Origin of the sequence: Deinococcus metalli (assembly GCF_014201805.1) — a bacterium.
GTDB lineage: Bacteria > Deinococcota > Deinococci > Deinococcales > Deinococcaceae > Deinococcus > Deinococcus metalli.
Window position 1 is genome coordinate 1 of record NZ_JACHFK010000007.1, and the last position, 55,285, is coordinate 55,285.

Below are 55,285 nucleotides of genomic sequence, written 5' to 3' on the forward strand. Positions count from 1 at the left end.
GGGCGGGACGTGGTGGTCACGTCCCGGCTGAGCAGAGGATGCCGGGGGCACACCAAGACGCCGTCCATGAGAGACGCAGACTTCATGCAGGCCGCAGGGGCAAATGTGAAGGCCCCCGCCGCACGCACGGCAGGGGTCGGGACGCATGACGCTCAGGGCTTCGGCTGCGCCAGGCCCATCTGCTGGTACGTCTGGTACTGCGGCGCGCCGCCGAGCATGTTCTGGCCGCCGTCCACGGGCAGGATCACGCCGGTCACGTAACTGGCCGCGTCGGACACTAGGAACAGGGCGGCGTTGGCGATGTCCTGCGGCACGCCCATGCGGCCCAGCGGCACGCTGCCCGCCACGCGGCTGCGGCTGGCCTCGTCCGGCGCGAGGCGGGCCATGCCCTCGGTGCCGTCGATGGGGCCAGGCACGATGGCGTTCACGCGGATGCCGCGCAGGCCCCACTCGATGGCCAGGGTGCGCGTGAGCATGTCCACCCCCGCCTTCGCGGCGACCACATGCGCCTGCATGGGCACCGGGATGCCGTACGCGCTGATGCTGAGCACCGTGCCGCCGGGAGCGTTCAGGTGCGGGCCGGCGGCCTTGATGGTGTGGTACGTGCCGATCAGGTCGATCTCCACGACGGTCCTGAAGCCGTTGGGGCTGATGCCGTCCACCGGCGCGGGGAAGTTCCCGGCGGCGCCGGCCAGGACGATGTCGAAGTCACCGAACGCGCCCACGGCCCGCGCGACGGCGGCCTGCATTGCGGGGTAGTCGCGCACGTCCGCGCTGACGCCCAGCGCCCGGCCGCCCGCGTCCACGATGCCCCGCGCGGCCGCCTGCGCCTTGTCGAGGTTGCGGCCCAGGATCGTCACGGCGCAGCCGTGCGCGGCGAAACTCTGCGCGATGCCCAGGTTGATGCCGCTGCCCCCGCCGGTGATTAGCGCGTGCTTGCCGGCCAGCAGGTCGGGGCGGAAGGTGCTCTGGGGCGTGCCGGGCGCGAGGGTGCCGAGGGAATGCGGGGGCATCTGGGTCATGGGTCTCCTGGGTGCGAGCTGAAGGTCAACCTGGCATGCGGTCGAGGGGCTGGCGGCGTGGACATTCGGACAGTCAGACCGTCTCAGGTCTTCAGGGCGCTGGCGAGGCCCTCGGCGGTCATGTGCAGGGCGTTCCACTGCACGGCGTCCGCGAGGCTGCGGGCGTGCGGCAGGTCGTCGTTCAGGATGCGCTTGGTGCCCTCCAGCGCGCGGGCGGGCAGGCCGGCGAGGTGCAGGGCGAGCTGCTGCGCGCGGGCGAACAGCGCGTCCGGGGTGTCCAGCACCTCGGTCACCAGGCCCCAGCGTTCGGCGGTGGGCGCGTCGATGGGCTCGGCAGTCAGGGCGAGGTGCGCGGCGCGGCCGTGGCCGATCACGCGCGGCAGGCGTTGCAGGCCGCCGAGGTCCGCGGTGATGCCCAGGCGGACTTCCGGCAGGCGGAAGCGGGCATCGGCCGAGCACACGCGCAGGTCGCAGGCCGCGATGAGTTCCAGGCCCGCGCCGATGCACCACCCGTGCACGGCCGCGATCACCGGGATCGGCAGCGCGGCCAGGCCCTCGATAGCGGCGTGCATGTCGTCCACCACCGCCCGGAACTTCTCGGGGTCGCCCAGGGCGGGCGCGATGCTCGCGGCGCTGGCCGTCACGTCCAGCCCGGCGCTGAACAGCTCCTCGCCGCGCACGATCAGCACGCGGGCGCCGTCCAGGTCGGTCAGGACGCGCGCCATGTCCTCCCAGAACGCGGGACCCAGGGCGCCCTTCTTGCTGGTGATGGTCAGGGTGGCGACGCCACCCTCGCGGGTGAGCTTCACGCTCCGGAAAGTCATGAAGAAAGTGTACCCGGTTCAACGTGCGGCCCGGCCGGGCCCCCGGGCAGGCCCGTCGGTGCGAGGAATCCGGCGGCCCGCACTGCGGGAACATCACTAGAATGACCGTGATGCCCGCCCCCGCCCCGATCCCGCCTGGTCCGCCGGCCGTGCCCGCGCCGGCCCCGGCGGACACGGCCGGTCGGGCGCGGGCACGCCCCTCGTTGCAGTCGATGCTGATCCGCCCCCTGATCCTGCCGCTGCTGCTGATGCTGGGTGTGGGACTGGCCGTGCTGGTGGGCGTCAACCGCGGCGCGCAGGCGAGGGCGCTGGTCACGGACTCGCAGACCCGCCTGATCCTGATCAGCTCGCTGAGCGGCGACGTCGCCAGCATGGAAAACGGTGAGCGCGGGTACGTCCTGACCGGGGACCAGGACTTCCTGGCCCCGTACGCCGAGGGCCGCCTGCGCTTCTCGGCGCACACCTACGCCCTGCACGACCTCAGCCCGCCCGAACAGCAGGCGCGCCTGGCACAGGTGCAGGCGCTCGTGACCCGCTGGTTCCAGACAGCGGCCGAGCCGGAGATCCATGCCCGGCGCACCTCGCTGACGGCGGCGGCCTCGCTGGTCGACACCGGCGCCGGCAAGGCCATCCTGGACGAGGCCCGGCGCGCGCTGGACGACATGCAGGTCGAGGAGAACACGAACCTGAGCGCCGCGACCGCCTCCAGCCAGGACACCCTCAACCGCGTGCGGCTGGTCACGGTGGGGGGGCTGCTGCTGGGCGTGCTGCTGCTGCTCGTGACCGCGTGGCAGGTGGCCCGCACGGTCACGGCCATGCTCAACCACCTCACCGAGGGCGCGCGTCAGATCGCGGCCGGGCGCTACGACCTGCGCCTCCCGGACAGCGACGTGCGTGAACTCGCGGAGCTGGGCCGGCAGGTGGACGTCATGGCGGCCGCCGTGCAGCGCCGCGAGCACGAGCTGCGCGTCTCGAACGAGAAGCTCGGGCGCAGCAACCGCGAGCTGGAGCAGTTCGCGTACGTCGCGTCCCACGACCTGCAGGAACCGCTGCGGACCATCGCCAGCTTCACCGAACTGCTCGCGCGGCGCTACCACGGGCAGCTGGACGAGCGCGCCGACCAGTACATCGCCTTCACGACCTCCGCCACCACCCGCATGAAGAACCTGATCCAGGACCTGCTCTCGTACTCCCGCGTGCGCCAGGGCGGACGCTCTCCCACCACGCTCGACATGCAGGACCTCGTCGGGAGCGTCGTGGACGACCTGGCGGCGCAGGTGGCCGCTGTGGGAGGCCGCGTGGTGCTGGAACCGCTGCCGACCGTGCAGGGCAACGCCGAGCTGCTGCGGCAGGTGTTCCTGAACCTGATCGGCAACGCCCTGAAGTTCCGCGCCGAGGACCGCGCGCCGGTCGTGCAGGTCAGCGCAGCGCGTCAGGGGCGCGGCTGGGTCTTCAGCGTGCAGGACAACGGTATCGGGATCGAGCCGCAGTACCACGAGCGCATCTTCGGGGTCTTCCAGCGGCTACACGGCCAGGACGAGTACGATGGCAGCGGGATCGGCCTGGCGGTCGCCCGCAGCGCCGTCGAGCAGCATGGCGGCGCCGTGTGGGTCGAGAGCCGGCCCGGTCAGGGCAGCACCTTCCGCTTCAGCGTGCCGGACGCCACCGCCGGCCCGGTGGGCGCGGTGCCCACGGCCGCCAGCACCCCCGACCCTGTTCCCGCCGCGGCCCGAGACGCCGCGACCCCCGCCAAGGAGCCCGCATGACCGGTATCGAGATCCTGCTCGTCGAGGACAATCCCGCGGACGTCATGCTGACCAGGGAGGCCTTCGAGGAAGCGGACTTCCCGCACCAGCTGCGCCATGCCCGCGACGGCGTGGACGCCCTGATGTACCTGCGCCGCGAGGGCAAGTACGCCCAGGCCACCCGCCCCGACGTGATCCTGATGGACCTGAACATGCCGCGCATGAGCGGCCTGGAGGTGCTCGACATCCTCAAGGCCGACGACAGCCTGCGCAGCATCCCGGTGATCGTGCTGACCACCTCGCGCGCCGAGACGGACATCTGGCGCAGCTACGACCTGCACGCCAACGCCTACATTCCCAAACCGGTCAGCATCGCGGAGTTCGTGGACGTGGTGCGCACCCTGGGCAACTTCTGGTTTCACAAGGCGGCGCTGCCCCCCCGGCGGACGTAGGCGGCCGCGGCAACGAAATCTGGAAAGGCTCACGGGCCGCGCTGGGCACGCATGCTACCCTGCCCCCGTGAGCCTGAGCGTTCCCCACCCGGACACCGCCGCGCCTGTGGTCACGGGCGCGGCGCGGCCGGTGCTGAGCGCGCAGGGCCTGGGCAAGACCTTCGGCCGGCGCACCGTCGTGCGCAACGTAAGCTTCACCGTGCAGCCCGGCGAGATCGTCGCGCTGTTCGGCCCCAACGGTGCGGGCAAGACCACCACCTTCTACATGGTCGTGGGCTTCATCCGGCCCGGCGCCGGGCGCATCACGCTGGGTGACCGGGACCTGACCCGGCTGCCCATGCACGAACGTGCCCGGCTGGGCCTGGGCTACCTGCCGCAGGAGGCCAGCGCGTTTCGCAAACTCACGGCGCGCGACAACCTGCTCGCCATCCTGGAGTACCAGAAGCTCCCGCGTGCCGAGCAGGAGGTACGCGCGGACGCCCTGCTGGCCGAATTCGGCCTCACGCACCTGGCGGGCAGCTACGCGTATCAGCTGTCGGGCGGCGAGCGCCGCCGGCTGGAACTCGCGCGCGCCCTGACCACCGATCCCGACTACCTGCTGCTCGACGAGCCCTTCACGGGCGTGGACCCCAAGAGCATCCGCGACATCCAGCGCCTGATCCGGGAGCTGCGTGACCGTCGCGGCATCGGGGTGTTCATCACGGACCACAACGTCCGCGAGACCATCGCCCTGACCGACCGCGTGTACCTGATGTTCGACGGAGACGTGAAGTTCGAGGGCACCCCCGCGAGCTTCGCGCAGGACGAGGACGTCCGCCGGCACTACCTCGGCGACGACTTCGAGCTGTAGGCCGCGGGGAGGAACGGACCATGCTGTGGGTCTTCCTGGCATTCGTGGTGCTGCTGTCCGGCGTGGTCGCCTACGCGGCCGATACCATCGCGCGCAAGGCGGGCCGCAAGCACATCCGCTGGTTCGGCCTGCGCCCCAAGACGACCGCGCTGGTCGTCGCGGTGCTGTCGGGCATGGCCATCTCGGCCGCCAGCCTGACCGCCTTCCTGCTGCTGAACAAGAATGCCGTGGACATCATCGCCGCCGCAGACCAGTTGCGCCCGCAGCTGGAATCGCTGCGCCGGGAGTACGCGGCCGCGAAGGACGACCTGAAGGCCGCGAACGCCGAGCGCGACGCCGCCCGCAAGGAGGCCGAGCGCGTGGGCGAGTTGCAGGCCGCCGCGCAGCGTGACCTGCGCGCCACCCGCGCGGACCTGGAGACCGCCCAGCAGGCCGAGCAGCGCCTGAAGGCCGAGACGGCCACCCTCCAGGGCCGTGTGAAGACCCTGGGCACCACCATCACCACCCTGGAAGGCCTGGCGAAGGAGAACCGCGTGAAGCTCCAGGCGTCGGAAGCGGCGCTGAAGGCCAGCCAGGCCCGCGCGCAGACGCTCGACGCCCAGGTGCTCGACTTCCGCGCCCGCACCGCCCTGGCCCAGCAGGAAGCGCAGAACGCCCAGGACCGCGCGGCGACGGTGCAGGCCAGCGCGGACCGGGCGCAGGCGCGTGCCGCCACGGCCGAGGCCGCCGCCCGCACCGCGCAGGCGCGCGCGCTGCAGGTGCAGGAGGCGTCCGCGCGGGCGCAGGTCAGCGCCCGGCAGGCCCTGGCGCAGGTGCAGGCCCAGGCCCAGGCCGCGCGCACCCAGGCGGACGCGCTGCGCACGCAGGTCGGGCAGCTGGGCGCGTCCCGGCAGGCCGCGCAACAGGACCTCCAGAATGCCAAGGCGGCGCTCGCCACCGCCCGCACGGCCCTGGCTGCCGCGCAGACCGCCCGCGCACAGGCCGAGCGGCAGCGGCAGGCCGCGCAGGCGGCGCGCGACACCGTGGCGGCCGAGCGCAGCCGCGTGGCCGCGCAGCGTGACCAGCTCGTCGCGGACCGTGACCGCATCACCCGGCAGCGCGACCAGGCGCAGGGCGACCTGGTGGTCCTGCAACAGCAGCAGCTTGCGCTCAAGAGCAGCAACGACGCCCTCTCGCGCGACCTCGCCACCGCGCGCACCACGCTGGGCAAGTTGCAGGACGAGTACTCCAGCAGCCGCGCCGAACTGAACGCCAGCCGCAACACGGACCTCGCGTACCCGAAAAACGACCTGGTGTACGCGGCGGTGGTGCCCAGCGTGCGCAACCTCGACGGCTTCCTGAAAGACGCCGACAGGGCCGCGCAGACCCGCGGTGCCAAGGGCTCGCCCGCGGTGCGCCTGGCGTCCGGGTCGCGCGCCGCGCTGGAGACCACGCTGCGCGGCCTGAACACCAGCACCTTCGTGCAGTGCCGCGCTGCCCAGAACGCCGCCCTGGGCTTTCCGGTGGACCTCAGCTGCGACGCCCGGCCCAACACCGTCCTGTTCCACCGCGGCGACATCATCCGCCGCATCAGCGTGAACCTGAAGGCCGAGCCGCGCGTGATCCAGGACCAGATCAGCGAACTCGTCAAGGACACCGTCGTGGATATCACCACGCGCGGCGTGCCGGACGAGTACATCCTGAACCAGGGCCTGGACGTCAACGAGTTCATCGCGCTGCTCACGCGCCTGAACGCCCGCAGCGACGCGACCGCCGTGGTCGGCATGGCGGCGCGCGACGACGTGAAGCCCAGCACCCGCGTCGACCTGTACCCGATCCTGCCCTGAGCGTGCGTCCGGCCCGGCCGCGCGTCAGGCCCGCCCGCTACACTCCGCCCATGCGCTCCCTGCTGCTCCTGACCCTGCTGCTCGCCCAGAGTGCCCACGCCGCCCCGGTGCGCGTGGAGTTCTGGCACGCCATGGGCGGCGTGAAGGACACCGTCGCCCGCTACGCCCGCGATTTCAACGCCGCCCAGAGCGCCTACGAGGTGGTGCCCGTCGCGTTCGGGAATTACCGCGACCTGCTGCCCAAACTCCAGGACGCCCTGAAGGCCGGCACCGCCCCCGCGCTGGTGCAACTGGAGTTCACGCAGTTCCCGAACCTGGCTGCACAGGGCGACCTGGCGGACCTGGGCCGCGCCGTGGACGCCCTGCCGGACACCCTGAGCGGCGACCTCTACCCGTCGGTGTGGAAGGCCGGGCAACTGACCGGCAAGACCTACGGCCTGCCGTGGAACGTGTCGGTGCCGGTGCTGCTGTACAACGCGGGCGCGCTGAAGAAGGCCGGCGTGAGCTTCCAGGACACCTGGACGGGCCTGGAGGGCGCGAGCCGCACGCTGGCGACCGGTGGCCGCCGGCCCCTGATCGCCGCGGCGGACGCGTGGACCTTCGAGGCGAACGTGTTGTCGCGCGGCGGCTCGCTGGTCGAGGGCACGCGCCCGGCCCTGAACAGTCCGGAGGCCGTCGAGGCGCTCACGCAACTGGCGCGCATGAGCGCCGCCGGACAGGCCCAGCCGCGCACGCTGGGCGAGGCGACGCGCGGCGCCTTCGACTTCGCGCGCGGCCAGAACCTGTTCGTTCCTGCCAGCGTCGCCAACTGGAACGACGCGCGCCGCCTGCCCTTCTTCACCCTGGGCGTGGCGCCGTTTCCGTGCGAGAAGGTGGGCTGCACGGTGCCGCTGGGCGGCGCGGTCCTGAGCGTGCCGCGCGGCACGTCCGCGCCCGAACAGGCGGGCGCCGTGGCGTTCTGGCAGGCCCTGATGGACCCCGCCCGGCTGAGTGACTGGGTGCAGGCCACCGCCTACGCCCCCCCGCGCCGCGCCGCGCTGCCGCTGCTGGAGGGCTGGTACGACCGCAACCCGCAGCTGCGCGCCGCGCACGCCCAGATGACCCGCGCCGTGCCGCGCCCCACGCTGCCCGCCTACGCCCGCTGGATTCCCCTGATCGAGCAGGCCATCACCCGCGCCACCACCGGGCAGGTCAGTGCGAAGGCCGCCCTGGACGACGCCCAGCAGGCCGCCCTGAAGTGACGGCCCGCCTGAGCCGCGCGGAAGCGCCGGGGGAAGGCCGGCGGGTGTATAGGACGCCGATCACGCCCTGATCACGCGTGGGCGCGTATTCTGGTGGAGCACGGGCAGGGAGGAGCGTCGTGGCTCGCCGGCGCGTGCGGCTCCCGGGGGGGAGTGGATGTCCAGCGCCAGCGGGAACAGTCGGGGGGCTGTTGTCGCTGGTCGCTCTCTGTGGTCCCCAGCCCGCCGCTACAATGACCGCCGATGTCCGCCGCGTACCTGCTGCTCACGCTCATGGTCACTGGCCTGCTGCTCCTGCTGCTGTCCAGACCCGGTGCCGCCCGCGCCATGACGGTGTGGAGCCTGGCCGCCCTGCTGCCGCTGCTGTGTGCCCTCAGCGCGGCGCTGTCGGCGCAGGGCCGCGCGGCCCGCGTGCTCGCCACGGCGGCGCCCCAGGACACGCAGGTGACCGTCACGACCGGCGGCGCGGCCCGCACGCTGATGCTGTCCGCGCAGGACGCCGCATGCGTGGAACGTGCCGTGTATCTCAACGCGCACGTGACCCTGGACACCGCCGCCGGCCCGCTGCCCCTGGGACCCGGCACGCGCGTGACCGGCCCCCTGCCGTCCCGCGCGGCGGTGGAGGCGCAGGTCATCCGCGGCACGCTGCGCTGCCCGCACCTGCACGCCGTGCGGACCCACTGACGTTCCGGCGCGTTACTCGCCCAGGAAGCGGCGCAACTCGTCCAGGTTGTGGCTGGTGCCGATCACGACCAGCCGGTCGTGCGGCCGGACGATGTCCTCGGCGCGCGGCGTGACCTCGATCTTGCCCGCGTGGCTGATGGCGATGACCTGCACGCCGAAGCGGCCCGTGAGGTTCAGGTCGCGCAGGGTGCCCTTCACGCGCTCGTTCGCCTCGATCTCCACGATGGCGTAGTCGCCGCCCAGGTCGAGGGTGTCCACGATGTTCGGCGTGGCGATCTGCCGCGCCAGACGCACGCCCATGTCGTGTTCCGGGCGGATCACCAGGTCGGCCCCGATGCGCTCCAGCACGCGGCGGGCCATCTCGTCGATGGCCTTGGACACCACGTAGGTGGCGCCCAGGCTCTTGGCGTTCATGGTCGCCAGGATGTTCGCCTGCACGTCCGTGCCGATGGCGACCACGACCACGTCGAAGTCCGCGACGCCCATGGCGCGCAGGGCCCGCTCGTCTCCGGCGTCCACGATGGCCGCGTGCGTGACGAGGTTCATCACCCGCTCGACGTTCTCCTCGTTGTGGTCGATGGCCACGACCTCGTGCCCCATCTCGTAGAGGGTGGTGGCGACCGCCGTGCCGAAGCGGCCCAGCCCGATCACGAGGCATTGTTTGGTCTTCATGTCAGCGTCCTCTCGTGCGTTCCAGGGTAGCGCGCGGGCATGTTCACCCGATCAGGATGTCGCGGTCGGCGGGGTAACGCACCAGCGCCTGGCCCTGCGGCCGGCTGAACGCCACCGCGAAGGTGAGCGGCCCGATGCGGCCCAGGAACATCAGCAGGATCAGGATCACGTGCTGGTCCGGGTTCAGGAGCGGCGTGGTGTTCATGCTCAGGCCCACCGTGCCGAAGGCGCTGACCGCCTCGAAGAACAGCTGGACAAACAGCACGTCCTGGCGGGTGTTGAGCAGCAGCAGCAGGATCAGCATGCCGTTGACCAGCCCGATGCTCAGCAGGCCGACCGTCATGGCGCGCAGCACCGTGTCGGTGTCGATGCGGCGCCGGAACAGCGTGGTGTCCCGGCGCCCGCGCACCATGCTCCACGCCGAGGCCATCATCACGTAGAAGGTGCTGGTCTTGATGCCGCCGCCGGTGCCGCCGGGGTTCGCGCCGATGAACATCAGCAGGATCGAGATGAACAGCACCGGCAGGCCCATCGCGCCGTAGTCGAGGGTGTTGAAGCCCGCCGTGCGCGTCGTCACGCTCTGGAAGAACGACGCCAGCAGCTTGTCCCCGAAGCCCAGCGGCCCCAGCGTCCGGGGGTTGCTCCACTCCAGGCCCAGGTAGCTCACGGTGCCGAACACCAGCAGCGCGGCCATCATGGTCAGCACCAGCTTGCTGTGCACCATCAGGCGGTGCCGGCGGCGGTGCATCAGGTGCGCGACCACGTTCAGCTGCACCAGGAAGCCCATGCCGCCCAGCACGATCAGCGCCGCGACCACCAGACTGACCAGCGGATCGCGCACGAAGCCCATCAGGTTGTCGCTGTACAGCGCGAAGCCCGCGTTGTTGAAAGCGCTCACCGAGTGGAACACCGCGTAGAACGCGCCGCGCGCCCAGCCCTCGCGCGCCACGAAGTCCGGCAGCAGCAGGAGCGCGCCCACGGCCTCGATCACGAAGGTGTACAGGAAGATGTTGCGGATCAGCGGCAGCACGTCCCCGGCGCTCAGGGCACTCACCTGCTGCGCCAGCCGGATGCGCTCGGTGTAGTTCACGCGCCGCCGCGACAGCAGCGCGAATGACGTCCCGAAGGTGATGATCCCCAGCCCGCCCAGCTGGATCAGCAGCATGATCACCACCTGCCCCAGCCGGCTGAAGTCCTTGGCCGGGTCGAGGACGTTCAGGCCCGTCACGCACAGGGCGCTGGTGGCCGTGAAGAGCGCTTGCAGGAAGGTCACGCTGCGCCGCGTGCCGTCCGGGTTCACGCCGTGCATGATCGGCAGCCACAGGAGCAGCCCGCCCAGCACGATCGCCGCCGCGAAGGACAGCGCGATCAACTGCGGCGGACTGCGCCGCGACAGCCACGGCTTACGCAGCCGCCTCGCGCTCGGCGGCGGCAGGGGAGCGGGAGGCGGTCGGGTCATACGGCTTGCGGATTGTACGCCGGGGCCTACAGGCCCGGCTATACTTATCTGTCATGCCCCGCCCCGCCCGCCCTGCCCGACCCCCCGCCGCCCGGTCCGGGGCCGACCGCCCCCACGGCACCGGCCGCAAGGCCAGCCGGCCCAAGGTGGACCACCGCACCCGCCAGAAAGCGCACGAGTACGAACTCGACGCCCTGAGCGGGCTGGAGCGCGTCGCGGAGACGGAACTCGCTGCCGTGCCGCTGGCGCGCGATATCCGCGGCCCGCGCTTCTGGTATCCCGGCGACCCCGAACGCCTCACCCGCATGAAGAGCGTGGTGGCGGTGTACCGTATCCAGACCTGGGACGTGCCCCGCCCGCGCGGTCTGCTCGGCAACCAGCAGCTCGGGGAACTCACCGAGTACCTGCGCAGCGTCGTGGAGGTCGGCGGCCACACGTCCTTCCGCCTGGGCGCGGCCGGCAAGGAGTCCAGCGTCATGCAGCGGCTGGCCGAGGAACTCCAGCAGGGCCTGAACCTGCCCCATGACCCGGAGACCGGCGAACTGCTGATCCGGCTGCGTCCGGAGCTGGATGGTCCCGGCTGGGACGTGCTGGCCCGCATCACCCCGAAACCGCTGTCGGCGCGGCCGTGGCGGGTGTGCAACCTGCACGGCGGCCTGAACGCCACCATCGCCTACGCCGTGCACAAGCTCGCCGGGCAGCGCGACGTGGACCGGATCTTCAACCCCATGAGCGGCAGCGGCACCCTGCTGATCGAGCGCGCCCTGATGGGCCCCAGCGACGCGATGGTCGGCGTGGACGCCAGCCAGGCCGCCGTGGACTGCGCGCGGGCGAACATCCACGCCGCGAAAAAGGACATCGAGGTCGCGTGCCTGGACGCCCTGCACACCGGCCTGCCGGCCCGCTCCTTCGACCTGGTCGTTGCCGACCTCCCGTGGGGCGACGCGGTGGGCAGCCACGTGGACAACGAGGTGCTGTATCCCGCCTTCCTGACAGAGATGCACCGCCTGACCAGCAAGCAGGGCCGCCTGGCCGTCATCACGCACGAGATCAGGATGTTCGAGCGGGTGTTGCAGGATCAGCAGAAATGGCACGCGCAGGAACTGTTGCAGGTCGCCAGCGGCGGCCACCACCCGAAGGTCTACCTGCTGCACCGGCGGTAGAAGACGGTGCGGGCGCGGGTCGTGAGCGCATGGTGGTTCCAGACCCGCGAGGTCTGGGCCGTCGAGATTGACGATCTGGAGGGCCTCTTCAGGGGTGGTCAGCAGGTGACCTTCACGCTGGAAGACGAGACGGCGGGGCCGTTTCTGATCCGCAGCGTCGAGATGTCCGATCACCGTCTCGAAGGGACATCCTATGTCGCCCTGACCATCCAGGCCGCCCGCAAACGGGGGCTCGACCGCTTCATCCATGGCGTCGTCGAGGCGACCGATCCACAGACGATGACGTGATCTTCATGCTGTCCGGGGGCCGTGCCCGTTTCGGGTCACCGGGCGTTCATGTGCGTGTGGATCGCGCCGCCGACGCGGTGAGGATCATGGAGCACGGGGCAGGAGGAGCCATGACGGAAGCGGTCGCGGCCGCGCGGCGGCGCTGGGTGCGGGGCGGGGTGCTGCTGGGCGTGGGCCTGGGCGGACTGTTCGACGGTATCGTGCTGCACCAGATCCTGCAGTGGCACCACCTGCTCAGCAGCGACCACCCCCCGGACACCGTGCGCTCCCTTCAGCTCAACACCCTGTGGGACGGCCTGTTTCATGCGGCGGCGGCCACGTGCACGGTGCTCGGCATCTTCTCGGTGTGGAGCGGCACCCGTGTCGGCCGGCCGGTCACGTGGCGCACCTCGGCGCTGGTCGGGACGCTGCTGTTCGGCTGGGGGCTGTTCAACGTCGTTGAGGGCGTGATCGACCATCACCTGCTGGGGCTGCACCACGTCCGCCCCGGCCCGCATCAGGTCGCCTACGACGTGGGCTTCCTGGCGTGGGGCGCCGTCATGCTGCTGGTCGGCTGGCGGCTGATGGAGCGCCGGCGTCCGGCGCCGTGACCGGATGCCCTACCCTGTGCGGCATGACCACCTTCCGCTGGGGCATCCTGGGCGCGGCCCGGATCGCGAACCGTCTCGTTCCCGCCTTCCGCGCCGCGGGCGGTGAAGTCGTGGCGGTCGGCGCGCGGGACGCCGCGTCCGCACACGCGCAGGCGTTCTCGGACAGGTGGGGCGTGCCCGTGGTGGGCGGCTACCAGGACGTGCTGGACAGTGACGTGGACGCCGTGTACATCCCGCTGCCGAACGACCTGCACCTGCCCTGGACGGTGGCCGCGCTGCGCGCCGGCAAGCACGTCCTGACCGAGAAGCCCTACACCCTGGACGCCGCCCAGGCCCGGGAGATCGCGGCCGTGGCGGCCCAGACCGGCAAGGCGGCCATGGAGGCCTTCGCGCCGCGGTTCCATCCGTTCCTGCTGCGGGTCCGTGAGATCGTGCGGTCGGGGGAACTGGGCGAGGTGCGCGTGGTTCGCAGTGCCTACGGCTTCAGCCTGCAGAACGCGGGCGATATCCGCTGGGACGCCACGAAGGGCGGCGGGGCGCTGTACGACGTGGGCACGTACTGCGTGAACACCACCCGCCTGCTGCTGGGTGAACCGCACGCGGCGACCGCCCAGGCCCGCTGGACACCCGGCGGCGTGGACCTGGGCCTGAGCGGCACGCTGGAGTACGCGGGCGCGCTCGTCACGCTCGACTGCGGCTTCGACTGGGGCAGTCCCGACACGCAGCGTCTGACGATCATCGGCACGCGCGGCACGCTGGACGCTGGCCGCGTGTCCAGCCCGCCCGACGGGGAGCCGGTCACCCTGACGATCCGCACCGCGGACGGCCCGCGCGAGGAATCGTGCCCGGCCGCCGACGCCTACACGCTGATGGCCACGCACTTCCAGCAGGCCGCGCAGGGCGTGGTGCCGCCCCTCTACCCGCCCGACGACGCCGTGGCCCAGATGCGCGTGCTGGACGCGCTGTACGAATCGGCGCGGACGGGGAGAAGGATCGACCTTCAGTCCTGATCCGCGAGCCGCACGGTCAGGTGCCGGACGAGGTGATCGACGTGATCGCCCCAGTGGATGCCCTCAGGAGCAGCGCCTTCTGAATGTCTCCAGCGATGTCGACCAGGTCGTCGATAGCGTCCCCGACGCTTTCCGTGGACTCGGTGATGTCCGGGTGGTGCGTATCCCCGTCATAGAAGCCGAGTTCGGGCCACTGGGGGCCGATGGTTCCGCGGAGGGTGTCATCTGCCGGTTGCGGCTCGACGTCGTCCAGCCAGCGGATGCGTGTCGGCAGGCGCCTCACGACAGCGCGCAGGCGCAGCAGTTCGTGGCGCAGCCTGGACAGGGACGCGCCTTTTCGCTCCACGATCAGATTCAGCGTCTGGTGGGCCTGTGCGAGGACCTCCTGTTCAGCCAGCTTCCTCCCGCGCCTCACGGAATCGGCCACGTGATCGTGCCCATCTGATCGGTGCGCCACACCTTCACGCCGGCGGCGGCCAGCCGGTTCAGGACGTCCGGGTTGGGGTGTCCGTAGGTGTTGCGCCCCACGCTGATCACGGCGTCTTTCGGGGTCGTCTGCACGAGAAAGGCGGCGCCTGTGCTGAAGCGGCTGCCGTGGTGCGCGGTCTTGAGCAGGTCGAGGTGGCCCAGACCGATCATGTCCTCGGCGGGGTCCGGCAGGTCGCCCAGGATGGCGGTGCTCCAGCCGCGCGACTCCAGCTTGATGGCCACGGAGTTGTCGTTGTCGGCCGTGCTCCACACATTCCCCGGCGGCCACAGGACGGTCAGGGTGGCGTCGCTGGCGCTGACGCGGTCGCCACGCCGAACCTCGCGCACCGGAACGCGGCGTTCGCGGGCGGCGGCGAGCACCGCGTCCAGCACGGGGTCGCCCACCTTGCGCTGCCCGATCCACAGTTCCCCGACCGGCACGGCGCGCAGGACGCTGGCGAGGCCCTCGATATGGTCGGTATCGGCGTGGGTGGCAACCGCCACGTCCAGCGTCCGCACGCCCAGGGCGCGCAGGGCGGGCACGACCGCCTTGCCGCCCACGTCGTAGTCCGAGCCCACCGAGCCGCCAGCATCGACCAGAATGGTCAGACCCGGCACGCGGATCAGTGTGCCGTCGCCCTGCCCGACGTCCAGAAAGACGATGTCGCGCGGCGGGTGCAGCCGGGCCGGCAGCGCGGTCATCAGGGCACACACGAGCACGGTGCCCAGCACGGCCGGCAGCCGGACGCGGCCCAGCAGCCACAGCACGCCGGCCAGGGCACTGACCGCGTACGCGATCATGCCGGCAGGGGAGACGGTGCCCCACGGCAGCACCGGGAACTGCCCGGCGGTGCGCGCGACCCACAGCAGCGCGTCGGCCAGCACGCCGTTCAGCAGGTTCAGCGGTGCGGCGGCCGGCCCCAGCAGTCCGGCCACGAAACCGGCGGGCACCAGCACTGCCATGATCGGCGCGGCGAGCAGGTTGGCGGGCAGGCCCACCAGCGGCAACTGCCCGAAGGTGCCCGCGATGACCGGCAGCGTGGCGAGTTCCGCCAGCACCGTCGCGCTCAGGGCGGCGCGCAGCCCGTGGGGCCACGTGGCCGGCAGGCGGTCGGCGGCGCGCCCGGCCAGGGTCAGCGCCAGCACCGCCAGGAACGACAGCTGGAAGCCGATGTCCAGCAGCCACAGCGGGAACAGCAGCACGCACACCAGGGCCGCCAGCGCGGTCAGTCCGGTGGGATCGACCCGGCCGCGCCCGACCGCCAGGGCGATCAGCACCACAAAGCCCATGATCACCGCGCGGGTGATGCTGGGCGACAGCCCGACCAGCCACAGGTACCCGAGCAGCAGCGCGGCGGGCAGGCCGTAGCGCCACCCGGGCGGCGCGCCCCGCCACGCCAGCAGCCAGACCAGCACCCCGGTGATCAGCGCGACGTTCTGCCCCGACAGCGCCATCAGGTGCGCGAGCCCGGCGCGGTTAAAGGCGTCCCGCACGGCGTACCCCTCCGCGAAGTCCTCGCGGCCGATGTCGCTGCGGTCGCCCAGCTCGACGGCCTGCATCAGCGCGGCCTCGCGCGGCCCGAGCCCGGCGGTCAGGCCCTGGCGGAACCACCCGCGCACGCCGCCCTCGCGGCCGCTCTGGCGCAGGCGCGCCCCGACCAGCACGGCCGTGGGTGTGGGCAGGAACACGCCGCCCTGGGCGCGCAGCCACGCGGCCTGATCAAAACCGCCGGGCGTGCGCCGGCCCTCCGGGGCGATCAGCCGCCCGCTGACGCGGATGTGGCCGGGGCGGGCCAGCGGCCTGGGCGCGACGGCCACCCGTGCCCGGGGGTCGCTGAGGGTCAGGAACTGACCGTCCCACTGGCCGTCCAGCGTGACCTGCGCGCCCAGCCACGGGCGCAGCGGATCGGGCCGCGACGTGACCACGTGCGCCGACCCGAACCCCGCCGCCGCGCCCGCCAGCGCCAGCAGGGCCAGGGCCGGCCGGGCATCCCACATGGCCAGCAACGCGCCGCCCAGCACGCTCAGCGCGCCCCACCACACGCCCAGGTCGAGCTGGACGCCGCCGATCACGCCCAGCACCGCGATCACGGGCCACGCCACCCGGCCGCTGGCCCGCGGCGGGGCGCCGGACGCGGGGAGCATCAGTACGTGACCAGCGGCGTCAGGAGTTTCATGGTCGTGGCCCCCACGCCCTTCACACGGTCGAGGTCGGCCAGCGAGCGGTACGGGCGGCCCGCGATGATCTTCCGCGCCAGGCTCGGGCCGACCTTCGGCAGCGCCTCGAGCTGTTCCTCGCTGGCTGTGTTCAGGTTCACCCTCCCGGAGATCAGCGGGGTGATGCTGCGGGTGGTCGGGTACGTCGCCGGCTCGGCGGCGGTCGCCGTGATCGCCGGCAGGGCTGTGCGTGTCACGGTCGGCACGTGTGGGCGCGGCCACACCGCAGGGCCCAGCGTCAGCCCCGCGACGAGCAGCACGCCGGCGCCCAGCACAACCGACCACGGCAGCCCGGAAATGATCACCCGGTCATTCTAGAAGTGGGGTCGGCTTTGCCGGAACGCATATGAGCGCCCGGCGCCCCCCACTTGACGAGCGCTTCATGTGCCGCCGGGGGGGCCGCCCGTCGCCCGGAGGGCTGTTATGCTGCGGGCATGGTTCCGGACGACACCCATGGTCAAACGCACGAGCGCCTCACGTGGGCGCTGGTGGTGATCGCCGTCGGCGCGATCATCGGGATCGGCACGGCCGCGGCCCTGCTCGCCCGCAAAGGCCGCCCTCTGCCGGACGACCCGGACGCCCCGCTGTTCATCTGAGTGCCGCCCTGCCGCCCGGGTGGTGGCCACGCTGAGAGCCCCGCCGGCTGTGCGCGGGCGCTCGTTTCAGTCCGGGGCCGCGGCGCCGCCCTCGCCGTGGGCGTCCCGCAGTTTGCGCCAGCGTTCCGCGACCTTCGCCTCCCAGCCCTCGCCGGTCGGGGCGTACAGGCCGAGCTGTGCGCCGTCCGGCAGGTAGGCCTGCGCGAAGCTGCCCTCGGGGTCGTCGAAGTAGTACGCGTAGCCGGTGCCGTAGCCCTGCTGGCGCATCAGCGCCGTGGGGGCGTTGCGCAGGTGCAGGGGCACCGGCAGCATCTCGCCGTCCCGCACGGCATTCAGGGCGTTTTTCCACGCCACGTACACCGAGTTGCTCTTGGGGGCCAGCGCGAGGTACACGACCGCCTGCGCCAGAGCCAGGTCGCCCTCGGGGCTGCCGAGGAACTCCACGGTGTCGCGCGCGGCGATGCACAGCCGCAGCGCCTGCGGGTCGGCCAGGCCGATGTCCTCGGCTGCCATGCGGACCACGCGGCGGGCCACGTACAGGGGATCGGCGCCGCCCTCGACCATGCGTGCCAGCCAGTACAGCGCGCCGTCCACGTGGCTGCCGCGCACGCTCTTGTGCAGCGCGGAGATGAGGTTGTAGAAGTCCTCGCCGTTCTTGTCCATGGCCGGCAGGTGTTTGCCGAAGGCCTCCGTCACCGCCTCCGGCGTGACCGGGTTCGCCAGGGTGCTGGCGACCTCCAGGGTGCTCAGGGCGCGGCGGGCGTCGCCCTCCGAGAGCCGCGCGAGCAGCTCCAGCGCGTCCTCCTGTGCGCTCACACCGGGCAGTCCGCGCTCGTCGGTCAGGGCGCGGTCCAGCAGCGCCCGCACCTCCTCGTGGGTCAGGGCCTGCAACACCAGCGTGCGGGCGCGGCTCCTCAGGGCCGGGTTCACCTCGAAGCTGGGGTTCTCGGTGGTCGCGCCGATCAGGGTCAGCAGGCCGGACTCCACGTGTGGCAGCAGCGCATCCTGCTGCGCCTTGTTGAAGCGGTGGATCTCGTCCAGAAACAGGATCGTCTTCTGGCCCCGGCCCCGCAGGCGCTCGGCCTCCGCGACCGCCTCGCGCACGTCCTTCACGCCGGCACTCACGGCCGACAGCGCGATGAAGTGCGCGCCGACCTCGCCGGCCAGCAGCCGCGCCAGGGTGGTCTTGCCCACGCCGGGCGGTCCCCACAGGATCAGCGAGCCCAGCCGCCCGCTCTGGAGCACCCGCGTGAGGGGTCGGCCCGGCCCCAGCAGGTGCGACTGCCCCACGACCTCCGCCACGCTGCGTGGGCGCAGGCGTTCGGCCAGGGGAGCGGGCGGGTCGAACAGGGTCACGCGCCCAAGGATACGGGGGCGGCCGGGCGGGGATGGGATGCGCGCTCAGGTTCTTCGGCGGCGGTCACGCGGCACAATGCCGGCATGGACTTCCAGACCTTTGAGCATCAGGTGCGCCTCGCGGCGTTTCCACCGGGCGTGCGGGTGAGCGCCCACCCCGAGGGCGCCGGCTGGACGCTGCGCGCGGCGAGCGAGGACGGCCGCGCGGGCCTGAACCTGCTCCTGACCGACGGCGCGGCCGACATGTACGGCGAGGGCCCGGCCTTCAGCGCGGCGCTCGCGCGGCTACGTCAGGCGGCCGTGGCGGGCCTGCCGCCCGTTCGGCCGGACGGAACGCTGGACCAGCTGGTGTTCGTGCGGGACTGACACGGCGGGCGCCGCCGTCTATCCTGCCCGGATGACGCATCCGGATCCCGCCGAGGCCTATGTCCGCCTGGCCCACGCCATCGACGCGCACGAGGAGGGCTTCGTGGACGGCTACGGCGGCCCGCCCGGGTGGGCCGACCGCACGCCCACGCCGCCTGCCGAGCTGCGGGAACGGGCGCGGCGGCTGCTGGACGACGTGCAGGCCGTGGAACCTTCCGAGCGCCGCGCCTTCCTGGAGGCCCAGGTGCGCGCCATGCTGGTCACGCTGGACCGGCTGTGCGGCGAGTCCCGGCCGTACCGCGACGAGGTGCGCGGCCTGTTCGACATCGAGCCGGTCGGGATGACCCAGGAGGAACTGGACGCCGCGCTGGCCCGTGTGGAGGCGCACCTGCCCGGCTCCGGGCCGCTGCCCGCGCGCCTGGAGGCCCTGCGCGAGCGGGTGGTCGTGCCGCGTGAGCGCATCCTGGACCTGGCACAGCCCATCCTGGCCGAACTGCGGGCGCGGACGCGGGCGCGCCTGGGCCTGCCGGACGGCGAGGAGTTCACCATCGGGCTGGTGAACGACCGGCCGTGGAGCGGGTACAACTGGCCGCTGGGCAACCTGAAAAGCCGCATCGACATCAACACGGACCTGCCGGTGCTGCTCACGAACCTCCCGGACCTGATGGCGCATGAGGGTTACCCCGGCCACCACACCGAGCACGCCAGCAAGGAAGCGCGCCTGGTGCGGGACCTGGGGTGGCGTGAGCACAGCCTGCAACTGCTGAACACGCCCGAGTGCGCGGTGTCCGAGGGCATCGCCATGAACGCCCTGGGCGCCGTGATGACCGGGGACGAGGTGCGCGGGTGGCTGACCGGCGACCTCGCCGCGCAGGCCGGCCTGGACGCCGCGGAGGTCGGCGCCTACCTGGACGCGGCCCGCGCGGTGGAGCACCTGCGTGCCGTGAACGCCAGCGCCGCGCTGATGCTGCACGCGGAGGGCCGCCCCGAGGCCGAGGTGCTGGACTTCCTCCAGACATACAACCTGCTCACGCCCGAGCGCGCCCGGCAGTCGCTGCGCTTCATCTCGAACCCCACGTTCCGCGCGTACACCTTCACGTACTCGGCCGGTCAGGAGCTGGTGGGCGACTTCCTGGAGGTGGGCGGCGACGGCGCGTTCCGGCGCCTGCTGAGCGAACCGCTCACGCCGGGGCGCCTGCACGCGGAGGTCGCGGCCGGGGAGGACCGGGCGCGGCGCTAGACTCCGGACCTATGCCTCTGGACGTGGGCTCCCAGCTCGCCGGGCGGTACGACCTGCAGGCCCTGCTGGGCGAGGGCGGCAGCGCCCGCGTGTTCCGGGCGCACGACACCGTGATCGGCCGCGAGGTGGCGGTCAAGCTCCAGCACGCGCACGTGCCGGACAGCGACCGCGAACGCTTCCTGCGCGAGGTGCGGACCCTGGCCCGCCTGACACACCCCGGCATCGTCCCGGTACTGGACCTGGGCGCCGAGCCGGACAGCGGGCGGCCCTTTTTCACCATGCCGCTGATGACCGGCGGCCCGGTCACGGCGCTGGGGCCGCTGGAAGACGCGCCGATGCCGCTGGCGCGCTACCTGACGGCGGCCGCCTTCGCGTCGCGGGCGCTGCAGTTCGTCCACGCGCAGGGCATCACGCACCGCGACCTGACGCCGGGCAACGTGCTGCTGGACGACGCCGGGCTGCCGCGCATCATGGATTTCGGCCTGGTCGCGCTGACCGACCACACCCGGCATCTCACGAGGAGCGGCGTGACGCTGGGCACGCCCGCGTACATGGCGCCCGAGCAGGCGCGCGGCGTGGGGGTGGGGCCGCGCAGCGACCTGTACGCCCTGGGCGCGGTGCTGTACCGCGTGGCGTGCGGTGTGCCCCCCTTTGTAGGCGACAGCGATCAGAGCGTGATGTACCAGCACGTCTACGAGCGCGTGCCGGACCCCCGTGACCTGAACCCGGCGGTGCCGGACGCCGTGGCCCGCGTGCTGCTGGCGCTGCTGGCCAAACGCCCGGAGGACCGTCCGGAGAGCGGCGAGGCGCTGGCGCACCTGTGGGCGCTGGCCCGGCGCGACATCTGGACGAACCACGCGCGCGGTCAGTACCGCGGCGGCCGCGCGCGCACCGGCGAGCACCCGGACGGCCCGGCCCGCGTGAGCGGCCTGCGCGAGGTCTGGAGCGTGCCGCTGCCCGGGGAGGTCACGTGGCCGGCGGCCGTGGTGGGCGAGGGCGACCTGGTCGCGGTGGGCACGCGCGGCGGTCAGCTGGTGCTCACGCACGCGTCGGGCCGACCTTTTGCCACATTCGCCGCCAAGGACGAGGTCACGGCGCCCGCCACCTTCCACGGCGGCCACATCCTGTTCGGCGCGTGGGACGGCACGCTGCGGCGCGTGAACCTGCACACCGGCGCGGAACTGTGGCGCCACCACGCGCGCGCGGAGCTGACCGGCGCGCCCACGCTGTGGCGCGGCCGGGTGCTGGCCAGCAGCCGCGACGGCCACCTGCACGCCCTGAACGCCCTGACCGGCGAACTTGCGTGGGCGTACCGCACGGGCGGTCCGGTCGCAGCGAGCCCGCTGGTGTGGGGCGGCGCGGCGCTGCTGTGCGACGAGAACGGCTGGCTGCACGCCCTGGACGCCGAGGACGGCCGGCCGCTGTGGCGCGTGGAGGTCGGCACCGTGCACGGCACGCCCGCCCTGCTGCCCACCGCCAGCGGCGAGGCCACCCTGGTCGTCGCCACGTGGGAGGGCGAGGTGCACGCGCTGGCGCTGGGCCTCGACCGCGGCCGGGCGGTGCTGCGCGGCTCCGAACCGAACCTGTGGACCTACGACCTGGAGGACGAGGTCTGGGCCGCCCCGGCCCTCACGCGCGGGGAGGGGGGGGACGGCCTGGCGATCCTGGCCGGGTGGGGCGGCACGGTGCATGCCCTGCGGCTCGCGGACGGCGAGGACGTGTGGTCGCACACCCTGGAGGGCCGCGTGACCGCCAGCCCTGTGATCAGCGCGGGCCTGGTGTTCCTCGCCTCGGAGGCCGGAGAGCTGGCGGCGCTGGACGTCCGGACGGGCGCGCCGCGCTGGCTGTGGCGCGAGCGGACCGGCGTGCAGGCCACGCCGCTCGCGGCCGACGGCACGCTGTACGTGGCCTTCATGAACGGCACCCTGCGCGCGTACCGCAGCCCGGCCCTCGATCCGTCCGGGTAGGCGGCGCGGGGGGGCGGCTTCGTCAGCTCCCTTTCAACCTCCGCTTAACCGCCCGCCGTAGACTCGGGGTATTCGTCGGCCCGCCCGGCCCCGCCGCTTTTCCCCCAAGGAGTCCATATGCCCAACATCGGTGCCCCCGAACTGATCATGATCCTGATCGTCGCCCTGATCGTCTTCGGGCCGCGCAAGCTGCCGGAACTCGGCAAGTCGCTGGGCGCCGGCCTGCGCGAATTCCGCCGCAGCACCCAGGGCCTCAAGGAGGAGCTGGAGGGCAGCCTGCGCGACGCGCCCACCCCGCCCGGCGCGGCCCCCGTGCAGACCATCCACGTGCCCACCGTGCAGCCCGCGGCCGTCACCCCGGCCGCCGTGACGCCCCAGGCCGTCACGCCCCCGGCGACCGAACCGGCCGACCGCGCCGGCTGACCGGGGATTTTGTTCGGCGGCCCAGCCGGCGACGGTGTGGGCCGCATGCCGTTGTGGAGCGGCGCGTACAGTGGGGGCATGCGCTCCTTCTGGACAGCCGTGCTCGGCGGCGCCGCCCTGCTGGGGGCGCTCACCTCGTGCCGCAGCGCGTCGCCCGCAAACCCCTTCGTCACCGGCCGCACGTGGAACATCGCGCACCAGGGCGGGGAAGCACTGTGGCCCAGCAACACCATGACCGCGTTCCGGAACGCCGCCGCGCTGGGCGTGGACATGCTCGACATGGACATGCACGTGACCACGGACGGCGCGCTGGTGCTGTCGCACGACGACACCCTGGACCGCCTGACCGACACGCGCGGCAGGATCACCGCCATGACGCTGGCGGAGGTGCTCAGGGCCGACGCCGGCTACGCCCTGAGCGTGGACGGCGGCCAGACCTTCCCCTTCCGCGGCCAGGGCGTGCGCGTGGGCCAGCTCAGTGAAGTGCTCGCCGCGTTCCCGGACCGCCCCCTGACCATCGAGATCAAGGAGGCGCAGCCCAGCGTCGCCGCGCCCTTCTGCACGGCCCTGCGGGACGCGGGCGTGACGCCGCGCGTGATCGTCGCCAGCTTCAGCGACCAGGCCATGCGCGAGTTCCGCGCCGCGTGTCCGGAGGTCATGACCAGCATGACCGAGTCGGAACTGCGCCCGCTGGTGCTGCTGGGCAAGGTGGGCCTGTCGCGGCTGGCCCCGCTGCCGGGCCGCGCCGCGCAGGTGCCGGTGCGCGCCGGCGGCATCACGGTGGTCACGCCGGGCTTCGTGCGCGCCATGCACGCGCGCGGTGTGGCGGTGCAGGTCTGGACGATCAACGACGCAGCCGAGATGCGCCGCCTGGTGGCCATGGGCGTGGACGGCATCTTCACGGACCGCCCGGATGTGCTGAAGACGGTGCTCGCGCCGCCTTAAGCGTGCGGCCGCCCCGTAGACTCTGCGGGTGAAGCGCCCCTTCCGAGTTCTCGTTCCCGTTCTCCTGAGCACCGCGAGCGCCCACGCGCAGCTGTGGCAGACGCCGCAGGCCACCGCCGGACAGGCGATCCTGAAGGGCTACACGCCGGCCGGCCCGGCTCCGACTGGCGCCGTATTCACGCGCGGCGGCTCGACCGTGCGGCTGGACGTGGCGGGCGGCGTGGTCGTGGGCGTTTACACCGAGGCGGGCAGCCTGGCTGACCTGGCGCGCGGCATCGGCGCAGGCTGGGGGCTCGCGGAGGCCGACCTGGCGACGCTTCAGGCGAACCTCGCGGCGCCCCGGGTGCTCGCCGCCGCGAAGGACGGCTTCGTGGACACGACCGACGACGGCGCGACCGACCTCATCGCCATGAAGTCCAGCGGCGACGGCCCGAAGACCCGGTACGCGGCCTACGTGGCCGTGAAGGTCTGGCCGGACAGTGCGTTCCCCGGCACGAAGAACGTGACCGGCAGCGCGGCCGCCCCCGACACCCTGCGGATCTTCAGCGACTTCCAGTGCCCGTACTGCCGCCAGATGTGGGACCGCTCCGGCCGGAGCTGGGAGGCCGCGCCGGACGCCTACCGCACCTACCACTACCAGTTCCCACTGGGCATGCACCGCAACGCCGCGGCCGCCGCCGAGGCCAGCGAGTGCGCCGGCGCTCAGGGCAGGTTCTGGCCCTACGCGGACGCCCTGTTCACCGCCTACGACGCCTGGACGCCGCTAGACCCGAAGGACGTCACCGCGCCGTTTACCACCTACGCGCAGGCCGCCGGCCTCGACACCGCCGCCTTCACGGCCTGCCTGAACGCGCACACGTATAAGAGCAGCATCGACGCGCAGATCAAGGCCGGGATCGCCGTGGGCGTTCAGGGCACCCCGACCGTGTACCTGAACGGCGTGAAGCTGAAGAACTCCGCGGACGCCGCCGAACTCGCCCGCGTCCACGCCGCCACGACCGCTGTGCCCGGCGCCGCCACGCTGATCGAAGCGCGGCTGAAGCTGTTCCGGTAACCCAACGAGCACGCCGCCCCCAGTCAAGCGGGGGCGGCGTGCTTGAGTGCCTTACGCCCGGCTCTTGTACCGCTCCAGCAGCTCGGCCTTCAGGTCGTCGAAGGCCACGCCCTTGCGCTCCCTGTGCCCCTCGGAACCGCGTTCGCGGACGCTGACCTGCCGGGCCTCCTGTTCCTGATCGCCCACGATCAGCATGACCGGGATCTTGCCCAGTTCGGCGGTGCGGACCTTGGCCTGCATGCGGTTGGAGGAATCGTCCACCTCGGCGCGCAGGCCTGCGGCGTGCAGTTCCTCCCGCAGTGCCTCGGCGTAGGCGTTGTGCCGGTCGGCGATCGGGATGACCATGACCTGCCGGGGCGCCAGCCACAGCGGGAAATCCCCGCCGTAGTGCTCGATCAGGATGCCCGTGAAGCGCTCGACGGAGCCGAAGGGCGCGCGGTGGATCATGACCGGGCGGTGGTCCTGGCCGTCCTCGCCGACGTAGCTGATGTCGAAGCGCTCGGGCAGGTTGTAGTCCACCTGGATGGTGCCGAGCTGCCACTCGCGGCCCAGCACGTCCTTGACCACGAAGTCCAGCTTGGGGCCGTAGAACGCGGCGTCGCCGGGCTCGACCGTGTACGGCAGGCCGACCTCCTCGACTGCCTCGATGATCTGCTGCTCGGCCAGCGTCCAGTTCGCCTCGTCACCGACATACTTGTCGCTGCCCGGCTCGCGCACGCCCACCCGGAAGCGCACGTCCGTCATACCGAAGGTGCCCAGCACCAGCACTGTCAGGTCGAGGACGTCCAGGAATTCCTTTTTCAGCTGGTCCGGGCGGCAGAAGATGTGCGCGTCGTCCTGCGTGAAGCCCCGCACGCGCGTCAGGCCGTTCAGTTCACCCGACTGCTCGTAGCGGTACACCGTGCCGAACTCGGCCAGCCGCACCGGCAGGTCGCGGTACGAGCGCGGCTTGCTGCCGTAGATGCGCACGTGGTGCGGGCAGTTCATGGGCTTGAGCATGTACTGTTCCTCGTCCACCTCGATCGGGTTGAACTGAGACTCGGAGTAGTACGGGTAGTGCCCGCTGGTGCGGTACAGGTCGAGGTTCCCGATGTTCGGCGTGATCACGCCCTGGTAGCCGCGCCGGAACTGCTGCTCTTTCAGGAAGGCGGTCAGTTCCTCGCGCAGCACCGTGCCGTTTGGCAGCCACAGCGGCAGGCCCTTGCCCACCAGCGGATCGATGGTGAACAGCTCCAGTTCGCGGCCCAGCTTGCGGTGGTCGCGCCGCTTGGCTTCCTCCAGGGCGTGCAGGTAGCCGTCGAGTTCCTTCTGCGTCGCGAAGGCCACGCCGTACACCCGCTGGAGAATGGGGTTCTTCTCGTTGCCGCGCCAGTACGCGCCGGACGTGCTCATCAGCTTGAAGCTGGTGGGCAGCCGGCCCGTGTTCGGGAAGTGCGGCCCCCGGCACAGGTCCACGTAGTCGCCCTGCGTGTAGAACGTGACCGGCTCGTCGTCGGGCAGCGCCGAGATCAGCTCGACCTTGTACGGGTCGTAGCCGAACTGCGCCAGGGCGGCGGCCTTGCCCACGTCCTGGCGCTGGATGTCCAGGCCGCGCCCGATGATGTCGCGCATCAGCGCCTCGATCTCGGGCAGGTCCTCTTCCTTCAGGGGTTCAGGCAGGTCGAAGTCCTGGTAGAAGCCGTTGTCGATGGCCGGGCCGACGCCGCGCTTGACGGCCTCGGCGGGGTAGCCCCTGGCGCGGTAGAACTCGCCCACCGCCTGCGACAGCGCGTGCCCCAGCGAGTGCCGGAACAGCGGCGCGGCGTCGCCCGGGTTCTTCTTGGTGATCAGCGAGATCTGCGCGCCGTCGGGCAGCGGCGTCATCAGATCGGTCAGCTCGCCGCCCACCGTGGCGGCCAGCGCGTCCTGAGCGAGGCGGGGGCCGATGGCCCGCGCGGCGTCCAGGGCCGTGGCGCCCTGGGGCAAATCCAGTTGTTTTCCGTCGGGAAGGATGACGTGCATGTGTACCTCGGTGTGAACATGAATGACCCGGTCTGGCCGCAAACCCAGCGAAGCGCCTGAAAACCGCTGACGGGGGTTCTCAGGCGCTCAGAGTTCGCGTGACCAGACCGGACACATCAGGCATTCGTTGCCAGCGCACGCGCCGCATCACCAGACCGGAGTGATGGGCGGGTCGCTTCATGGCCGCAGGATAGCGGGTGCAGTGGGGACGGGGCAACCTGCCGATTGGCGCATGTCCCGGTCTGGCGCCCGACCTATGCTCGGGTCATGTCCTTCGCCGCCCTGACGCAGCGTGCCCAGGTCGCCCGGCTGCGGCCCAGCGCGCTGGAGGCCCTGCGCGCGTACCCCTTCACGGTGCGCCGGCTGCGGCTGCTGAACCACGGCTTCAACACGACTTTCCGGGTGGACACCGAGGAAGGGCCGTCCTACGCGCTGCGAATCAACGTCAATTCCCGCCGCAGCCCTCAGCAGATCGGGGCCGAGATGGCGTGGCTGGCCGCCCTGGCCGAGGATACCGACCTGTGCGTGCCGGTGCCGCAGCCCACGCGGGACGGCCACCTGATGCGGGAGCTGTGGTCTCCGGCGCTGGACCGGGCGCTGCCGGTCGCGGTGTTCTCGTGGCTCCCCGGCCCGAATCTGGGCGCGCAGGCCACCCCTGACCAGATGCGCGAGGTCGGCCGCGCGGCCGCGACCCTGCACGCCCACGCGCGCCGCTGGACGCTGCCTGCCGGCACGTCCCTGAGCAGCCTGCGCGCCCCGCTGATGGACTCGCCCAATCGCCTGGAGCGGGAGCACGAACTGCTGACCCCGGAACGCCGCGAGGTCGTGTCGGCCGCCCTGGCCCGGGTCGAGGCCGCGCTGGGCCGCGTCTACGCGCAGGACACGCCCCGGGTGCTGCATGCCGACCTGCACAACTGGAACCTCAAGTGGTCCCGGGGCCGGCTCTCGGTCTTCGATTTCGACGACAGCGGCGTGGGCGTCCCCATGCAGGACCTGGCGATTAGTGCGTATTACCTGCGCCCCAAGGAGGAACTGGAGGCCGAGCTGCTGGAGGGTTACGCGTCGGCCACCCGCCTGCCCACCTTCGCCCAGGCCGACTACGAGGCGGTGGTGGCGGGCCGCGCCCTCGTGCTGCTGAACGACCTGCTGGAGAACACGACCGCCGAACTCCGGGCCCTGCTGCCACGCTACGTGCCGAATTCGGTCACCAAACTGCGCCACTACCTGGAAACCGGGGTGTTCCGGCACGACGTCCAGGGCCTCATTCCGGCGTGAGTGGCCCGAACGGCTGCCTGAACGTGAACGCGTGCGCCGTGGGACCATGCTCTCGCAGGTGCAGCAGCCGTTGCCACGCCTCGTCCGTGGTCGGCAGGTGCCCGGCCGGCACCCACCACAGCGCCGTGAACGCCTCTTTCATGGGCAGGAAGTACTGCCGGCGCTCGCGCAGCACCGCCACGTGGTCGCTGCGGTACACGTAGTCGCGCAGGGCGTCCAGACTTTCCCACACGGACATGTTCACCAGGAGCGTGTCGTCCTCGAAGGGGCGCAGGTCCGTCGCGCTGTCCTCCTCGCCCTGAAGTCGCCACACGAAGCCCGGCCAGCCGTCCGCCAGGGCATTGATCTCGTCCAGCCGGGAGGTGAAGCCGTGCATGGTGTCACTGTCCAGCGGCGCGGCGATGCGGCCGATGTTGACCTGTGCGAGGTGCCAGGGAGCGGGGAGCATGGGCACAGGGTAGAGCGAACAGGGCCGCCCCGACGCTCAGGCCGGGGCGGTCATGTCAGGGCAGTTCGGCGGGTTACCAGTTGTTCGCGCTGACCGCCCCGGCCTGAGCGGTGCCCTTGGGGCTCGGGCCCCACTTGTTGCTGCCGGGCTCGCTGTCGAGCACCATCAGCACGAGCAGCACCAGGCTGCCGATAAAGGGCACGAAGGTGATCAGGTACCACCACCCGCTCTTGCCGGTGTCGTGGAGCCGGCGCACGCTGACGGCGAGGCTGGGCACCAGCACGGCCAGGCTGTAGATCAGCAGCAGCACTCCGAAGATGAGCGTCACCCCGGTCATCGCGCCCAGACCAGCGTTCTCGCTGTCCTGCTGGGCGGCCATGGCCAGCACCGCGCCCTGTACCGGGATCTGGAGCAGCACCAGGATCACCGTGTTGATCAGCGTGAACATCCAGAATTCGCGGCGGCGGGCGCGGCCCTGAAAGTTGGCGTAGTTGTTGCGGATCACGTTCAGGTACTCGTTCATGCGGAAACCTCCGGCGTGCGATGAGAGGAGTGTAAGAGATCGGAGCGCGGGTGTGGGCCGCTGTCGCCGCGGCGTCGGGGGTAGGGTGGGGGCATCATGCGCTTCCTGGTTGCGTTGCCCCTGCTGCTGGCCGCGTGCGCGCCGGCCGTGTTTCCCGCCCGGACGCTGCCCGACACCGTGGCGGCCCTGCCCTTCGCGGCAGACACGGCGCACCTGCGCGTGGTCGTCATGGGCGACCAGGGCACGGGCACCGATGTGCAGTGGCGCGTGGCGGCGGCAATGCGCGAGGTCTGCGCGGCTCAGGGCTGCGACCTGGGCGTGGCGCTGGGCGACAACTTCTACCCGGCCGGACCGAAATCCCTGGACTCCACGCTGTTCCGCGACCGTTTCGAGGTGCCGTACGGGCCGCTGAAGGTCCCCTTCCTGGTGGTGCCCGGCAACCACGACGAGTCGTGGCTGTTCGGCGGGGACGGCGCGGATTCGCGCGGGGCGGACGTGCAGGTCGCGTACGCGAAAGTCAATCCGCAGTGGGTGATGCCGGCCCGGACGTACCGCGCGCCGGTGGGCACGCTGGCGGAATTCTTCGCGGTGGACACCTCGCCGCTGGCGGCGTACCTGCCGCCCCGGCGGGCGGACGAGCGTCAGGGCGGCGCGTGGGACGTCGCGCAGCGGGCGTGGCTGACGGGCGCGCTGGCGGCCAGCCACGCCCGCTGGAAGCTGGTGCTGGGCCACCACCCGCTGTTCAGCAATTCCGCGCACGGCGACGCCGGCCAGTACGACGGCCTGGGCCTGTCGTTCCAGCGTGGGGACGGCGTGCGGCAGCTGTACACGCTGGCGTGTGGCCGCGCCGACCTGCTGCTCTCGGGCCACGACCACGCGCTGGAGGTCTTCGGTCCGCAGCCGGAGTGCCCGGGCACGTGGACGGCGGTGTCGGGCGCGGCCGGCAAGCCGTCGTCGCCGGGCGGGGGCACGCGGGCGGCGGCCTTCGAGGCCTACGGGAAGCCCGGATTCATGGTGCTGGACGTCACGCCGGACGCGCTGACCGTGCAGGTGTACATGCTGGACGGTGCAGGCGCTGCCGTGCTGGCGCACACGCAGGTGATCACGCCGCGGCCGTGACCGCGGCTGTGAGGTAGTTCGCATCCCGTGGGGGGCGCCGGGGGGGACGCGCGCCGGGCACCGGGCGCCGGGTCCCGTGTGGCACGGCGGAACCGACATCTTACGGTTTCTGATCACTGGGTCAGCGTTTTTTGGATGAGGGCGCTGCATGAAGTGCGTAAGAGTTGGCCTGACACCATGCCCACCAAGACACAGCCCCCAGACGTCCTGGGGGTCCGCTTTCCCCGAGGTGCTTCCGCGTGATGCCAGTTCCTACATCGACCACCGCCCTGCAATCTGCCCTGAGTGACCTGCTGCGCGTGCACGCGCCCCAGGCGACCCTCCTCGCCTCCATCGGAGAGGAGGTCTTGCGGGTGCGGGCGGACGCCACGTCCAACGTGGTGGGCGCGGACCTGGTGCCGCCGGACGACTGGTTCGAGCGCGGCGAGATGACGTGGCTGACCCGCGACGGCGCGCTGCTGGGCCTGCTGTGGAGCGAGGACGGGCAGGTGCCGGTCACGGCCGTGCAGGTGCTCACCATGCTGCTCGCCGCCGCCCGCGTGGACGGCGCCAACCGCGAGGCGGAGGTGCTGGTGACGCAGTTGCCGGTGGCGACCGCGTGGCTCAGCGTGGACCTCACGTTCCGCCGCGTCAGCCGGCCCTTCCTGGAACTGTTCGGCCTGACCGACGCTCAGCTCGTGGGCCGCTCGCTGTCGCAGGTGTTCCCGGACCGGCCGGGGCTGCTCGCGGGTCTCGCGCAGGCCGCTGCCGGCCGCTCGGTCCGCCTGACCGACGAGCGCTTCGAACGGGCGGGCACGGTGCTGTGGGCGCGCGGCGAGGCCCGCTCGTACTTCGGCGGCGCGTCGGCCGGCGTCATGCTGACCCTGCAGGACGTGACGGGCGAGTACGACCGCTCCGCGCGGATCGCGGCGCTGCTCGACACGGACTCGCCCGCAGCCCTGCTGACCGACACCGGTATCGTGCTGAATGCCAGCCAGGGTCTGATCGAACTGTGCCCGCCCTCGGCGTCGGCCGCGCCGGGCGCGCCGCTGTGGGCGTGGCCGTGCTTTGCGGACCTGCCGTCCGAGGCCGTGCGCGACCTCGTGAAGCTCGCCGCGAGCGGCGGCTCGGCGCGGGCCGACGTGGCCCTGGCCAGCGGGGAGAGGTTGCCGCTGTCGGTGCGCCGCAGTTCCGAGCCCGGCCTGCTGGTCGCCGAGGGCCTCAGCGCCCGCCGCGACGGTCAGGTGCCGTCCGGCATGATCGGTCAGGTGCTCGCGCAGTCCGAGGACGCCACGGTCCTGATCGACGCCGCGGGCCGCGCGCAGATCGTGAGCGAGCGGGCCGCGCAGCTGCTGGGCGTCGAGGCCTCGCGCCTGGTGGGCCTGGGCCTCACGCGCGTGCTGGGCGAACTGGGCGTGCGCACCTTCACCACCGAGGGCGATCCGCTGACCCTGCCGGAATGGCGCGACCTGCGCCTGCCCCTGAAGCGCGAACTGCTGCTCGCGCTGCCGGACGGCGGCCTGCGCCACATGGAGGTGCGCGCCGCGACCCTGGACACCGACGCGGGCAGCGTCCTGCTGACCCTGCGTGACCTGACCGCGCTGCGCCGTGCCCAGGCGAAGGTCCGCCACAACGCCCGCCACGACGCCCTGACCGGCCTGCTGAACCGCGTGGGCCTGCGCGAGGCCATGACCGCCCAGACCAGCGCGCGCAGCACCGTGGCGTGCCTGGACATCGACGGCTTCGGCAGCCTGAACGCCGCGCTGGGCCGCACCGCCTGCGACCGCCTGCTGATCCAGGCCGCCGCCCGGCTGCACGACGTGGCCGAGGCCCACGGGGGCCACGCCGCGCGCCTCACCGACGACACCTTCGTGGTGACGTTCCCCGGCCTGGACGCCGCCGCCGCCACGCAGGCCGTGCAGGAGACCCTGCGCGCGCCGCTGCGGGCCGGGCAGCGCGACGTGCCCCTGACCTACGCGCTGGGCCTGGTGACGCCGCGCGGCGCCGTGACCCCGGACGCCGCACTGGGCGACGCCGAGATCGCCATGCAGCACGCCAAACGCCAGGGCCGCGCGCAGGTGCGCGCCTACGATCCGGGCATGCGCGCCCAGGTCGCCCGCGCCTTCGAACTCGAGGACGCCCTGCGCGGCGCGGTGGCGGGCGGGCAGTTCACCATGCTGTACCAGCCGGTCACGGACCTGAAGTCCGGCGGCGCGCTGGGCGCCGAGGCGCTGCTGCGCTGGAACCACCCGGCGCTGGGCGTGCTGCCCCCCAGCCAGTTCCTGCCGCTGGCGGGGCACAGCGACCTGATCACGCAGATCAGCGCGTGGGTGATCGAGCACGCCCTGAGCGGCCGGCAGACCATCCGGACCGCGCTGCCCGAACGCTTCAGCGCGTGGCAGGTCAGCGTGAACCTGGGCCTGGAGGAACTGCGCCGCAGCGCCGGTCTGCACGGCGTGCAGGCCCTGCTGCACGAGCACGGCGCGCCGGACATCGAGGTGGCCGCCGGCAGCCTGCTCGACCACAGTCAGGACACCCTGGGACTGCTGGAGCAGCTGCGCACGCTGGGCGCGCAGCTCAGCGTGGACGACTTCGGCGACGGCGCGAGCAGCCTGTCGGCCCTGACGCGCTTTCCCCTGAGCGCCGTGAAGCTTCACCCCACCCTGACCGCCCGCCTGCCCGACGACCGGCGCTCGCTGGCCCTGGTGCAGGGCGCCACCGATCTCGCGCACCGTCTGGGCCTGAAGGTCGTCGCGGTGGGCGTCGAGACCAGCGAGCAGCTCGAGGTGCTGGCCGACCTGGGCTGCGACGCCGCGCAGGGCTACGCCATCTGCCCGCCGCTGGCCCTGCCGGACCTGCTCAAGTGGCTCCAGGCGCACTGAGCCTGGACGGATTGCCCCAAAGCAGGACATGTCCGCGCCCGCTGCCCGGAGGCATGCAGGACGTTCGTACCACTCGGGCGCGGCAGAGTGCAGCCGTCACACCCACTCGGCCACTGGCCGCGCCTCCGGAAAGAAGCCCAGCATCCGCAGCGGCGACGGTCCGGGATTCACGACCCCATGCACCGCTCCCGCCGGGACGATGGCCGTGTCCCCACTCCGGAACGGCAGGACCGCGCCGCCGAGCTGAACGTGTCCGCTGCCCTCCACGCAGACCAGCAGTTCCTCGACCGCGTGGACGTGGAGCGGGATGAAGCCGCCCGGTTCGATGACGTTCTCCAGGAGAGCGGTCGCCTGTGCGCCGCTGTCGGCATGGGCGAGCCACTGCAACGTCCGGCCCGCCAGCTGCTCCACAGGCTGCTCCGATCTGGTCACGATGCCCATACCCGAGCGTACTCCGACCGCACTCCCACGGGGAACGTGGCCGAAGTTCGTGCTCAGAACGGCCACACGCGCGGAATGACCAGCATCGCCACCACGAAGGTCACCAGCGTCAGACCTGCGCCCACCCGCACGAAATCCAGGAAGGTGTAGCGGCCGGGACCGTAGACCAGCATGCACGACGGCTCCAGCGGCGTGATGAACGAGTTGCTGGCCGCCACCGTGATGCCGATCACGAAGGGCCGGGGATCGTACCCCAGCGCCTTGGCCGTGCCGATCGCCAGCGGCAGCATCACCAGCGCCGCCGCCTGGTTGCTCATGGGCTGCGTGAGGGCCACCGTGACCACGAACAGGGCACCCAGCAGGCCGTACGGCCCCAGCGGTTCCAGCACGCCCGACAGCGTGCCCGTCAGCACCTTCGCCGCGCCGCTGCTCTCGAAGGCGCCGCCGAAGGCGAGCATGCACGCCACCAGCACGATCACCGGCCACTCCACGGCGCCGTAGGCCTCCTCCGGCGAGATCAGGCGCAGCGCCAGACTCAGGGCGACCGCGATCAGGACGGCCACGGCCAGCGGCACCACGCCCAGGCCGCCCAGCACCACGGCGCCCGCGAACAGCAGCAGCGCCACCGGCGCGCGGCGCAGGTCGCGCTGGTGCTCGGTCACGTCGCCCATCACGACGAGGTGGTCGCCCAGCGAGTCCAGGCGGGCCGACCCGCCCTGCACCAGCAGCACGTCCCCCACCTGGATGCGCAGCCGCCCCAGCCGCTCAATGTCGCGCTGCCGGCGGTGCAGCGCCAGCACGGACGCGCCGTAGCGCTCCCGGAAGCGCACTTCCTTGAGCGTGCGGCCCAGCAGCGGCGAGCCGGGCATCACCACCGCCTCCACCAGCCGCACGTCGCCGTCCTCCGGCGTGGGCTGGAGTTTCAGCTCGCTGCGGCTGACCACACCCAGCGTGCTCTTGCCCGCCAGGATGCGCTCGGTGGGGCCCTCGACGGCCAGCGTGTCGCCCTCGTGCAGGCGGAAGGCCGCGCCCGGCGCATACGTGGTGGTCTCGCCCCGCCGGACTGCCACGACCGTGAGGCCGTGGTCGCGCCCCAGGCCCGTCTCCGCGAGGGTGTGCCCCGCCAGCGGACTGCCCGGCGCGACCGTCAGGTCCGCAAGGTACGCGCGCAGCGAGGCTTCCATCGCTCCGTCCCGCGCCGGCAGCAGCCGCGGCGCGATGAAAAACAGGTACAGCAGGCCCACCAGCGCCGTGGGCACGCCCACCCACGCCAGCTCGAAAAAGCCCAGGCCCCGCTCGCCCGCTGCGGGCAGCGCGCCCGACACGACGATGTTCGTACTCGTGCCGATCACCGTGATCGTGCCGCCCAGGATGCTGGCGAAGGCCAGCGGCATCAGCACGCGGCTGGGCGGCATGCCCGCACGGCGGGCCAGACCGGCCACGACCGGCAGGAACACGGCGGTGGTGGCGGTGTTGCTGGTGAACGCGCTCACGCCGGCCACCGTGCCCAGCATGGCGCGCAGCATGATGGTCGCGCTGCGTGCCCGCCGCGCCAGGGCGGCGCCCACCCACTCGATCACCCCGGCGCGCAGGATCACCCGCGTGAGGATGAACAGCGACGCCAGCGTGATCACCGTGTCGCTGCCGAAGCCCGCGAAGGCCTGCTTGGGCGTGATCAGTCCGAACACCAGCAGCGCCGACAGCAGGCACAGGGCCGTGACGTCCACCGGCAGCCACTCGGTCGCGAACAGCACCAGAGCGGCCACGAACAGGATCAGGATCAGTGTGACAGGGTCCACGGCTCTCCCCGGGGCGCGGCGTTCAGGGAGCCCCGGCGGCCACGCGGGTCAGGGCGGCCGTCAGCACCGCCACCGCGCGGTCGTACTCGGCCAGATCCACGCGCTCGTCTGGCGTGTGGTCGAGCGCCGAGTCGCCCGGCCCGTACGCCACGGTAGGCGCCGGCCACAGCTCGGCCACGACGTTCATGTCGCTGGTGCCGGTCTTGACCTTGAACACCGGCGTGCCGCCCTGCGCGCGGATCGCCACGCGCATCGCGCGGGTCAGCGCGTTGTCCTTCGGGTGCCGCACCGCCGACTCGTGCCCGGTGAAGGTCACCCGCACGTCCAGCAGGTCGCGCAGCAGCTCCAGCACCGTCTCCTCGGCCTCGCCGGGCGCGATGCGTGGCGGCAGCCGAAGGCCGAAGGTGCCGCTGGCCCGCTGGGTCACGCCGTCGTTCACGGCCTGGAGGTCCTGGATGGTCGCCTGCACCGCGTCGAAGATGCCGCCCTCCTCGGCGGTGCGCCCGGCCCACGCGCGCACGCGGAACCACGCCTCGGTCAGGTCGTCGGCGGCGCTGTGGCCCTCGCCGGCGGTGTGGAAGTTGCCGCGCTCCACACTCACCCGCGCCACCAGACGCCCCTTGTAGCCCAGCGTCAGACCCTCCCAGCCGCTCGGCTCGCCGATCAGCACCATGTCGGGGCTCAGGGTGTGCATCACGTGCCGCGCGCCGCGGCTGCTGGGCGCTTCCTCCTCGGTCGCGCCGATCACCACGAAGCGTGCGCGCTCCAGCGCGTCCGGCGGCAGGGCGGCCACCGCCGCCATGAAGGCGCACAGCGGCCCCTTGGCGTCCACGCTGCCGCGTCCGTGCAGCACGCCGTGCTCGTCCACGCGTACCGGGATCTCGCCCGGCACGGTGTCCATGTGGCCCAGCAGCGCCACCGTCAGCGGCCCGGTGCCGCGCTCGCCGACCGCATTGCCCGCGTCGTCCACGTGGGCCTGAAAGCCGTGCTCGGTCATCCAGTCCCGCAGGAAGGCCGCGACCTCGCCCTCGTGCCCGGACAGTGACGGAATGGAGACGGCCTGGACCAGCAGCGCGCGCGCGTCCTCAGCGGTCATCGGACCCGTCGGCGCTTCGCCGGGCGCGCGCACTCAGCACCAGCAGCCGCGCCATGTCCGCCAGCGCCAGCAGCGCGATGGTGCCCACGCCGCCCGACAGCAGCGTCCACAGGCCGTCCAGCCGCGCACCGGACAGGAACTGCACCACGGCCAGCGCCAGCGCGCCCACGAACAGCACGCCGCCCAGGAAGCGCAGGCGGCCCGTCAGGCCCTCGACGGCGTCGGCCTGCCGCGCCAGCTCGTCCAGCCGCGGCGCGGGCAGCGTGACCGGCACCGGGGTCTGTGCGGCCGGCGTCGCCGGGGTGGGTGCCGGCTGGACGGGCGTGGGCACGGCCGGGGCGGGCCGCTCCGGGGCGCGCGGCGGCTCGGTGATGAGGGTCGGCGTGCGCGCCGCGCTGGGCGTGAACGCCGACGACGAGATCACCACGGGCCGTGCCGCGGGCGCCTCGGCCACCGGTCGGGTCGCGGCGGGCGCGGGCGGCGTGGCCGTTTCCGGCGGGGCCGTCCGCACCGGCGCCGGGGCGGGGGAGACGGCGGCCGGAGCTGGAGCCGGGGCGTCCGGGGTCGCGGGCGGCGTGCCCAGCGCCGGTGCCGTGCGGGCCGGGGAAAGGGGGGGCGGTTCCGCCGCGGGGCGGACCGGGGCCGGCTGGGGCGGACTGCCCGCCGGCGCGGTGTCCGCCGCTGCCGGGGGCGCGCCGAAGGTCTTGAGGCCGCCCGGCGTGGGCAGCGGCGCGGCCGGCTGCTCCTTGGCGCGGGCGGTCGTGTCGCGCACCTGCGCGAAGAACGCCTGCACCTGCGCCACGTCGAAGCCCAGCAGGCTCGCCGTCAGGGCCGTGCCCGCCGGAGTTTCCACCCGCAGCACGCCCTGCTCGTCACTGTGAATACGCGTCAGGTCCCGCAGCGTCACGCGGCGCGTGCCCCCGCCGTCCTGGTACACCAGCGTCCTGGCCGTCAGCACGAACAGCGCGTCGTCGCGCTCCAGCACACTGACCGGCGTTTCGTCCATTCCGATGGCTTTCAGGGCACCCTGCGCCCGTCCACTCGCCGTCCGCTCCGTCATGTCACTCCCTTCCCTGCGTGCCGTGTCGTCATGGGCTGCGCCCAGCATAGCGACTCGCCATGAGGAGCTCCGGCCCGCCGGCTGGCGGCGTGAAGGGCCCTTAAGCCGCCCTCACCCACGGTCCGGCCGTGGCCCCCACACTGCACCCATGACCGACAACTCGAACCGCTACGGCAGCGAACCCCTCGGCAAGAGCGTCGAGGAGGTCGAACAGGAGTCGGGGAATCTCGTGAACTCCCCCGTGGGCGGCGAAACGGTGCGCCGTGACGAGGACGTCGCCGTCGTGGTGCCTGCCGTGGTCAACGGCAACACCACCGGGGTGCCCGCCCTGATCAACCCCGAGGGCCTGACAGACCGCAGCGGCACGCCGGCCGACGGTACCACCCGCGAGAACCGCGACAGCAGCGAAGAATAATCTGATTCACCCCCAACCGGCCGCGCCGCCTCACCCGAGGTCGCGCGGCCGGTACCCGACGGCCTCGGCCAGGTGCGGTTCGCGGACCTCGGCGCTGCCCGACAGGTCGGCCACCGTGCGCGCCACCCGCACCACCCGGTCGTAGCCCCGTCCGGTCAGGCCCAGTTGCCGCGCCGCCGCGCGCAGGAACGCCTCCGGACCGGACGCCAGGGGGGCATGACGCCGCAGCGCCTGCCCCGCCAGTTCCGCGTTGCGCACGCCCTGGCGCGACAGCATCATGTCCCGCGCCCGCGTGATCCGCTCGCGCACCGGCCCGGACGGCTCCGGCTCGGGGGCGCGCGTCAGTTCGTCCACTGTCAGGCGCGGCACGCGCAGCACCACGTCGATCCGGTCGAGCAGCGGCCCGCTGATCCTCGACGCGTACCGCAGGCGCTCGGCCGGCGTGCACGTGCAGGCCTTCTCCGGATCACTGTGGTGGCCGCAGGGGCACGGGTTCATGGCGGCGATCAGCTGAAAGCGCGCCGGGTACTGCACGGTCGCCCGCGCGCGGCTGATCGAGACCGTGCCGTCCTCCAGGGGTTGCCGGAGCGTCTCCAGCGCCTTGCGGGTGAACTCCGGGAACTCGTCCATGAACAGCACGCCCCGGTGCGCGAGGCTGACCTCGCCGGGCCGCGGCACGCTGCCGCCCCCGATCAGCCCGGCGTCCGAGACGGTGTGGTGCGGACTGCGGAACGGTGCGCCCAGGTTCAGGCCGCCGCGCGCCGGGAGCAGCCCGGCCGCCGAGTGGATGCGAGTCACCTCCAGCGCCTCGGCCCGGGTCAGGGGCGGCAGCAGGCCGGGGGCGCGGCGCGCCAGCATGGTCTTGCCGCTGCCGGGCGAGCCCACCAGCAGCAGGTTGTGCCCGCCCGCGAGCGACACCTCCAGCGCGCGCCGGGCCGCGCCCTGCCCCTTGAGGTCGGCCAGGTCGAGGAACGCACCGGGATCGTGCTCCGCGGCCGGGGCCACCGTGGGGGACAGGCGTGACTGCCCGCTGAGGTGCCGCACGGCGTCCGTCAGCGTGGGGGCGCCATATACGGCCACGCCGTCGATCAGGGCCGCCTCGGGCGCGTTCCCGGCCGGGAGCAGGGCCGGCAGGCCCAGGGTGCCCGCCAGGAGCGCCAGATTGATGGCCCCCGTGATCGGCCGCAGGCTGCCGTCCAGCGCGAGTTCCCCGGCCGCCAGCACACCGTCCAGGGCGCCGGCCGGCAGGAGGTCCTGCGCCGCCAGCACGCCCAGCGCGATGGGCAGGTCGTACAGCGGTCCCTCCTTGCGCAGGTCGGCCGGCGCGAGGTTCACGGTGATGCGCGCCGCCGGGAACGGCAGGCCCGCGTTGCGGATCGCGGCCCGCACCCGCTCGCGCGCCTCGCTGACCGCCTGGTCCGGCAATCCGACGACCGTGAAGGCAGGCAACCCCGGGCTGACGTCCACCTCCACCTCGACCGGCACGGCGTCCACGCCGATCAAGGCCACGCTGCGGGCGCGGGCCAGCATCAGGCGCGTCCTGCACGCGGGGGCAACGTCACGTCGGCAGCGTAACAGACGCGGCCCCCGCGTCCGGGCGCACCTGCGGAACGCGGCGCCCTCGTCCCGTCAGGGGGCGGCGCCCACGGTCAGCGTGGCCGTGCGGGTGCCGTACCACGCCAGCCGGTACCCGGCGAAGTCGCCCACGGCCACCGCGTAGTGCAGGTCCAGGGCCGCGCCGACCGGCGGCAGGCCCTCCTGCGGCACGGTCACGGTGAAGGTCTGACGCATCTCGCCGCCGTTCCCGCGGACCGGCCCCACCGGCACGGCCTCGTAGCCGCAGCCCTCGACGGGGCAGCCGTCCAGCGTCACCGGCAGCGGCCCGTCCAGCGGCGGCGTGACCCGAACGACCACCGTGAACGACACCGGCTGTCCCGCGCCGCCGCTCACGCGGTCCTGTTCCACGGTCGTCCGCACGTCCAGCAGCTTTTCCTCGATGCTCACCGCCGCGCTCGCCACGTCCCGCCCGTCCTGGCTGACGACCAGCGTGTACGGCGCGCTCAGCGACTGCTCCGGCGTGTAGAAGTCCGGCAGCCCCGGCGCGGACACCACGAGGTCCTGCGTGACGTCCGCGCCGTCCAGCGTCAGCGTCCGGGTGTCCAGCCGCAGACCGCTCACGTAGCCGGCCGGCGGCACCAGGCGCACCTGCACCGCGCCGCTCAGGCCGTGGAAGGTGACCGGCAGGGCCGCGCTGTGCCGGTGGACGACCGCGAGCGTGTTCACGCCCGGCTGCACCGACGCTGCCTGCACCGTGGCGGCGCCGACGGCAGTGTCCGGCACGGTCGCCGCGCCACACGCCGTCAGGCCCGCCGCAGCGATGAGCGCCAGCCCCAGGGAGCGGAACGGAACAGAACGTGTGCGCATGCGGCCCCCAGACGAAGCGGTGAAGCGGACGGACCAGGCCCCACCGGCCCGACCTCTGCCGCGCACCGTACGCGCCGGGCCGCTACGTCAGCGCTGCACGCCGCACCCCCTGACCGGCGGAGGACCAGGCCCCCGTTTACAGCCCCGGGAGGCCGTGCTAACATGCCACGCGCTGGAGAGGAGAGGCCCACCGTCCCACCCGCAAGGGACAGCACCAGCCGCGAAACACGGCGCTGTAGCCAAGTGGTAAGGCAGAGGTCTGCAAAACCTCCACCACCGGTTCGAGTCCGGTCAGCGCCTCCACCATACCCCGCGTAGAACCGTAGCTCAGGGGTAGAGCACTACCTTGACACGGTAGGGGTCAGGGGTTCAAATCCCCTCGGTTCTACCACCAGACGCCCTCCCGGAGGGCGTTTTTCTTTTGGGTCGGGTTTCCAGGGCACGCCTTACCGCGGCAGGTCCAGGTTCGCCAGGAACCCCTCGTTCGTCGCGGTCGGATTCATGTTCGGCCCTGAGCTGCGCATGGTCAGGGTGGCGCGGTTGCCGGCCTGGGTACACGTGAACACACTGGTCGCCACGGACGTTCCGCTCTGCGCCTGCAGGGTCACGGTGGTGGCCGTCCGGCCCTGCACGGACCAGCGGCCCCAGCTGACAGCGGTGCTGGAGGGTTTCTGCTGCGGCGCCAGGAGCACCACGGAATCGAAGGCGATCGTGCAACTCGTGCCGAAGGTGCGGCTGGTGGCCACGCCGGGCAGGGACTGTTGCATCAGGGGCGCGCAGCTGGCGAGAAGGGCGGTGAGGGCCGGCAGGATGGGAATGCGCATGGTTCTCCTTGATGGGGTGGGCGCCCAGACCTGGCAAACTGTGCGGGGTGAGCGGCGCGGCCGTCTCTTCTTTCCCGTGCGATCGAAGCTTGGCCGTGACGGCATGGACCCCATATACGGTACCCGCTGCGCCACCCGGAGTGATGGCTGAGGTCCTTCATCACCTTTGATGCAGCAAATGTTGCCGATCGTAGGCCCCGGCAATTCCCGTGGCCTCTGCTTACATGCGCTCCAATGCACCGCCTGATGCAGTCAGCGGCGATGCGAGCGACACTTTCCGGTCACCTGGACGCTGTAAGCAGGGCCGACCGGTGACTGATGCGGGCGGTTCGCACCCCCCGACATAAATGTGAGAGGATGTTAACCCACCTTAATTTTGTGAGTCACTTGTAAGAGTTGAACTTCTAAAGTGATTCTCGTGAGCGGGAGAAACCCGAGCACATGCCCTACCCGAACGCAACGGTTCTTATACCCTCCGGTGCGTTCAACAGGAGAACACCATGAAGAACAGCACCCAGGGCTTCACCCTCATCGAGCTCCTCATCGTCATCGCGATCATCGGCATCCTCGCGGCCGTCCTGATCCCCAACCTGCTGGGCGCCCGTAAGAAGGCCAACGACGCCGCCGCGCAGGCCGTCGCTCGCCAGGTCCTGACCGCCATGGCCGCCGTTGAAGTTGGCGACACTGCCGGGAACACTGCGAACTGCACGTACGGCAGCAATAACGTGGTAGTCAAGGCTGGTACCGCTGGCGAAACCGCGAACGTGAACGCTCCTGCTCCGGTGAGCGGCGTGACCTGCGTGAGCAGCACCTCCACGTACCAGACCGTCGTCACCTACTCCGGCGGCAGCGCTTCCACTTACACCCAGACCTCCAACAAGTAACGATTCGGGCATGAATACAGCCGCCCGGTAGGGCGGCTGTTTCTCAATCCATAGGTAAAGCGAGTGAGGTACTGTCGTGACGCAAAGTGCGATCTCTGGTTTTACGTTGATTGAACTGCTGATTGTCATTGCTGTCATTGGTATACTCGCTGTCGTCATGATGCCGGCCATGGTACAGGCAAGAGCCAAAGCCAACGATTCGGCTGCCGCCACTGTCGCTCGGCAGGTCGCTACCACTGCTGCTGCAGTGCAAATTAGCGGTAACGCATACCCAAGTTGCTCCTACTCGAGCTCAATTGCAGTGATTACAGCTGGAAGTCAGTCCGAGTCTGTGAAGGTCGGTCCACTCGTTACTAACGTCGCCTGTACCTATAATTCTGGAGCCAGTTCTCTAGACGTAACGGTTTCATACAGTGGTGGTACGCGCAGTTCTGTAACTACGACCATTGAGTGATAAATTCCCGAATCGGCTTTACCTTTTCGTCGCGCCGTCCGAGTATACAGGAGTTTCTCTCGCATGGAAAATCGAACTACGTTTGCATATCGAGCCGAGCTCCTAGTGCTCGGCTTGTTGCCGTTATTATTTGGGGTATTTGTCATTCCTGCTAGAACTCCTACCGCTGAGTTAAACTATCCTCGTTTAGCTTTGCTATGTGTAGCTGCCTTGTTTTTAATTGTACTTCGTGCATTACAAACCCCAAATATGCAGCGGAGTGACCTATTGCCTAAATTAGCAAAGCAGCCGAATTATATTCTCGCTGCTTTGGCATTTGCCCTGTCAATCGTTATATCCGCTTCTCTTTCCCCAAATTCGGCTCAATCGTGGCTGGGCTCAATAGAGTACCCCGTCGGTGCTATATTTGCGCTTTTGTGCATGGTTATTTTTTGGCTATATGCCTCTGGGCCGACGCCCTCCCGTAAGGGCGCAGCTGCCTTGATAATTTTTATTAGTGTCGTAACTGTTGCTGAGTTCCTTGGCTTCAGGCCGCTTGCACCTATAATTGAGCGCACATTTCACTTTACGAATGGATTTCCAATTGCCACAGTCGGATATAGAGGCCACTTGGCGGGGATTCTAATAATTTTAGCTCTGTTGCCTTTATATTGGTTCCATCGGCGAAAAAAGGATTGGCGCTTCTGGTGTCTCGTGATAATTGCTGCTGTCGCACTGGGGTGTACGACGAACTCTGCGGCCATCATCGCCTTGGCTGTTGCTGTGCTCATTTACTTAGTTTTGGAGCTTACAAGCGGAACTAGGGGGTTGTACCTTTTTCTTCTGCCCATGGTCATCACCTTATCAATGGGCTGCGTGTATCCTTTATCGTATATCAACAAGCAGCTCGCGGCGTTCGGAGCCGTTCACAACGCTTCCGACAGCAAAGATCTCGCGAACACGCGGTCTTTAGAGATACGCTTTCTGCTCTGGGAGGCTGCTGCGAACATGTTTAAGTCCCGGCCCATCATTGGGTGGGGAACCCAATCATATAGCATGCATTGGTTCGACTTTCTTTCAAAAGAGAAGGCGGATAAAACGCTAGCGCTCGAAATGGGATACCCAAGAAACCAAAAAATAGTGAGGGTTCGCGACGTCATATATTTTAAGGATTCAAAGGGGGGAATAGTTGCTCGTACTCAGAGTTATGACTCGCCGCACAATGCGACACTCGATGTCCTGTATGCGCAAGGGTTCCTCGGTATAGCAACGCTGATCTGGTTTTTGATTGCCTGCATTCTGGCTGCATACCGATATGCTGGCATCAAGGGTCTCATCGGCCTATTGCCCTTCGTCGGGTACGCAATCTACCTACAGGCTTGGTTCGCCACGGTTCCAGTCATGGGGCTTGCGATCATCCTGCTGGGCTTTGTCCTGGCTGAATTGAGGAGGTCACATCTGGCACCCATTCCCCAGCATGCGCTTCGACAAGTGCCTAACGGCCATGCGGTCACACCCATCAGTACCCCTACCGGTAGTATTCACATCACACCCTCAGAGAAGTAGCCTAGAGGCCGGGTCGGACGTTCCGGCTCAACAAATTCCTGGGGGGGACAAGATGAACCGTGCACAAGGCTTCACCCTGATCGAGCTGTTGATTGTGATAGCGATTATTGGAATCCTCGCTGCGGTGCTCATCCCTAACCTCCTTGGCGCGCGGAAAAAAGCGAACGATGCGGCCGCTCAGGCTGTAGCCCGTCAAGTGTTGACGGCAATGGCCGCAGTTGAAGTGGGAGATAGTGCCGGTAGCGCGGCCGGGTGCACGTATGCCTCTAACAACGTTGCCGTCCAAGCCGGTACTTCTGGCGAAACCGCCAATGTCAACGCCCCGGCGCCAGTCACGGGCGTGACCTGTGTGAGCAGCACTGCCACGTACTCCACGACCGTCAGTTATTCCGGTGGTAGTGCCTCGACCTACACCCAGACCGCTAACAAATAACGCAATTCATACTTTTACAGGCCGCCCATCAGGGCGGCTTTTTCGTCGGCACCTAGGTGCCGCAGCCGTGGTGGCGTTCGCGTACTGGATGAGGTTCCAGTCTACTGTATGGGTACTCTACCGCTGACCTACGGCGGCGGCACGAAGCCCACGGTCACCACGACTATCGAGTAAGCGGCAGCACCCGCCCTATATTCCATCCCATACCGCTGCTGCACCATTAGGCCCCCGCGATTGCGGGGGCTTTCGCATACCCCTACCACTATCCCTCTGCCAGCTCAAAGACCCTCAGCCCTCCGCGGAATGCCAGCGTCTCAGAAGCCGGAAAATGGTGCTACAGCGGGGTAAACCTCAGACTCCCTCAGACCACGACCAGGGCTGCTGATGTGTTGACACGGTAGGGGTCCGGGGGTTCAAATCCCTTCGGTTCTACTAAGAGATTCCCGCTGCTGGAGCGGGAATTCTTCTTTTACGCCTGCTGACCTTCTCTGGACTCGATGACAAACTGCCGCGCCAGGGCCCGAGCGTCATGGTCCTCCGAGTCTCTCAGGTAGCGCCCTCGCCGGTGGTGTGCTCCCTGCCGCGGCCTGTGCGACCATACGCCATGCTCACCGAGGCGCAGACGCATCTGCTGCGGTGGATCCGCGTGGGCTCGCTGCTGGAGCGCACCGATACCACGGGGTCCGGGTCGGCGGTGGAGTACGTGATGGGCGGGCAGATGGTGCAGCCGGCGGACATCGCGGCCCTGGAGGCGCAGGGGCTGATCGAGACGCTGGGCACGTGGACGATCCGCGGGTACGGCTACGTCCGCTACGGCCTGACGACCTTCGGCCTGACGGTGCTGCACATCCACGAACAGGGCGAGCCGTAGTCGGGGCGCAGGTCAGCGGGCGTGCCACGGCCGGTCGGGAAGGCCGGCGATCGTGGCAGCCAGGTCGTGGGCGGTGGCGGGGCCGAGCGTGTCGGCGTGCGGGCCGCCCAGGAGCAGGTGGACGTGCGGGGCGACTTCCTCGTGCTGGGGCGGGGCATGGGGGTCGCCGGCGGGCAGCGCGAGCCACGCGCCGGGGACGTCGCTGGCGCTGTGGCCGGTCTCGAGGGCGGCGGTGCCCAGCGCGGGCAGGGATTCCATGGCGGCCACGAGGTCTTCCAGCGTCTCGCGGCGCAGGCCGGTGGGAACGCCCGTGAGCCGGCCGCCGGCCGGGACGTACCCGGCGGGGTCGCGGTGATGGATGGGGGGGATGACGGTGTACCCGCCGTGCTGGGGCCGCAGGGTCAGGCCGTGGGCGCGCAGCAGCGGCGTGGTGTCCTGGCTGGGGACATTCACTCGCGGGGACTGCCGGTATGCGCGGGCGTGCGTGGTGTGGACGCCCAGGTCGTGCTCGGCCGCGCCGGGGCCGTCCGCGCCGAGGGCGACCACGATGGTCTGCGCGGCGACATGGTGCGTTTCGTGCACCACGACGCGGTGCGTATTCGTGACGGTGAGGCGCTCGAGGCGTACGCGGCCGGGGCCGTGCAGGTGCGCGCGTGTGTTCAGCAGCAGGTCGGCGCCCAGGCGGATGGCGGCCTGCGCGGCATTCAGGGCCAGCGCGCCGGGCCGGTACGTGGCGGCCTGCTCGTCCACGGTGGCCCACGGCAGGGCGGCCGGGTCGACCATGGCCGGGTCGAGGTTCAGGTCACGGCTGGGACGGCGCTGCGCGCCGGGCGTGGCGTGTAGGTCGATCAGCGGGCGCGTCTGGAACGACACGTCTCCGAAGGCCGTCTCCAGCTGCGCCCGCACCCAGCGGGCCTCGGCATGGCGCGGGGCCGGCACGTCCAGCGCCGTCCACACGCCGGGCGCGAGCAGGGTCGCGCCGTCCTCGTTCGGGAGGCCGCCCGCCTCGACCAGCAGCACGCTCAGGGCCGGCGCGAGCTGGCGCAGGGCGTGGGCGCAGAGGGTGCCCATGCGGCCGGCGCCGAGCACCAGCACGTCGTACTCGCGCGCCTCGAAGGGCTGGCCGGTGTGCGCCCAGACCCGGCCGGGCGCGCGGTGTGGGAAGTCGGAGTGCATGAGGAGCATCATCCCGCGTCCGGCGCGCGTGCGGGGGCGCGCCTCTCACGGTTCTGTCAGGGCGCTGAGAACTGCCGCTGCGTATACTCGCCCAAGATGCGTTCTGTGCTGCGTTCCTGCCACTTGATCCTGCCGTCCCTGGCCCTGCTGGGGGCGGGCAGCGTGGCGCACGCGCTGAACGTTCGCGTGCTGGTCGGAAGCGGGCCGCAGCTCACGGTGCGGGTGCCGGTCCGGCCCGCCGCGTCCGGCCTGGGCGGCGCGCCGCTGGGCGGAGCGTCGCCGCTGCCGCTGGCCGCGTGGACCGTCGGGCTCAGCGCGGACGGCGCGCGCCTGACCCTGAACGGCCAGGACGCCGGGAACGCGGCGCTGTACCTGCCGCCCGCGCCCGGCAGCGTCGTCGAGATTGCCGGCAAGACCTACCGGGGCGGCGTGCAGCTGCGCGCCGCGGCGGGGCAGGTGCAGGCGATCAACGTGGTGGACGTCGAGGACTACGTGCGTTCGGTGGTGCCCGCCGAGATGCCCACGTCGTGGCCGGGCGCGGCGCTGGGGGCACAGGCGGTGATTGCGCGCACGTACGTGGCGGCGCACGTCAACCCGGCCGCGCCCTACGACACCTGCGCGACCGAGAGCTGCCAGGTGTACCCCGGGGTCGGCGCCGAGACGCCCGCGTCGGACGCGGCGGTGGCGGCCACGCGCGCGCAGGTCGTCGCGTACGGTGGTCAGCCGGCCAGCACGTACTTCAGCGCGGATTCCGGCGGGTACACGGCGTCCAGCGCCGAGGTCTGGGGCCGGGGCCTGCCGTACCTGCCCGCGCAGAGTGATCCCTTCTCGGCCGGCAGTCCCCGCGCCCACTGGCGCCTGGAGGTCGGCGCCGCGAAGGTGGCCGAGGTCGCTGCGCGGTACCGCGTGCAGGTCGGAGCGGTGCAGTCCGTCGTGGTGACGCGCTCGAGCCCGTCGGGGCGGCCGCTGGAGATCACGCTGAGCGGCGCGGCCGGCACGGCGCGCATCGACGGCGCGAACGCCGGGGGCTTCATCCGCTCGCTGGGTGCCGCCGGCACGCGCGTGACGCTGAACAGCGCCGCGCTCGCGGCGGGCGGTCCGCTGGTCGTCGAGGGCAGCGGCGCCGGGCACGGCGTGGGGCTGTCGCAGTACGGCGCGCTGGGCCTGGCGCGCCAGGGCTACAGCCACCTGTACGTGCTGGGCTTCTACTACCCCGGCACCAGCCTCAGCACCCTGACGGGCCGCGCGGCGGGCGGCGCCGTGCTGGCCGGTGCGGGCGCGCTCCCGCAGCCCGGTACCGCGCTCGCCCTGCGTCCGGACGGCGCCCTGTGAGCGGGGGCGTGCCGGGCCGGCCGCTGGGCCGGCGGGCCCGGAAGCGCGCGCAGAGCGCCGCCCTCACGCTGGCGCTGCTGGGCCTGCTGGGCGGCGCGGCCGGGGCGCGCACCGTGCGGATCGTCACCGCGGACACGCTGGAACTCCGCAACGTCGAGAACCAGGAACTCGTCGTCATCGGCGGCGAGATGGTCGAGCTGCGGGTGGACGACGACGTCGTGCGCGCCAAGCGCGTGGAGTTCAACCGCACCAAACGCACCCTGACCCTGGTGGGGCAGGCCACCTACCGCAGCGCCAAGGACGGGCAGGTGATGACCGGCGAGAACCTCGTCGTGGACCTGGGCGAGGAGCAGGTCACGGGCGAGGACGTCCTGATGAGCGACGCCGACCTGGAGATCCGCGGCGCGCAGATCGAGCGCATCCCGGGCCAGCTCAAGGCCACGGACGGTTACTTCACCACGTGTGCCCGCTGCGGGCGGACGCCCAACGACTACGCGTTCCGCGCCAAGCGCATCCTGATGTACCCCGGCGACCGGCTGGTCGCGTATGACGCGCAGCTGCTGATCGCGGACGCGCCGGTGCTGTTCCTGCCGGTCGTGGTGATTCCCCTGAACGACGCCGACCGCCAGCCGCGGCTGCTGATCGGGCAGGGCGCGGACGACGGCGTGACCGTCGAGGCGGACCTGCCGTTCTCGATCGGGTCGAGCACGCTGGGCACCACGCTGCTGCGCTACTACCAGAACCGCAACCCCAGCGTGGGCTACGGCGTGTCGCTGCGCTCCTACGCCCCGGCGCCGTACGTGGACCGCGTGAACCTCTACACGCTGGTCAGTCCGCGCCCGTTCCTGAACGGCGTGCAGCAGCCCGGCGACGACGTTGACTTCGTGCTGGGCGTGACGGGCCGCGTGCCGCTGGAGTCCGCGCTCAAGGACCTGGAGTACTCGCTGGACGTGACGCGGCGCGACATCGGGCGCTCCGCCACCGATCCGGACCGCGGCGTCACGAACGTCACCTTCGGCGCGAAGGTCGACTATCCGCTGTTCACGGCCGAGTTCAACTACGTGGACCGCTACGGCCCGGCCCCCACCACGCCGCTGCCCACCCCGCTGAAGCTGCCGGAGGTCGTGGTCGATCCCAAGCCGTACACGCGCGGGAACCTCAGCACGGACTTCCGCTTCAGCGCCGGGCGCTACATGGCGCAGAGCAACCCCCTGTCGCCCAGCGCGACGAAGCAGGGCATCAACATCACCACCACGCGCCTGGAGGAAAGCCACTCCATCGCCTTCACCGCGCAGCCGTGGAAAAACGCGGACCTGAGCCTCACGAACACGTACACCGGGCGCTTCTACGGCACCGGCGCGCGGACCGTGCAGCTGAACCTGGGCGCCACCCTGACCCAGCGCTTCAACACGACCAACACCGTGCAGCTGAGCGCCGGTTACACCCGCAACGAGGGCACCAGCCCGTTCGCCTTCGACGCGGTCACGCGCCTGCTCAGCGCGCCGCTGGGCGTGACCCTCCAGACGGTGCCGGTGAAGGACGTGCGCTTCGGCATCCAGTACCGGCGCGACCTGTTTCTGTCGCCCACGCAGCAGGCGCCCACGACCTTCACGCTGGACGTGACGCGCCTGCCCGTGAACGTCACGTCTCAGCTGGGCTACAACTTCATCACCAAGCAGCTCGAGACCTTCTCGTACACGGTGACGCTCAGCGACCCGCAGTCGAACGTGCTGACCTACGTGCCGGCGCAGCCCGCCCAGCCGGCCAGTTCCCAGGGGGGCGCGGCGACACCGACCACCGCCGACGCGGCCACGGCCGGAGACGCGCCGACGGCCAGCGCGTCTCCGACGACCCCGGCCACAGGCACCCCGGCCGAATCCACGACCACGCCGCCCGCGACCACGGCGCCCACGACGCCGCCCGTGACGACACAACCAGCCCCGACGGTGCCCGACCCGGCCGTCGCAGCCGAGCCGCCGGCGCCCGCCACGCCCACCCCGGCCGTGGAGGCCCCGGCGTCCAGCGGCGGCGCGCCCGCGTCCACCGTTCCCGCCTCCACCACGCCGGCCGGACCGGTCACGGCGGCCGAGCCCGCGCGGGCCGCGTACTACCGCCGCAGCAGCCGCTGGCCCGCGCCGAACCTCACGCTGACCTTCACGGGCGGCTACAGCCGCGCGACCGGCTACGCGCCCTTCACGGCGCGGGCCACCGTGACCGGGGACGTCCGCACGAACTCGTTCTCGGTGTATGCCACGCAGGACATCCAGAATCAGCGGCTGGACAACGTGGGCTTCAGCGTGAACGCGGCCGTCACGCGCGACACCGTGCTCAACCCGCTGTCCGTCAGCGCCACCGAGGCGCTGTACCTCACCACCGGCCGGGTGGCGGGCACCGCGACCGTGACGTGGCGCAACCGCTACCAGCTCTCGGCCACGCACGACCTGCTGCTCACCCGTCCGGCCGCCGCCACCGACAGCGGGACCGTGAATTTCAGCGTCGGCACCACCGGTGGCAGCGCGACGTCGTGGCAGCTGACGTACGGCGGCCGCTACGACCTGGTGCGCGGCGGGTTCACGCAGCCCACCGTGTCCGGCTCGCTGAGCGCCACCCGTCCCGGCGAGCGCCTGGCCCTCAGTGCCGTGGTGAACGTGCCGGGCCTGGACCAGCCGCGCACGGAACTGGCGCGCGCCGACGCGGACCTGTCGTGGCAGTTCGGCAGCCGAGCCGCCATCTCGGGCCGGGCGGTATACACCAGCTTTCGCAACCCCGCCGACGACAAGAAGAACGAGACGTTGCAGCTCAGTCCGGTGCGCGCCACGGTCGGGATCGGCCGCAAGGGCGAGCGCCCCGGCGCGTACGTCACGGTGGGCCTGAGCCAGAACTTCAGCTGGGTGGACGGCGTGCGGCAGAACCCCACGCCGCTGGCGCCCGTGATCGGCCTGACCATCGACCGCTGCTGCTGGGCGCTGCAGGCTGAGGCCGACCTGGGCCTGGGCCGCTACCGCCTGGCGGTCGGCCTGCCCGGCCAGAACGCGTACCCGCTGTTCGACCTGACCGGCACGGGCTTCGAGGTGCCGCTCCTGAACACGCCGTGACCGTCCACGTCCCACCCGATCCCGGAGGTTCCCCGTGAAGCGCTTTTCCCTGCTGGCCCTGCCCCTGCTGCTGGCCGCGTGCACCGGCACCGAGGAGACCGTTCCCGGCCCGCGGCTGGCGCTGCTCCTCGACAGCGGCCAGACCATCCGCACCCTGACTCCCAACGACAGCCTGACGCCCGCGCCGATCACCGGCGACACCTCGGCGTCCGTGCCGGCCGACAGCGGTCCGGCGGTGGCGGTGGACACGCTGCCCAGCGGCCTGCAACTCGCCCTGACCCTCACCCCGCGGGTGGAGGCGCGCACCAACCCGCTCGCGGCCGGTACGCCCTACGCGGCGCCCACCTTCACGCCGGTGTGCCTGATCCAGACTGCGGTGAGCGCGGCGCGCACCCGCCTGCTGACCCTCAGCGCGTGCCCGAACGGCCCGCAGCAACTCGCGCTGTACAGCGACGCCGGCACGCTGATCTGGACGGCGCTGCTGCCCACCTACCTGCCGCCCAGCCCCGGCACCGACACGCCGCCCATCCGTCTGGCGGTCAGTGGCGACGTCGGCGTGGTCGCGCGGCCGCGCGTGGGCGGCGGCAGCGAGATCATGCGCGCCGCCGTCCAGAACGCCGGAGACGCCACGGCCGTGGTCAGCACGCCCATCCCCACGCCGGCGATCCGCGACCTGGCGCCCTACGGTTCGGACATCGTGGCCGCCACGGACAGCGGTCTGCAGAAACTCCGCCCCACCGGCGAGCCCGACGCCACCACCACGCTGAACGCCTTCGGCAAGACCCGCTATGACCGCGTGTGGAGCGCCGTGACCGGGTCCCGGGCGCTGCTGATCGCGTGGCCCAGCGACCGGGGGCTCGGCGTGGCCCAGCAACTGAAGGTGTGGGACGGCACGGGCGCGAACACCGCGACGGTGGACAGCTTCACCGACCTGCGCGACGTGACGGTGACGCTGGACGGCTACCTGTACGCCCTGACGGCCACGACCCTGAGCAGTTACGACACGGTGTTCGGCCTGAGCCAGGGCAACTGGCGGTCTCGCTCCCTGCTGACCGGCCTGAAAGAGGCCGTCGCGCTGACGTGGCTGCTGCCGGCCCCGACCACCACGCCCTGACGGCCCGCTCTGGCCTCAGCCGCCGGCGCCCAGCAGAGTCAGCAGCAGCGCCGCCACGCCGCCGCGCCCCCGCACCAGCGGCGCTCCGCCCCGCACCAGCAGGGTGACGGCCGTGCCGGTCGCCGGGTCGAAGCCCAGGCCCGTGCGGGTGCCGCGCGCCACGCCGTCGTGCCAGCGGACGCCGTCCGCGCCGCCGCTCACGAACCAGCCGGGGGCCACGCCCGACAGCAGCGGCGGCAGGCCCGCGGGCCGCGCGACGTCCTGCCAGTGCTGTCCTGCCCGGCCGTCCAGGTGCGCCTGCGCGAAGGTCAGCAGGTCGTCCGCCCGGCCGTACAGCCCGCCCGCGCCCACCAGCGGCCCGAAGCCCGTGAACTCGCGCGATCCGAGCACGCCGGACGGCGCGACCAGCGCGCCCACGTCCACCGGCCCGGTGCCCACGTCCAGGGCCAGCGGGCCGGTCACCCACGTGCGCAGCGCCCGCGCATAGCCGGCCGCGTCCGGCGCCTCGCCCGCCGCGTGCGCCAGGGCCAGCGCCAGCACGCCCACCCCCAGGTTCGAGTACCCGAAGCGCCCGCCAGGTCGTGCCCAGCGCCGCGCGCTGCCCAGCACGCCGGCCGCGCCCAGCGGCCCGTACGGATCGCTGAAATGCGTGAAGGTCGTGACGGCCACCCGCGCCGGGTGCAGCGGCAGGCCCGCCGTGTGCGTCGCCAGGGCGCGCGGGGTCACGAAGCGGGGCAGCGTCCGGACGGGGCCGCCCAGTGCCGCGAGGGGCGCGTCCCACTCCAGATGGCCGGCCCGCACCAGCGCGCCCGCCAGCGCGGCCGTGAAGGGCTTGGTCACGCTCGCCAGCTCAAAGGTGCCGGCCGCAGGCACGCCGCCCAGCCCGGTGACCGCCCGGCGCGGGCCGCGCGCCACGCCCAGCACGCCGCCCCGGCGCAGCAGGGCGCGCAGCGGCGAACGCAGCGGGCGGGCGTCCACCCCCAGCACGCCCGAGACCTCGTCCAGCGCCCGGGCCAGGGGATCACGGCGGAACATACGCGCAGGGTAGCGCCGGGCCAACCGGCAGGGCAGGTATGATGGTCGCCGTCTCCTGCGCCGGACAGTCCTGCGGGCGGAAGGGCCGCCCGGGCCACGCCGCAGGAGCCACGGAGGAGCGCATGGCTGCCAAGACCGCTGCCCAGATGGTGCAGGACGCGAAATCCCGCGTGCAGAACCTCACGCCCGAACAGGTCGCCGACGAACTCGCCCGCGGCGCGGTGCTGGTGGACATCCGCGAACCGGCCGAGCACGCGCAGACCGGCGTGATTCCCGGCAGCGTGTCCGCGCCGCGCGGCATGCTGGAGTTCTACGCCGACCCCAGCAGCCCCTACCACCGGCCCGAGTTCGATCCGGACCGGCGCGTGATCCTGCACTGCGCCGCGGGCGGGCGCTCCGCCCTGGCGGCCGACACGCTGCAACAGATGGGTTACACGAATGTCGCCCACCTGGACGGCGGCATCACCGCCTGGGCGGAAGCGGGGCAACCCGTCGAGAAGCCCGGCGCGTCCTGATCCTCACGGCAGGCGCAGTACCCGCACGTTGCCGTCCCGCGCGCTGAGGTAGCTCATGCGGGCGCCGTCGGGGCTGACCTGCCAGTCGGCCTGCCGGATCTGGTCGCCCAGGTCGCCCAGCGTCGTCCACGTGTTCGTCTGGGTGTCGAGCTGCCGCAGCACGTGGGGGCCGCCGTCCGCGCGCAGCGGAATGACCAGCAGGCGCCGGGCGTCGCGCCACAGGTACGCGCCGAATTCCGGCAGCCGGCGCGGAGCGCTCCCGTCCGTGCGCTGGAGCCACAGGCCGTTGCGGGCCTGGCTGTCGAAGGAGACCGTGTACGCGACCTGCGTCCGGCCCGGGCTGACCTGCACCGCGCGGAAGCCCAGGGCGGTCCGCAGCGTGCGGCGCGTTCCCGTCTGCACGTCCAGCGTGAAGAGGTCGCGGTCACGGGCGCCGGCGCTGGTCTTGCCGCTCACCAGCAGCGTGCGGTCGTCCAGCCACGCGGTCGGCCCGCCGCCGTACACCGTCGCCACGCTGCGTGGCGCGGCGAACACGTCCGCGATGTAGATCTGCGTGACGCGGCGGTCGTAGTTGCCGGTGGTCGCGCTGCGGGCGTACGCGAGCCGCGTTTCAGCGCGGTTCCACACGACGTCGCCGCCGCGTGTGGGCAGCGTGAAGCGCCGGCCGTCGGCGAGCCGCGTCAGGGTGGTGGCCTCGCCCGTGCCGGGCCGCACCGACCACTTCAGGGCGGGCGAGTAGAACGCGACCGTGGCGTAGCGCCGCGTGACCGGACCGCCGCCCGCCGGCACCGTGTAGATGCCGGTGCTGGGCCGGGCCGGCGGGCCGTCCAGGAACAGCAGCGCCCTGGAGTCCGGCGTCCACACCGCGCCGGGACAGCACCCGCCCGAGAGGATCGGCTGAGACGGCAGCGTGGCGGCGTGGGCCACGCCGCCCAGCACGGCGAGCAGCAGCGCCCGCTTCACCGCGCGCCTCCCGGAGCGGGCGGCCACGGCTGCGCAAACTCGTTGAGCAGTCGGCCGCCACGCCGCGCCTCGGGCTGGGTGTCCGGCGACTGCCAGCGGCGCGGGCTGGTCAGGTCGTACTCGTAGCCGCGCCCAAAGCCGCTCGCCAGCGCCAGCGAGTTCCAGTCCGCCGCGATGAAGGGCTGCGGATTGAAGAAGCGCTGGTGCGAGCGGTCGCGCAGTTCGAGGTGCAGATGCGGCGCGCTCACGCAGGTGAACTGCGAATCGCCGCTGACGCCGATCACGTCGCCGCGCTTCACCCGCTGGCCCACCTTCATGGTCGAGCGCTTCTGGAGGTGCCCGTACAGGCTGCTGAGGTTCCCGGCGTGGTCGATCACGACGTTGTGCGGCGGGCTGCCGTGCGGGCCGTCCACGTCCACCACCACCCCGTCCCCGATGGCGTGCACCGGCGTGCCGCAGGGCGCGCTGAAGTCCAGGCCCGCGTGGATGCCCTGGAGGTTGCCGTAGGTGCTGCGCCGCTGCCGGTACGCGCCCGTGGTGTTGCCGTACCCCTGGCCGAGCAGCCACGTGTTCGGGCCGGGCGCGCCCGTGAACGGCAGCCCGAACTGCCGCGCGGGTTTGGCGATGGCGCTGTCCGGCAGGGCCGGCGCGTAGTGGGCTTCGGCGCCCACGGCGAGCAGCAGGGCGACCAGGGCGGCGGGACGGAGGAGGGCGGGCGCACGGGCCATGGCCGATGCTGACGCGCCTCTGTGCGGCGGTGCGTGCGCGCGCCTACGTTTGCCGCGCCCCGGCGCTTGGGCAATCCTGAAGCGTTGCGCGCTCGTGACCATCCTGGGGCGGTGGCTTGACTTCCGGCGTGGGCGCCCGTAATCTTCTGTGCGCTGGGGTCCGGTAGTGTAGCGGTTAGCATATCTGCCTGTCACGCAGAAGGTCGCGGGTTCAAATCCCGTCCGGACCGCCACAGGGGAAAGCGGGGGGAAACACCTCCCGCTTTCTTCATTGTTCCGTTTCCCGCCGGGGCGGGGGCGGCGGATATGACGGTTCGGGGGGTGCGCGTGCCGTATTATTTGCCCGGTTTCGCACGGCGTCCGGCGGGTGAGAGTGTGGCCCCCGAACCCCGCGCA

The 55,285-nt window shown here is 71.5% G+C and carries 52 protein-coding genes and 3 tRNA genes; 33 read left to right on the plus strand and 22 right to left on the minus strand.

The window, feature by feature from the left end:
* Positions 1-152: 152 nt before the first annotated feature.
* Positions 153-1,022, minus strand: coding sequence for an SDR family oxidoreductase (locus tag HNQ07_RS13895; RefSeq protein WP_373298046.1), 870 nt, complete (start codon positions 1,020-1,022; stop codon positions 153-155).
* 83 nt (positions 1,023-1,105) lie between these two features.
* On the minus strand, positions 1,106-1,846 hold the full coding sequence (locus HNQ07_RS13900; protein ID WP_184112795.1) for an enoyl-CoA hydratase-related protein: 741 nt from the start codon (positions 1,844-1,846) through the stop codon (positions 1,106-1,108).
* A gap of 110 nt (positions 1,847-1,956) precedes the next feature.
* Between HNQ07_RS13900 and HNQ07_RS13905 the strand changes: the two genes are divergently transcribed.
* The 6 genes from HNQ07_RS13905 to HNQ07_RS13930 all read left to right on the plus strand — a co-directional run bounded on the left by HNQ07_RS13905 (position 1,957) and on the right by HNQ07_RS13930 (position 8,644).
* Positions 1,957-3,612, plus strand: coding sequence for a sensor histidine kinase (locus tag HNQ07_RS13905; protein ID WP_184112797.1), 1,656 nt, complete (start codon positions 1,957-1,959; stop codon positions 3,610-3,612).
* On the plus strand, positions 3,609-4,043 hold the full coding sequence (locus HNQ07_RS13910; protein WP_184112799.1) for a response regulator: 435 nt from the start codon (positions 3,609-3,611) through the stop codon (positions 4,041-4,043). The genes HNQ07_RS13905 and HNQ07_RS13910 overlap by 4 nt, the downstream gene beginning before the upstream one ends.
* A gap of 73 nt (positions 4,044-4,116) precedes the next feature.
* Positions 4,117-4,893, plus strand: coding sequence for an LPS export ABC transporter ATP-binding protein (gene lptB / locus HNQ07_RS13915; RefSeq protein ID WP_184113262.1), 777 nt, complete (start codon positions 4,117-4,119; stop codon positions 4,891-4,893).
* A 20-nt stretch (positions 4,894-4,913) separates the two neighbouring features.
* Positions 4,914-6,719 (plus strand): DUF3084 domain-containing protein, encoded by a 1,806-nt coding sequence (locus tag HNQ07_RS13920; RefSeq protein WP_184112801.1) that lies wholly within the window; start codon positions 4,914-4,916, stop codon positions 6,717-6,719.
* Between the two features lie 50 nt (positions 6,720-6,769).
* Positions 6,770-7,960, plus strand: a complete 1,191-nt coding sequence (locus tag HNQ07_RS13925; protein WP_184112803.1) for an ABC transporter substrate-binding protein — start codon at positions 6,770-6,772, stop codon at positions 7,958-7,960.
* Between the two features lie 243 nt (positions 7,961-8,203).
* Positions 8,204-8,644, plus strand: coding sequence for a hypothetical protein (locus HNQ07_RS13930; RefSeq protein WP_184112804.1), 441 nt, complete (start codon positions 8,204-8,206; stop codon positions 8,642-8,644).
* A 12-nt stretch (positions 8,645-8,656) separates the two neighbouring features.
* Here the strand turns inward: HNQ07_RS13930 and HNQ07_RS13935 are convergent, their stop codons facing one another.
* Together HNQ07_RS13935 and HNQ07_RS13940 are read right to left on the minus strand one after the other, a co-directional pair.
* Positions 8,657-9,316, minus strand: a complete 660-nt coding sequence (locus tag HNQ07_RS13935) for a potassium channel family protein (RefSeq protein ID WP_184112805.1) — start codon at positions 9,314-9,316, stop codon at positions 8,657-8,659.
* A gap of 43 nt (positions 9,317-9,359) precedes the next feature.
* Positions 9,360-10,775 (minus strand): TrkH family potassium uptake protein, encoded by a 1,416-nt coding sequence (locus HNQ07_RS13940; protein ID WP_184112806.1) that lies wholly within the window; start codon positions 10,773-10,775, stop codon positions 9,360-9,362.
* Positions 10,776-10,828: 53 nt separating this feature from the next.
* Here HNQ07_RS13940 and HNQ07_RS13945 point away from each other — a divergent pair, with 53 nt between their 5' ends.
* The 4 genes from HNQ07_RS13945 (at position 10,829) to HNQ07_RS13960 (ending at position 13,826) form a co-directional block, all read left to right on the plus strand.
* A complete protein-coding gene (locus HNQ07_RS13945) occupies positions 10,829-11,938 on the plus strand; it encodes a methyltransferase domain-containing protein (protein ID WP_184112807.1) in 1,110 nt (369 codons plus the stop codon).
* 21 nt (positions 11,939-11,959) lie between these two features.
* Complete coding sequence (locus tag HNQ07_RS13950; protein WP_184112808.1) at positions 11,960-12,226, plus strand: hypothetical protein; 267 nt, start codon at positions 11,960-11,962, stop codon at positions 12,224-12,226.
* Between the two features lie 110 nt (positions 12,227-12,336).
* Positions 12,337-12,816 (plus strand): DUF2243 domain-containing protein, encoded by a 480-nt coding sequence (locus HNQ07_RS13955; protein WP_184112809.1) that lies wholly within the window; start codon positions 12,337-12,339, stop codon positions 12,814-12,816.
* Between the two features lie 23 nt (positions 12,817-12,839).
* Positions 12,840-13,826, plus strand: coding sequence for a Gfo/Idh/MocA family protein (locus HNQ07_RS13960; RefSeq protein WP_184112811.1), 987 nt, complete (start codon positions 12,840-12,842; stop codon positions 13,824-13,826).
* Positions 13,827-13,842: 16 nt separating this feature from the next.
* Here the strand turns inward: HNQ07_RS13960 and HNQ07_RS13965 are convergent, their stop codons facing one another.
* The 3 genes from HNQ07_RS13965 to HNQ07_RS13975 are packed head-to-tail and all read right to left on the minus strand — an operon-like array spanning position 13,843 to position 16,816.
* Positions 13,843-14,253, minus strand: coding sequence for a hypothetical protein (locus HNQ07_RS13965; RefSeq protein ID WP_184112813.1), 411 nt, complete (start codon positions 14,251-14,253; stop codon positions 13,843-13,845).
* Positions 14,238-16,439 carry a DNA internalization-related competence protein ComEC/Rec2 gene (locus HNQ07_RS13970; RefSeq protein WP_184112815.1) on the minus strand — a complete coding sequence of 734 codons (2,202 nt, stop codon included), beginning with the start codon at positions 16,437-16,439 and terminating at the stop codon, positions 14,238-14,240. Before HNQ07_RS13970 ends, HNQ07_RS13965 begins: the two co-directional genes overlap by 16 nt.
* On the minus strand, positions 16,439-16,816 hold the full coding sequence (locus HNQ07_RS13975) for a ComEA family DNA-binding protein (protein ID WP_229832006.1): 378 nt from the start codon (positions 16,814-16,816) through the stop codon (positions 16,439-16,441). The genes HNQ07_RS13970 and HNQ07_RS13975 overlap by 1 nt, the downstream gene beginning before the upstream one ends.
* Positions 16,817-16,945: 129 nt before the next feature.
* Between HNQ07_RS13975 and HNQ07_RS13980 the strand changes: the two genes are divergently transcribed.
* Positions 16,946-17,107, plus strand: coding sequence for a hypothetical protein (locus HNQ07_RS13980; protein ID WP_184112817.1), 162 nt, complete (start codon positions 16,946-16,948; stop codon positions 17,105-17,107).
* A gap of 66 nt (positions 17,108-17,173) precedes the next feature.
* Here the strand turns inward: HNQ07_RS13980 and HNQ07_RS13985 are convergent, their stop codons facing one another.
* Positions 17,174-18,463: a replication-associated recombination protein A gene (locus HNQ07_RS13985; protein WP_184112819.1), complete on the minus strand. Its 1,290-nt coding sequence runs from the start codon at positions 18,461-18,463 to the stop codon at positions 17,174-17,176.
* 84 nt (positions 18,464-18,547) lie between these two features.
* Between HNQ07_RS13985 and HNQ07_RS13990 the strand changes: the two genes are divergently transcribed.
* From HNQ07_RS13990 to HNQ07_RS14015, 6 genes are all read left to right on the plus strand, one after another.
* A complete protein-coding gene (locus HNQ07_RS13990) occupies positions 18,548-18,829 on the plus strand; it encodes a hypothetical protein (RefSeq protein ID WP_184112821.1) in 282 nt (93 codons plus the stop codon).
* Positions 18,830-18,860: 31 nt separating this feature from the next.
* Positions 18,861-20,069: a DUF885 domain-containing protein gene (locus HNQ07_RS13995; protein WP_184112823.1), complete on the plus strand. Its 1,209-nt coding sequence runs from the start codon at positions 18,861-18,863 to the stop codon at positions 20,067-20,069.
* Between the two features lie 11 nt (positions 20,070-20,080).
* A complete protein-coding gene (locus HNQ07_RS14000) occupies positions 20,081-22,036 on the plus strand; it encodes a serine/threonine-protein kinase (RefSeq protein WP_184112826.1) in 1,956 nt (651 codons plus the stop codon).
* 117 nt (positions 22,037-22,153) lie between these two features.
* On the plus strand, positions 22,154-22,459 hold the full coding sequence (locus tag HNQ07_RS14005; protein ID WP_184112828.1) for a twin-arginine translocase TatA/TatE family subunit: 306 nt from the start codon (positions 22,154-22,156) through the stop codon (positions 22,457-22,459).
* A 78-nt stretch (positions 22,460-22,537) separates the two neighbouring features.
* Complete coding sequence (locus HNQ07_RS14010; protein WP_184112830.1) at positions 22,538-23,404, plus strand: glycerophosphodiester phosphodiesterase family protein; 867 nt, start codon at positions 22,538-22,540, stop codon at positions 23,402-23,404.
* 28 nt (positions 23,405-23,432) lie between these two features.
* Positions 23,433-24,458, plus strand: coding sequence for a DsbA family protein (locus HNQ07_RS14015; protein ID WP_184112832.1), 1,026 nt, complete (start codon positions 23,433-23,435; stop codon positions 24,456-24,458).
* Between the two features lie 51 nt (positions 24,459-24,509).
* On the opposite strand, the gene thrS is transcribed toward HNQ07_RS14015, so the two are convergent.
* Positions 24,510-26,459 (minus strand): threonine--tRNA ligase, encoded by a 1,950-nt coding sequence (thrS, locus tag HNQ07_RS14020; protein WP_184112834.1) that lies wholly within the window; start codon positions 26,457-26,459, stop codon positions 24,510-24,512.
* A 267-nt stretch (positions 26,460-26,726) separates the two neighbouring features.
* Between thrS and HNQ07_RS14025 the strand changes: the two genes are divergently transcribed.
* A complete protein-coding gene (locus HNQ07_RS14025) occupies positions 26,727-27,734 on the plus strand; it encodes a phosphotransferase enzyme family protein (protein ID WP_184112836.1) in 1,008 nt (335 codons plus the stop codon).
* Here HNQ07_RS14025 and HNQ07_RS14030 read toward each other — a convergent pair.
* Together HNQ07_RS14030 and HNQ07_RS14035 are read right to left on the minus strand one after the other, a co-directional pair.
* Positions 27,721-28,182 carry a DUF3291 domain-containing protein gene (locus HNQ07_RS14030; RefSeq protein ID WP_184112838.1) on the minus strand — a complete coding sequence of 154 codons (462 nt, stop codon included), beginning with the start codon at positions 28,180-28,182 and terminating at the stop codon, positions 27,721-27,723. The two genes, HNQ07_RS14025 and HNQ07_RS14030, sit on opposite strands and share 14 nt — an antisense overlap.
* 73 nt (positions 28,183-28,255) lie before the next feature.
* Positions 28,256-28,705, minus strand: coding sequence for a DUF805 domain-containing protein (locus HNQ07_RS14035; RefSeq protein ID WP_184112840.1), 450 nt, complete (start codon positions 28,703-28,705; stop codon positions 28,256-28,258).
* A 96-nt stretch (positions 28,706-28,801) separates the two neighbouring features.
* Here HNQ07_RS14035 and HNQ07_RS14040 point away from each other — a divergent pair, with 96 nt between their 5' ends.
* Positions 28,802-29,824, plus strand: a complete 1,023-nt coding sequence (locus HNQ07_RS14040; RefSeq protein ID WP_184112842.1) for a metallophosphoesterase — start codon at positions 28,802-28,804, stop codon at positions 29,822-29,824.
* 242 nt (positions 29,825-30,066) lie between these two features.
* Positions 30,067-32,685 carry an EAL domain-containing protein gene (locus tag HNQ07_RS14045; protein WP_184113266.1) on the plus strand — a complete coding sequence of 873 codons (2,619 nt, stop codon included), beginning with the start codon at positions 30,067-30,069 and terminating at the stop codon, positions 32,683-32,685.
* 96 nt (positions 32,686-32,781) lie between these two features.
* Here HNQ07_RS14045 and HNQ07_RS14050 read toward each other — a convergent pair whose 3' ends face one another.
* The 4 genes from HNQ07_RS14050 to HNQ07_RS14065 form a co-directional block, all read right to left on the minus strand.
* Positions 32,782-33,117, minus strand: coding sequence for a cupin domain-containing protein (locus HNQ07_RS14050; protein WP_184112844.1), 336 nt, complete (start codon positions 33,115-33,117; stop codon positions 32,782-32,784).
* Positions 33,118-33,179: 62 nt separating this feature from the next.
* Positions 33,180-34,925, minus strand: coding sequence for an SLC13 family permease (locus tag HNQ07_RS14055; protein WP_184112846.1), 1,746 nt, complete (start codon positions 34,923-34,925; stop codon positions 33,180-33,182).
* Between the two features lie 22 nt (positions 34,926-34,947).
* Positions 34,948-36,021 carry a [LysW]-lysine hydrolase gene (locus HNQ07_RS14060; RefSeq protein ID WP_184112848.1) on the minus strand — a complete coding sequence of 358 codons (1,074 nt, stop codon included), beginning with the start codon at positions 36,019-36,021 and terminating at the stop codon, positions 34,948-34,950.
* On the minus strand, positions 36,011-37,081 hold the full coding sequence (locus HNQ07_RS14065; protein ID WP_184112850.1) for a hypothetical protein: 1,071 nt from the start codon (positions 37,079-37,081) through the stop codon (positions 36,011-36,013). Before HNQ07_RS14065 ends, HNQ07_RS14060 begins: the two co-directional genes overlap by 11 nt.
* A gap of 148 nt (positions 37,082-37,229) precedes the next feature.
* Here HNQ07_RS14065 and HNQ07_RS14070 point away from each other — a divergent pair, with 148 nt between their 5' ends.
* Positions 37,230-37,496 (plus strand): hypothetical protein, encoded by a 267-nt coding sequence (locus HNQ07_RS14070; protein WP_184112852.1) that lies wholly within the window; start codon positions 37,230-37,232, stop codon positions 37,494-37,496.
* Positions 37,497-37,526: 30 nt separating this feature from the next.
* On the opposite strand, the gene HNQ07_RS14075 is transcribed toward HNQ07_RS14070, so the two are convergent.
* Together HNQ07_RS14075 and HNQ07_RS14080 are read right to left on the minus strand one after the other, a co-directional pair.
* Positions 37,527-39,026, minus strand: coding sequence for a YifB family Mg chelatase-like AAA ATPase (locus tag HNQ07_RS14075; protein WP_184112854.1), 1,500 nt, complete (start codon positions 39,024-39,026; stop codon positions 37,527-37,529).
* Positions 39,027-39,125: 99 nt separating this feature from the next.
* Entirely contained in the window at positions 39,126-39,920 is a 795-nt protein-coding gene (locus HNQ07_RS14080) for a hypothetical protein (RefSeq protein WP_184112856.1), read from the minus strand.
* Positions 39,921-40,149: 229 nt separating this feature from the next.
* Here HNQ07_RS14080 and HNQ07_RS14085 point away from each other — a divergent pair.
* A tRNA-Cys gene (locus tag HNQ07_RS14085) sits at positions 40,150-40,223 on the plus strand.
* Between the two features lie 13 nt (positions 40,224-40,236).
* A tRNA-Val gene (locus tag HNQ07_RS14090) sits at positions 40,237-40,311 on the plus strand.
* A 55-nt stretch (positions 40,312-40,366) separates the two neighbouring features.
* Here HNQ07_RS14090 and HNQ07_RS14095 read toward each other — a convergent pair.
* A complete protein-coding gene (locus tag HNQ07_RS14095) occupies positions 40,367-40,744 on the minus strand; it encodes a hypothetical protein (protein WP_184112858.1) in 378 nt (125 codons plus the stop codon).
* 500 nt (positions 40,745-41,244) lie between these two features.
* Here HNQ07_RS14095 and HNQ07_RS24390 point away from each other — a divergent pair, with 500 nt between their 5' ends.
* The 5 genes from HNQ07_RS24390 to HNQ07_RS14120 all read left to right on the plus strand — a co-directional run bounded on the left by HNQ07_RS24390 (position 41,245) and on the right by HNQ07_RS14120 (position 44,931).
* Positions 41,245-41,628, plus strand: a complete 384-nt coding sequence (locus HNQ07_RS24390) for a type II secretion system protein (protein ID WP_184112860.1) — start codon at positions 41,245-41,247, stop codon at positions 41,626-41,628.
* Positions 41,629-41,704: 76 nt separating this feature from the next.
* Positions 41,705-42,082 (plus strand): type II secretion system protein, encoded by a 378-nt coding sequence (locus tag HNQ07_RS14105; protein WP_229832008.1) that lies wholly within the window; start codon positions 41,705-41,707, stop codon positions 42,080-42,082.
* A 63-nt stretch (positions 42,083-42,145) separates the two neighbouring features.
* Positions 42,146-43,627 carry an O-antigen ligase family protein gene (locus HNQ07_RS14110; RefSeq protein WP_184112862.1) on the plus strand — a complete coding sequence of 494 codons (1,482 nt, stop codon included), beginning with the start codon at positions 42,146-42,148 and terminating at the stop codon, positions 43,625-43,627.
* 52 nt (positions 43,628-43,679) lie between these two features.
* Positions 43,680-44,060, plus strand: a complete 381-nt coding sequence (locus tag HNQ07_RS24520; protein ID WP_184112864.1) for a prepilin-type N-terminal cleavage/methylation domain-containing protein — start codon at positions 43,680-43,682, stop codon at positions 44,058-44,060.
* 604 nt (positions 44,061-44,664) lie between these two features.
* The gene (locus tag HNQ07_RS14120) at positions 44,665-44,931 is read left to right on the plus strand and encodes a hypothetical protein (RefSeq protein ID WP_184112866.1); all 267 of its coding nucleotides are present in this window, start codon (positions 44,665-44,667) and stop codon (positions 44,929-44,931) included.
* Between the two features lie 12 nt (positions 44,932-44,943).
* Here HNQ07_RS14120 and HNQ07_RS14125 read toward each other — a convergent pair whose 3' ends face one another.
* The gene (locus HNQ07_RS14125; protein ID WP_308430877.1) at positions 44,944-46,107 is read right to left on the minus strand and encodes an FAD-dependent oxidoreductase; all 1,164 of its coding nucleotides are present in this window, start codon (positions 46,105-46,107) and stop codon (positions 44,944-44,946) included.
* A gap of 96 nt (positions 46,108-46,203) precedes the next feature.
* On the opposite strand from HNQ07_RS14125, the gene HNQ07_RS14130 reads away from it, so the two are divergent.
* The 3 genes from HNQ07_RS14130 to HNQ07_RS14140 are packed head-to-tail and all read left to right on the plus strand — an operon-like array spanning position 46,204 to position 51,648.
* Positions 46,204-47,439: a SpoIID/LytB domain-containing protein gene (locus HNQ07_RS14130; RefSeq protein WP_184112868.1), complete on the plus strand. Its 1,236-nt coding sequence runs from the start codon at positions 46,204-46,206 to the stop codon at positions 47,437-47,439.
* Positions 47,436-50,534, plus strand: a complete 3,099-nt coding sequence (locus HNQ07_RS14135) for an LPS-assembly protein LptD (RefSeq protein WP_184112870.1) — start codon at positions 47,436-47,438, stop codon at positions 50,532-50,534. Before HNQ07_RS14130 ends, HNQ07_RS14135 begins: the two co-directional genes overlap by 4 nt.
* 34 nt (positions 50,535-50,568) lie before the next feature.
* A complete protein-coding gene (locus HNQ07_RS14140) occupies positions 50,569-51,648 on the plus strand; it encodes a hypothetical protein (RefSeq protein ID WP_184112872.1) in 1,080 nt (359 codons plus the stop codon).
* 15 nt (positions 51,649-51,663) lie between these two features.
* Here the strand turns inward: HNQ07_RS14140 and HNQ07_RS14145 are convergent, their stop codons facing one another.
* Positions 51,664-52,683, minus strand: coding sequence for a serine hydrolase domain-containing protein (locus HNQ07_RS14145; RefSeq protein WP_184112874.1), 1,020 nt, complete (start codon positions 52,681-52,683; stop codon positions 51,664-51,666).
* A gap of 122 nt (positions 52,684-52,805) precedes the next feature.
* Here HNQ07_RS14145 and HNQ07_RS14150 point away from each other — a divergent pair, with 122 nt between their 5' ends.
* The gene (locus HNQ07_RS14150; RefSeq protein WP_184112876.1) at positions 52,806-53,198 is read left to right on the plus strand and encodes a rhodanese-like domain-containing protein; all 393 of its coding nucleotides are present in this window, start codon (positions 52,806-52,808) and stop codon (positions 53,196-53,198) included.
* A 3-nt stretch (positions 53,199-53,201) separates the two neighbouring features.
* On the opposite strand, the gene HNQ07_RS14155 is transcribed toward HNQ07_RS14150, so the two are convergent.
* Positions 53,202-54,161, minus strand: a complete 960-nt coding sequence (locus tag HNQ07_RS14155) for a hypothetical protein (RefSeq protein WP_229832010.1) — start codon at positions 54,159-54,161, stop codon at positions 53,202-53,204.
* Entirely contained in the window at positions 54,158-54,889 is a 732-nt protein-coding gene (locus HNQ07_RS14160) for a M23 family metallopeptidase (RefSeq protein ID WP_184112878.1), read from the minus strand. Before HNQ07_RS14160 ends, HNQ07_RS14155 begins: the two co-directional genes overlap by 4 nt.
* A gap of 157 nt (positions 54,890-55,046) precedes the next feature.
* On the opposite strand from HNQ07_RS14160, the gene HNQ07_RS14165 reads away from it, so the two are divergent.
* A tRNA-Asp gene (locus HNQ07_RS14165) sits at positions 55,047-55,122 on the plus strand.
* Positions 55,123-55,285: the final 163 nt, after the last annotated feature.

What these genes read in the sequence shown, in the direction of transcription:
- HNQ07_RS13895 (WP_373298046.1), bottom strand. Translation starts at nt 1,022, where the DNA reads ATGACCCAGATGCCCCCGCATTCCCTCGGCACCCTCGCGCCCGGCACG.
- HNQ07_RS13900 (WP_184112795.1), bottom strand. Translation starts at nt 1,846, where the DNA reads ATGACTTTCCGGAGCGTGAAGCTCACCCGCGAGGGTGGCGTCGCCACC.
- HNQ07_RS13905 (WP_184112797.1), top strand. Translation starts at nt 1,957, where the DNA reads ATGCCCGCCCCCGCCCCGATCCCGCCTGGTCCGCCGGCCGTGCCCGCG.
- HNQ07_RS13910 (WP_184112799.1), top strand. Translation starts at nt 3,609, where the DNA reads ATGACCGGTATCGAGATCCTGCTCGTCGAGGACAATCCCGCGGACGTC.
- HNQ07_RS13920 (WP_184112801.1), top strand. Translation starts at nt 4,914, where the DNA reads ATGCTGTGGGTCTTCCTGGCATTCGTGGTGCTGCTGTCCGGCGTGGTC.
- HNQ07_RS13925 (WP_184112803.1), top strand. Translation starts at nt 6,770, where the DNA reads ATGCGCTCCCTGCTGCTCCTGACCCTGCTGCTCGCCCAGAGTGCCCAC.
- HNQ07_RS13930 (WP_184112804.1), top strand. Translation starts at nt 8,204, where the DNA reads ATGTCCGCCGCGTACCTGCTGCTCACGCTCATGGTCACTGGCCTGCTG.
- HNQ07_RS13935 (WP_184112805.1), bottom strand. Translation starts at nt 9,316, where the DNA reads ATGAAGACCAAACAATGCCTCGTGATCGGGCTGGGCCGCTTCGGCACG.
- HNQ07_RS13940 (WP_184112806.1), bottom strand. Translation starts at nt 10,775, where the DNA reads ATGACCCGACCGCCTCCCGCTCCCCTGCCGCCGCCGAGCGCGAGGCGG.
- HNQ07_RS13945 (WP_184112807.1), top strand. Translation starts at nt 10,829, where the DNA reads ATGCCCCGCCCCGCCCGCCCTGCCCGACCCCCCGCCGCCCGGTCCGGG.
- HNQ07_RS13955 (WP_184112809.1), top strand. Translation starts at nt 12,337, where the DNA reads ATGACGGAAGCGGTCGCGGCCGCGCGGCGGCGCTGGGTGCGGGGCGGG.
- HNQ07_RS13960 (WP_184112811.1), top strand. Translation starts at nt 12,840, where the DNA reads ATGACCACCTTCCGCTGGGGCATCCTGGGCGCGGCCCGGATCGCGAAC.
- HNQ07_RS13970 (WP_184112815.1), bottom strand. Translation starts at nt 16,439, where the DNA reads ATGCTCCCCGCGTCCGGCGCCCCGCCGCGGGCCAGCGGCCGGGTGGCG.
- HNQ07_RS13980 (WP_184112817.1), top strand. Translation starts at nt 16,946, where the DNA reads ATGGTTCCGGACGACACCCATGGTCAAACGCACGAGCGCCTCACGTGG.
- HNQ07_RS13990 (WP_184112821.1), top strand. Translation starts at nt 18,548, where the DNA reads ATGGACTTCCAGACCTTTGAGCATCAGGTGCGCCTCGCGGCGTTTCCA.
- HNQ07_RS13995 (WP_184112823.1), top strand. Translation starts at nt 18,861, where the DNA reads ATGACGCATCCGGATCCCGCCGAGGCCTATGTCCGCCTGGCCCACGCC.
- HNQ07_RS14000 (WP_184112826.1), top strand. Translation starts at nt 20,081, where the DNA reads ATGCCTCTGGACGTGGGCTCCCAGCTCGCCGGGCGGTACGACCTGCAG.
- HNQ07_RS14005 (WP_184112828.1), top strand. Translation starts at nt 22,154, where the DNA reads ATGCCCAACATCGGTGCCCCCGAACTGATCATGATCCTGATCGTCGCC.
- HNQ07_RS14010 (WP_184112830.1), top strand. Translation starts at nt 22,538, where the DNA reads ATGCGCTCCTTCTGGACAGCCGTGCTCGGCGGCGCCGCCCTGCTGGGG.
- thrS (WP_184112834.1), bottom strand. Translation starts at nt 26,459, where the DNA reads ATGCACGTCATCCTTCCCGACGGAAAACAACTGGATTTGCCCCAGGGC.
- HNQ07_RS14025 (WP_184112836.1), top strand. Translation starts at nt 26,727, where the DNA reads ATGTCCTTCGCCGCCCTGACGCAGCGTGCCCAGGTCGCCCGGCTGCGG.
- HNQ07_RS14030 (WP_184112838.1), bottom strand. Translation starts at nt 28,182, where the DNA reads ATGCTCCCCGCTCCCTGGCACCTCGCACAGGTCAACATCGGCCGCATC.
- HNQ07_RS14035 (WP_184112840.1), bottom strand. Translation starts at nt 28,705, where the DNA reads ATGAACGAGTACCTGAACGTGATCCGCAACAACTACGCCAACTTTCAG.
- HNQ07_RS14040 (WP_184112842.1), top strand. Translation starts at nt 28,802, where the DNA reads ATGCGCTTCCTGGTTGCGTTGCCCCTGCTGCTGGCCGCGTGCGCGCCG.
- HNQ07_RS14045 (WP_184113266.1), top strand. Translation starts at nt 30,067, where the DNA reads ATGCCAGTTCCTACATCGACCACCGCCCTGCAATCTGCCCTGAGTGAC.
- HNQ07_RS14060 (WP_184112848.1), bottom strand. Translation starts at nt 36,021, where the DNA reads ATGACCGCTGAGGACGCGCGCGCGCTGCTGGTCCAGGCCGTCTCCATT.
- HNQ07_RS14065 (WP_184112850.1), bottom strand. Translation starts at nt 37,081, where the DNA reads ATGACGGAGCGGACGGCGAGTGGACGGGCGCAGGGTGCCCTGAAAGCC.
- HNQ07_RS14070 (WP_184112852.1), top strand. Translation starts at nt 37,230, where the DNA reads ATGACCGACAACTCGAACCGCTACGGCAGCGAACCCCTCGGCAAGAGC.
- HNQ07_RS14075 (WP_184112854.1), bottom strand. Translation starts at nt 39,026, where the DNA reads ATGCTGGCCCGCGCCCGCAGCGTGGCCTTGATCGGCGTGGACGCCGTG.
- HNQ07_RS14080 (WP_184112856.1), bottom strand. Translation starts at nt 39,920, where the DNA reads ATGCGCACACGTTCTGTTCCGTTCCGCTCCCTGGGGCTGGCGCTCATC.
- HNQ07_RS14095 (WP_184112858.1), bottom strand. Translation starts at nt 40,744, where the DNA reads ATGCGCATTCCCATCCTGCCGGCCCTCACCGCCCTTCTCGCCAGCTGC.
- HNQ07_RS24390 (WP_184112860.1), top strand. Translation starts at nt 41,245, where the DNA reads ATGAAGAACAGCACCCAGGGCTTCACCCTCATCGAGCTCCTCATCGTC.
- HNQ07_RS14110 (WP_184112862.1), top strand. Translation starts at nt 42,146, where the DNA reads ATGGAAAATCGAACTACGTTTGCATATCGAGCCGAGCTCCTAGTGCTC.
- HNQ07_RS24520 (WP_184112864.1), top strand. Translation starts at nt 43,680, where the DNA reads ATGAACCGTGCACAAGGCTTCACCCTGATCGAGCTGTTGATTGTGATA.
- HNQ07_RS14120 (WP_184112866.1), top strand. Translation starts at nt 44,665, where the DNA reads ATGCTCACCGAGGCGCAGACGCATCTGCTGCGGTGGATCCGCGTGGGC.
- HNQ07_RS14125 (WP_308430877.1), bottom strand. Translation starts at nt 46,107, where the DNA reads ATGCACTCCGACTTCCCACACCGCGCGCCCGGCCGGGTCTGGGCGCAC.
- HNQ07_RS14130 (WP_184112868.1), top strand. Translation starts at nt 46,204, where the DNA reads ATGCGTTCTGTGCTGCGTTCCTGCCACTTGATCCTGCCGTCCCTGGCC.
- HNQ07_RS14145 (WP_184112874.1), bottom strand. Translation starts at nt 52,683, where the DNA reads ATGTTCCGCCGTGATCCCCTGGCCCGGGCGCTGGACGAGGTCTCGGGC.
- HNQ07_RS14150 (WP_184112876.1), top strand. Translation starts at nt 52,806, where the DNA reads ATGGCTGCCAAGACCGCTGCCCAGATGGTGCAGGACGCGAAATCCCGC.
- HNQ07_RS14160 (WP_184112878.1), bottom strand. Translation starts at nt 54,889, where the DNA reads ATGGCCCGTGCGCCCGCCCTCCTCCGTCCCGCCGCCCTGGTCGCCCTG.